The organism is Bremerella sp. P1, from assembly GCF_028748185.1.
GTDB lineage: Bacteria > Planctomycetota > Planctomycetia > Pirellulales > Pirellulaceae > Bremerella.
Genome location: NZ_CP118164.1, coordinates 749,730 through 807,400, shown reverse-complemented (window position 1 = coordinate 807,400; position 57,671 = coordinate 749,730). Strand labels below are relative to the sequence as shown.

49 protein-coding genes (1 of these 49 only partly in view) are annotated in these 57,671 nt (G+C 56.1%); 28 read left to right on the top strand and 21 right to left on the bottom strand.

Annotated elements, in window-relative coordinates; genetic code table 11:
* The 7 genes from PSR63_RS03340 to PSR63_RS03310 all read left to right on the top strand — a co-directional run.
* On the top strand, positions 1–439 hold the 3' portion of the coding sequence (locus tag PSR63_RS03340; RefSeq protein ID WP_274330736.1) for a VWA domain-containing protein. 1,271 nt of this gene lie to the left of the window's left edge; the window shows 439 of its 1,710 coding nt (coding positions 1,272–1,710); its start codon lies beyond the left edge, outside the window; the stop codon is at positions 437–439.
* A 280-nt stretch (positions 440–719) separates the two neighbouring features.
* Positions 720–920 carry a YjfB family protein gene (locus PSR63_RS03335; protein WP_158261252.1) on the top strand — a complete coding sequence of 67 codons (201 nt, stop codon included), beginning with the start codon at positions 720–722 and terminating at the stop codon, positions 918–920.
* Positions 921–1,292: 372 nt separating this feature from the next.
* Positions 1,293–1,886 (top strand): hypothetical protein, encoded by a 594-nt coding sequence (locus tag PSR63_RS03330; RefSeq protein ID WP_274330733.1) that lies wholly within the window; start codon positions 1,293–1,295, stop codon positions 1,884–1,886.
* A gap of 40 nt (positions 1,887–1,926) precedes the next feature.
* Entirely contained in the window at positions 1,927–2,562 is a 636-nt protein-coding gene (locus PSR63_RS03325; protein WP_274330731.1) for an HAD-IA family hydrolase, read from the top strand.
* A gap of 323 nt (positions 2,563–2,885) precedes the next feature.
* A complete protein-coding gene (locus PSR63_RS03320) occupies positions 2,886–3,335 on the top strand; it encodes a hypothetical protein (RefSeq protein ID WP_274330730.1) in 450 nt (149 codons plus the stop codon).
* A gap of 71 nt (positions 3,336–3,406) precedes the next feature.
* Positions 3,407–4,327 carry a DUF1559 domain-containing protein gene (locus PSR63_RS03315; protein ID WP_274330729.1) on the top strand — a complete coding sequence of 307 codons (921 nt, stop codon included), beginning with the start codon at positions 3,407–3,409 and terminating at the stop codon, positions 4,325–4,327.
* Positions 4,328–4,587: 260 nt separating this feature from the next.
* On the top strand, positions 4,588–6,942 hold the full coding sequence (locus PSR63_RS03310; RefSeq protein ID WP_274330728.1) for an alpha/beta hydrolase-fold protein: 2,355 nt from the start codon (positions 4,588–4,590) through the stop codon (positions 6,940–6,942).
* A gap of 136 nt (positions 6,943–7,078) precedes the next feature.
* On the opposite strand, the gene ilvD is transcribed toward PSR63_RS03310, so the two are convergent.
* Entirely contained in the window at positions 7,079–8,758 is a 1,680-nt protein-coding gene (gene ilvD / locus PSR63_RS03305) for a dihydroxy-acid dehydratase (protein WP_274330726.1), read from the bottom strand.
* Positions 8,759–8,993: 235 nt separating this feature from the next.
* Between ilvD and PSR63_RS03300 the strand changes: the two genes are divergently transcribed.
* The 4 genes from PSR63_RS03300 to PSR63_RS03285 all read left to right on the top strand — a co-directional run bounded on the left by PSR63_RS03300 (position 8,994) and on the right by PSR63_RS03285 (position 13,071).
* Positions 8,994–9,629, top strand: a complete 636-nt coding sequence (locus PSR63_RS03300; RefSeq protein ID WP_274330724.1) for a 3-keto-disaccharide hydrolase — start codon at positions 8,994–8,996, stop codon at positions 9,627–9,629.
* 12 nt (positions 9,630–9,641) lie between these two features.
* The gene (locus PSR63_RS03295; RefSeq protein WP_274330723.1) at positions 9,642–10,262 is read left to right on the top strand and encodes an HAD family hydrolase; all 621 of its coding nucleotides are present in this window, start codon (positions 9,642–9,644) and stop codon (positions 10,260–10,262) included.
* A gap of 113 nt (positions 10,263–10,375) precedes the next feature.
* Positions 10,376–10,840, top strand: a complete 465-nt coding sequence (locus PSR63_RS03290) for a response regulator (protein ID WP_274330721.1) — start codon at positions 10,376–10,378, stop codon at positions 10,838–10,840.
* A gap of 47 nt (positions 10,841–10,887) precedes the next feature.
* A complete protein-coding gene (locus tag PSR63_RS03285) occupies positions 10,888–13,071 on the top strand; it encodes a chemotaxis protein CheA (RefSeq protein WP_274330719.1) in 2,184 nt (727 codons plus the stop codon).
* Here the strand turns inward: PSR63_RS03285 and PSR63_RS03280 are convergent.
* The 5 genes from PSR63_RS03280 to PSR63_RS03260 form a co-directional block, all read right to left on the bottom strand.
* Positions 13,068–14,573, bottom strand: a complete 1,506-nt coding sequence (locus PSR63_RS03280; RefSeq protein WP_274330717.1) for a PAS domain-containing sensor histidine kinase — start codon at positions 14,571–14,573, stop codon at positions 13,068–13,070. The two genes, PSR63_RS03285 and PSR63_RS03280, sit on opposite strands and share 4 nt — an antisense overlap.
* A 126-nt stretch (positions 14,574–14,699) precedes the next feature.
* Positions 14,700–16,010, bottom strand: a complete 1,311-nt coding sequence (xylA, locus tag PSR63_RS03275; protein ID WP_274330715.1) for a xylose isomerase — start codon at positions 16,008–16,010, stop codon at positions 14,700–14,702.
* A gap of 38 nt (positions 16,011–16,048) precedes the next feature.
* Positions 16,049–17,428, bottom strand: a complete 1,380-nt coding sequence (locus PSR63_RS03270) for a sulfatase family protein (RefSeq protein ID WP_274330713.1) — start codon at positions 17,426–17,428, stop codon at positions 16,049–16,051.
* Between the two features lie 168 nt (positions 17,429–17,596).
* Positions 17,597–18,406: an SDR family NAD(P)-dependent oxidoreductase gene (locus PSR63_RS03265; RefSeq protein ID WP_274330711.1), complete on the bottom strand. Its 810-nt coding sequence runs from the start codon at positions 18,404–18,406 to the stop codon at positions 17,597–17,599.
* 118 nt (positions 18,407–18,524) lie between these two features.
* Positions 18,525–19,937, bottom strand: a complete 1,413-nt coding sequence (locus PSR63_RS03260; protein ID WP_274330710.1) for a Gfo/Idh/MocA family protein — start codon at positions 19,935–19,937, stop codon at positions 18,525–18,527.
* A 470-nt stretch (positions 19,938–20,407) separates the two neighbouring features.
* Between PSR63_RS03260 and pyk the strand changes: the two genes are divergently transcribed.
* Entirely contained in the window at positions 20,408–21,868 is a 1,461-nt protein-coding gene (gene pyk / locus PSR63_RS03255) for a pyruvate kinase (RefSeq protein WP_274330708.1), read from the top strand.
* Positions 21,869–21,882: 14 nt separating this feature from the next.
* On the opposite strand, the gene PSR63_RS03250 is transcribed toward pyk, so the two are convergent.
* Positions 21,883–22,422, bottom strand: a complete 540-nt coding sequence (locus PSR63_RS03250) for a hypothetical protein (RefSeq protein ID WP_274330706.1) — start codon at positions 22,420–22,422, stop codon at positions 21,883–21,885.
* A gap of 144 nt (positions 22,423–22,566) precedes the next feature.
* Positions 22,567–23,931, bottom strand: coding sequence for a sulfatase family protein (locus tag PSR63_RS03245; protein WP_274330704.1), 1,365 nt, complete (start codon positions 23,929–23,931; stop codon positions 22,567–22,569).
* Between the two features lie 163 nt (positions 23,932–24,094).
* Here PSR63_RS03245 and PSR63_RS03240 point away from each other — a divergent pair, with 163 nt between their 5' ends.
* From PSR63_RS03240 to PSR63_RS03165, 16 genes are all read left to right on the top strand, one after another.
* A complete protein-coding gene (locus PSR63_RS03240; RefSeq protein ID WP_274330702.1) occupies positions 24,095–26,605 on the top strand; it encodes a ComEC/Rec2 family competence protein in 2,511 nt (836 codons plus the stop codon).
* Positions 26,606–26,845: 240 nt separating this feature from the next.
* Positions 26,846–27,115, top strand: a complete 270-nt coding sequence (rpsO, locus tag PSR63_RS03235; RefSeq protein ID WP_274330700.1) for a 30S ribosomal protein S15 — start codon at positions 26,846–26,848, stop codon at positions 27,113–27,115.
* Between the two features lie 327 nt (positions 27,116–27,442).
* A complete protein-coding gene (locus tag PSR63_RS03230; protein ID WP_274330698.1) occupies positions 27,443–29,692 on the top strand; it encodes a polyribonucleotide nucleotidyltransferase in 2,250 nt (749 codons plus the stop codon).
* Between the two features lie 87 nt (positions 29,693–29,779).
* Positions 29,780–30,568 (top strand): two-component system sensor histidine kinase NtrB, encoded by a 789-nt coding sequence (locus PSR63_RS03225; RefSeq protein ID WP_274330696.1) that lies wholly within the window; start codon positions 29,780–29,782, stop codon positions 30,566–30,568.
* 423 nt (positions 30,569–30,991) lie between these two features.
* Entirely contained in the window at positions 30,992–32,440 is a 1,449-nt protein-coding gene (locus tag PSR63_RS03220; RefSeq protein ID WP_274330694.1) for a sigma-54-dependent transcriptional regulator, read from the top strand.
* A 35-nt stretch (positions 32,441–32,475) separates the two neighbouring features.
* Positions 32,476–34,395, top strand: a complete 1,920-nt coding sequence (gene mutL, locus PSR63_RS03215) for a DNA mismatch repair endonuclease MutL (protein ID WP_274330692.1) — start codon at positions 32,476–32,478, stop codon at positions 34,393–34,395.
* A 93-nt stretch (positions 34,396–34,488) separates the two neighbouring features.
* Positions 34,489–35,979 carry a shikimate dehydrogenase gene (aroE, locus tag PSR63_RS03210; protein ID WP_274330690.1) on the top strand — a complete coding sequence of 497 codons (1,491 nt, stop codon included), beginning with the start codon at positions 34,489–34,491 and terminating at the stop codon, positions 35,977–35,979.
* 14 nt (positions 35,980–35,993) lie between these two features.
* Complete coding sequence (locus PSR63_RS03205) at positions 35,994–36,530, top strand: shikimate kinase (RefSeq protein ID WP_274330688.1); 537 nt, start codon at positions 35,994–35,996, stop codon at positions 36,528–36,530.
* 1 nt (position 36,531) lies between these two features.
* Entirely contained in the window at positions 36,532–37,830 is a 1,299-nt protein-coding gene (locus PSR63_RS03200) for a prepilin peptidase (RefSeq protein ID WP_274330686.1), read from the top strand.
* 62 nt (positions 37,831–37,892) lie between these two features.
* Positions 37,893–38,486 (top strand): hypothetical protein, encoded by a 594-nt coding sequence (locus PSR63_RS03195; protein WP_274330684.1) that lies wholly within the window; start codon positions 37,893–37,895, stop codon positions 38,484–38,486.
* Positions 38,487–38,548: 62 nt separating this feature from the next.
* A complete protein-coding gene (locus PSR63_RS03190; RefSeq protein WP_274330682.1) occupies positions 38,549–39,349 on the top strand; it encodes an OmpA/MotB family protein in 801 nt (266 codons plus the stop codon).
* A 193-nt stretch (positions 39,350–39,542) separates the two neighbouring features.
* The gene (hisH, locus tag PSR63_RS03185; protein WP_274330681.1) at positions 39,543–40,151 is read left to right on the top strand and encodes an imidazole glycerol phosphate synthase subunit HisH; all 609 of its coding nucleotides are present in this window, start codon (positions 39,543–39,545) and stop codon (positions 40,149–40,151) included.
* A gap of 117 nt (positions 40,152–40,268) precedes the next feature.
* The gene (gene hisA, locus PSR63_RS03180) at positions 40,269–40,991 is read left to right on the top strand and encodes a 1-(5-phosphoribosyl)-5-[(5-phosphoribosylamino)methylideneamino]imidazole-4-carboxamide isomerase (RefSeq protein WP_274330680.1); all 723 of its coding nucleotides are present in this window, start codon (positions 40,269–40,271) and stop codon (positions 40,989–40,991) included.
* A 13-nt stretch (positions 40,992–41,004) separates the two neighbouring features.
* Positions 41,005–41,784 (top strand): hypothetical protein, encoded by a 780-nt coding sequence (locus PSR63_RS03175; RefSeq protein WP_274330679.1) that lies wholly within the window; start codon positions 41,005–41,007, stop codon positions 41,782–41,784.
* A gap of 114 nt (positions 41,785–41,898) precedes the next feature.
* Positions 41,899–43,992: an elongation factor G gene (locus PSR63_RS03170; RefSeq protein ID WP_274330677.1), complete on the top strand. Its 2,094-nt coding sequence runs from the start codon at positions 41,899–41,901 to the stop codon at positions 43,990–43,992.
* Between the two features lie 358 nt (positions 43,993–44,350).
* Positions 44,351–45,325: a serine O-acetyltransferase gene (locus PSR63_RS03165; RefSeq protein WP_274330675.1), complete on the top strand. Its 975-nt coding sequence runs from the start codon at positions 44,351–44,353 to the stop codon at positions 45,323–45,325.
* On the opposite strand, the gene PSR63_RS03160 is transcribed toward PSR63_RS03165, so the two are convergent.
* From PSR63_RS03160 to PSR63_RS03100, 13 genes are all read right to left on the bottom strand, one after another.
* A complete protein-coding gene (locus PSR63_RS03160) occupies positions 45,322–47,961 on the bottom strand; it encodes a hypothetical protein (protein ID WP_274330673.1) in 2,640 nt (879 codons plus the stop codon). The two genes, PSR63_RS03165 and PSR63_RS03160, sit on opposite strands and share 4 nt — an antisense overlap.
* A gap of 53 nt (positions 47,962–48,014) precedes the next feature.
* Positions 48,015–48,212 (bottom strand): hypothetical protein, encoded by a 198-nt coding sequence (locus PSR63_RS03155; protein WP_274330671.1) that lies wholly within the window; start codon positions 48,210–48,212, stop codon positions 48,015–48,017.
* Between the two features lie 36 nt (positions 48,213–48,248).
* The gene (locus tag PSR63_RS03150) at positions 48,249–48,779 is read right to left on the bottom strand and encodes an FHA domain-containing protein (protein ID WP_274330669.1); all 531 of its coding nucleotides are present in this window, start codon (positions 48,777–48,779) and stop codon (positions 48,249–48,251) included.
* Between the two features lie 260 nt (positions 48,780–49,039).
* Positions 49,040–49,441, bottom strand: coding sequence for an ATP synthase F1 subunit epsilon (gene atpC / locus PSR63_RS03145; protein WP_274330667.1), 402 nt, complete (start codon positions 49,439–49,441; stop codon positions 49,040–49,042).
* A gap of 3 nt (positions 49,442–49,444) precedes the next feature.
* Positions 49,445–50,896, bottom strand: a complete 1,452-nt coding sequence (atpD, locus tag PSR63_RS03140; protein ID WP_274330665.1) for a F0F1 ATP synthase subunit beta — start codon at positions 50,894–50,896, stop codon at positions 49,445–49,447.
* A gap of 67 nt (positions 50,897–50,963) precedes the next feature.
* Positions 50,964–51,854: an ATP synthase F1 subunit gamma gene (gene atpG, locus PSR63_RS03135; protein WP_274330663.1), complete on the bottom strand. Its 891-nt coding sequence runs from the start codon at positions 51,852–51,854 to the stop codon at positions 50,964–50,966.
* A 35-nt stretch (positions 51,855–51,889) separates the two neighbouring features.
* The gene (atpA, locus tag PSR63_RS03130) at positions 51,890–53,416 is read right to left on the bottom strand and encodes a F0F1 ATP synthase subunit alpha (RefSeq protein WP_274330661.1); all 1,527 of its coding nucleotides are present in this window, start codon (positions 53,414–53,416) and stop codon (positions 51,890–51,892) included.
* 20 nt (positions 53,417–53,436) lie between these two features.
* Complete coding sequence (atpH, locus tag PSR63_RS03125; RefSeq protein ID WP_274330659.1) at positions 53,437–54,069, bottom strand: ATP synthase F1 subunit delta; 633 nt, start codon at positions 54,067–54,069, stop codon at positions 53,437–53,439.
* A 62-nt stretch (positions 54,070–54,131) separates the two neighbouring features.
* The gene (gene atpF / locus PSR63_RS03120; RefSeq protein ID WP_274330657.1) at positions 54,132–54,959 is read right to left on the bottom strand and encodes a F0F1 ATP synthase subunit B; all 828 of its coding nucleotides are present in this window, start codon (positions 54,957–54,959) and stop codon (positions 54,132–54,134) included.
* 62 nt (positions 54,960–55,021) lie between these two features.
* A complete protein-coding gene (atpE, locus tag PSR63_RS03115) occupies positions 55,022–55,246 on the bottom strand; it encodes an ATP synthase F0 subunit C (protein WP_105355332.1) in 225 nt (74 codons plus the stop codon).
* 180 nt (positions 55,247–55,426) lie between these two features.
* Entirely contained in the window at positions 55,427–56,659 is a 1,233-nt protein-coding gene (atpB, locus tag PSR63_RS03110; RefSeq protein ID WP_274330655.1) for a F0F1 ATP synthase subunit A, read from the bottom strand.
* A 3-nt stretch (positions 56,660–56,662) separates the two neighbouring features.
* On the bottom strand, positions 56,663–57,109 hold the full coding sequence (locus tag PSR63_RS03105) for a hypothetical protein (RefSeq protein ID WP_274330653.1): 447 nt from the start codon (positions 57,107–57,109) through the stop codon (positions 56,663–56,665).
* Positions 57,110–57,145: 36 nt separating this feature from the next.
* Positions 57,146–57,400 (bottom strand): hypothetical protein, encoded by a 255-nt coding sequence (locus PSR63_RS03100; protein ID WP_274330651.1) that lies wholly within the window; start codon positions 57,398–57,400, stop codon positions 57,146–57,148.
* Between the last annotated feature and the right edge of the window lie 271 nt (positions 57,401–57,671).

The window sequence follows — 57,671 nt, the reverse complement described above, 5'->3', positions numbered from 1 at the left end:
GGTCGTTCGGCTGAGGGCCGATATGAGCAAGCCTGAGGTGAGCGAATATCGAATTCCACCTCACTTCACCAACATCCAGCATGCCCTGCAGCAGGCAAGACTTTTCCTCAGCAGCCAGGATACACCCAACCGGCAGATCATTTTGATAACAGACGGCCTGCCGACGGCTCACTTCGAAGGGCATGAGCTCTTTTTGCTCTATCCGCCGGACGAACGGACCGAAGCGGCCACGATGCGGGAAGGCAAGCTCTGTCAGCAGCAGGGCATCACGATCAACATGTTCCTGGTCCCCAGCTGGTCGCAGAGTGAAGAAGACATCCGCTTTGCCTACCGCCTGGCCGAATCGACCAAAGGCCGCGTCTTCTTCACCGCCGGCAACGATTTGGACCGGTACGTGGTGTGGGATTACATCCAACGCAAGCGAGAAGTCTTGGGGTAAGAGGGAAAACCGCAGAGTACGCGGATCGACGCTGATAACTAAGATCGCCAAAGGCGATCCTCTCCGCATCCGCGAATATCTGCGTAATCCGCGGTGGTTTTCTTTGCTCTTGGCTCTGCGGTTTTCCTCATCTAACCGGAAAAATAAGCACAACTTTCTTCTGGTCACGATTTGACCAAGTCTTTCGCCCCCTTTTGCCGATGAAAGAGACACGGTGTGGTCGTTTTCTTGAAGAAAAGTGGCCTGCCGCAGACTCAGAAACACCCCTTGGGAGCAGGAAATGGCAAGTGTCGATGGGATCGCAGCACAAGCGAGTGCGATTCAACAATCTCAGGTACAGAATCAGGTCGATATCGCCGTGGCGAAGAAGTCTTTGGATGCTCAAAAGCTGCAAGGCGATGCCGCCGTACAGCTGATTGAGTCCGCCGCACGAATTAGCAAGTCGCCAGGTACCGGTAACTTGATCAACACGACCGGCTAAGCTCTTTTCGACTAGCGAAACACATCACGCCGCAGCACTTCGTAGTGTTCGCGGCGTGTTTTGTTTCTTGTCGGCAACATGAAAGTTTGCTGTGCGCGTTTGCTTCGCGTGAACAAGTCAGTTGCCTTCGCGCTTTGAAGAGCTATGGTTCGAAATGCATACCGCGCGCGGTTGTTGTTTGATGAAACATGACAAACAGCATCACAAAATCATGCGACAAACAACGCGTAAGTTATTGCGTTTTTAAAACGTCGTCGTTAGTCTAAAGAAGAGTGACATGCTTGCATGTCATTCAAGTCGCTACGGCAAACCTTGCAAAACAAAAGTCACTTGCAAGTTTGCTTCCAAGCGAACCCGTTCTGAAGGCTTTGAATGATCGATTACTACCAGGCATTTCTCGAAGCACCTAGCCGAGAAGGTTTCCTGAAACTTCAAGAGGAAGTGAAAACGGAAACCGACTTTTGTTCGGCAGGAAGCTTCGTAAACCAACTGGCCGATTTGTGCCAGCGCGGCTGCTACGAACAAATGTTCGAGCAGACCGAAATGATGCCGTTTGCCTGGGTAGCATCTCCTTCGGCACATCTCTATGCATCGATTGCCGCCCAGCAGATGGGCTGCGATGACGATGCCGAACTCGAGCGTTTCGTCACCGAATCGATCCTGCAGGGTCTCTTGGAAACGGGGGACGGCTCGGCCGACGACCCGTACCGCATCACCTATCTGTCCGATCGCCAAGATCTGCTGGCTTATTTCAGCTTGAATGTTGAGAAGCAGCGACTGGTTCGGTCCCCTTCTGGCATGATGGATGTGGTAACGACCACCACCGGCGACGATCTTTGCTTCTTGTTAGGTGACTTGGAGACAGCTTCCCAGTTGGAAGACCGTCCGAATCTTCGCTTAACCGCCAGTCACCCGCGACTGGCCTCGAAACGTCTGGCCGCTTGCTCGCCCCGCCGCATCTGGTAACCCACGAGCGGTCATCTTTTGAGGGAATGTTCTTCCGGCCATGTCCGACCCGTGCGTGATATTTGATTTGGACGGCACGTTGGTCGACAGCGAGACCCTCGGCTCTCAGGCCTTATTGGATATGCTGCCGGAACTTGGCGAACCGTTGGCTGTCATTTCCGAGCGATACCGCGGGCAGCGAATGGCCAACATCATGGCCGACGTCGAAAAGCGGCTCGGCCGAACGCTGCCCGTTAACTTCGAGAACGATTACCGCGAATATGCCGCGTCGCGGATTGAAGCCGAACTGAAGCCCATGCCCGGTGTGTTGGCCATGCTTGAAAAGCTACACCTGGCGCGGTGCGTGGCTTCGAGCGCACCCAAGCCCAAGATCGAGCTCGCACTGAACGTCTGCGGACTGGCTCCGTTCTTTGGAAGCGACGTGTTTAGTTGCTACGAGATTGGTGCCTGGAAGCCTGATCCGGCCATCTTTCTGCATGCTGCCCAGGCAATGAAGGTGACGACCCAGCGATGTATCGTCGTCGAAGATAGTGATGTGGGCGTCTCGGCCGCGGTCACCGCCGGCATGCGCGTCTTGCGTTACGACCCGGCCGGCAGCTATACGTCGTCGGAAAGTGTACACTGCTTTGGGCACATGGACGAACTGTTGCCGCTAGTGATCGAATACTCCGGGTAGCGGCCACGATCAATCTTTGTTCATCGCCCCACCTTCTTAGCCGCACGCTCTTGGCAGCGGCAAATATGCACCAGCGGCGATGTGTCAGCACTAAGCTTAAGCTTCATGGGATGTTGCGCGCGGAATCCGCAAAGTCGTGCTCCCAGGGCAGGTGATCACTCTTTGGCCAATTACTATGAAATATTTTTTAGGACTTGATATTTCGTGACATCATTATAGCATAAAACCCATCGTTTTAGTGTGGTCAAACCGACCGCGACCAAAGCGTAAGGCGGCAAGTTAGTCTCGGTTTCTTTTCCTCTTCATTCAGATCGAGTTTCCGCATGCCTGTGTCGAAGGACTGGACCAAGCGAATTGATGCTGTAGGACTCATGCTGGTTGTGAGTGTGAGCACTTTGTTGTTAGCCGGCTGTGGGGGTACTGCCGATCCGCTGAATCGTCAGGCAGTCACTGGCGAAGTCACCTTGAGCAATCAGCCGCTGGATACCGGTTCGATCTCTTTCGACCCGCAAGATCGCACCACGGGTCGACCTGGCGGAGCCACGATCCTGGACGGAAAGTTTGCTTTAGATCGCCAGCGGGGATTACCGCCGGGAACGTATACCGTTCGCGTGAACAGTGCCGATGCCAACGAGATGGCGGCAGGCGAGCCTGGTGAGTCACGACGCGCCCTGCCGAAAGAACGCATTCCTTCCAAATGGAATAGCAAGAGCGAACAAACCATTACGGTCGTTGATGGAGAGGAGAATTCGTTTCAATTCGCCATCCCCTAAGCGGCGACAAACACCCACACCTCATCTGCTCCCAAGCTACTACATCTTTTTCCTTCTTTTGGAGCTTTAACGTGGTTCGTCGTATGCGCGCTTTGCGAGGATTTACCCTCGTCGAACTTCTTGTTGTGATTGCCATCATCGGTGTATTGATCGCCTTGCTTCTGCCTGCGGTGCAGCAGGCCCGAGAAGCTGCCCGCCGGATGCAGTGTTCGAATAACCTGAAGCAACTAGGCTTGGCGATCCACAACTATCACGACACGTACATTAACTTTCCTGGCGGTGCCTACGGTTGTTGTTGGGGAACCTGGCAGGTCTCGATCCTGCCGTTCATCGAACAGGACAATCTGTACAGCAACTACAACATTACCGACAAGTACTACGACGATACGGCTCGTTATAGCGGCAGTCAAAATACGGACGTCACCGTGGTCCGGCTGAGCGCGTTATCGTGTCCGAGTGACTCGCCGAACGAACCGTTCGGGACGATCACGTCGCATAACTATGGGGCGAACTTCGGAAACACGGGCTACGCACAAGGCACCGTCAATGGTGTCGAGTTCAAGGGAGCACCATTCAAGTACGTCTCAGACAATGTCGGCTCGGCAGGGTACTTTGGTTTCCGCGACATTACCGACGGCACCGCCAACACCGTATTGTTTGCCGAGAAACTCCAGGCCGAAGGACAAGACCTGCGATCCTATTCCTGGTGGGGCGATGGAAGCTCGGTTTCTGGCTACCTGATGCCAAACTCTTCGGAGCCGGATCGTATTTACAGCGCCAGCTACTGCAATAACTTGCCGCAGAAGAACCTTCCGTGCGATGTTGCCACGTCGAGTGCTCCTTCGATGTTCGCTGCCCGAAGTCGTCATCCCGGCGGCGTGCAGATCGTGCTTTGCGATGGCTCAAGCCGCTTTATTGCCGAAACGATCCAAGTCGATACTTGGCGAAACCTGATGGCATCTCGCGACGGCCAAGTGCTGGGCGAGTTCTAAATCCCCCCCCGAGGCTGCTCTTCTCGACTCTCTTCTAAATCGAGGCAAAGGGGGCACATCCGGTATCAACCGGGTGTTGCCCCCTGTTTTTTTGCCAATGGTGGGAAACGGTAGAACGATCTGTAACGATTTTATTGCCCCTCTGGCAGGTTCCTCGATAATGGTAGTGGGCAGTCGCTTGAGAACCATTGGATGGAGCGGCGTTTGACCTAATCTATAATTTGGAAACGATTTCGCGCCTTTCTCTCTTCCGTGTTTGTATGAAACGACGAACAAGTTCTCTCATCGCATTGGGTGTCATCTGGCTGTGCGTACCTCCGTCGGCCTGGGGCACGATCGTAGAACTCAAGAACGGGATGCGTTTGGAAGGTTCGGTCGGCAAGATCGCCAGCATGAGTGATGACCCACTCAAAACACCCACCGCCGGCGCGGTCGACAACCAGTTGATCGTTCTGGTCGATAACGATCTGAAGCGAACGTTTGTCTCGACTTACCAGGTTCAAGACGTCCAAGAGGCTGCCCCCACGCCGGTTGAGCGGATCAAGATCGATCAGCGGGTAGCCGTTTCCGGACGAAGCGTGCACGCCGTTGGCGAAGGCATTCGAGTGACTCCGTGGGACGAATTCGGTCGCCGAATCTATTCCATGCAAACGGCCCGCGGGCCAGTCGATGTCATCCAGGGCATCACCGAGATCACGCCGGAGTGGACGCGCGTCGAAGGTCTGATGGCCGATAGTCCCTATGTGTGGGACATGCGCATCCGCACCAGCAGCATTCCGCGCGACAAGCTGAGTGAGATTCTGATGCGGCGGATCGACGCCAAGGATGCCGCCCAGCGACTACAGATCGTGCGGCTCTACCTGCAGGCCGAACGCTACCGCGACGCCGCCGCCGAGTTGTCGGCCCTGATGAATGACTTCGAGGACTTGAAGAAGCAGTTCGGCAAGCAATACGAAGAACTCATTCAGCTGAGCGCCACGACCCTGATCGATGAGGTCGAGCTTCGCAAAGATACCGGGCAGCACAATCTGGCCTACGGCATGCTGAACAAGTTTCCCGGCGACAAGGTTGCCAGCTCGACGCTGTTGAAGGTGAAATCGATGCTCACCGAGTATCAGACGGCTTACGAACGCCGCGACAAGATGTTTGGCTTGCTGAAAGAGCACCTGGAAGCGTTTACCGATCCGACCCAGAAGCCGAACGTCGAAGCCGCAATTGCCGAGATGGAAGCCGAGTTGAACATCAACAACATGGATCGGCTGGGGCCTTACCTGCGATTGTCGGACGACCCGTCGTTGAAGCTTGACGAGAAGCTGGCGTTGGCCATCAGCGGTTGGATCCTGGGGCCAAACAGTTCGCAGGAAAACCTGGCTGTCTCGTTGAGCGTTTTTCAGGCCCGTGATCTTGTCAGTGAATACGTCAGCAACCGTAACGATGTCGATCGCCGCGCCATTCTGGAAAAGCTAAAGGGCATGGAAGGTGGTGCACCGGCGTATGTCGCCAAGATCTTGCAGTTCATGAAACCGCCGCTGGGCAATGCCGAGCCAGAGACCGCTTCCGAAATCCCAGGCTATTACCTGATGCGAGTCCCAGGCGTGCCTGGGCGATCCGATTTCTTTTATTACGTTCAGCTGCCGCAAGGATACGATCCCTACCGCAAGTATCCCACGATTGTGACCCTCCACGGAGCCGGTACTACCGCCGAACAGCAGGTCGACTGGTGGGCAGGCTCGCATAGCGAGAAGGCCAAGATCCGCACCGGTCAGGCTGCCCGCAATGGGTACATCGTCATCGCACCGATGTGGGCCGAAGAGCACCAGTTTGAATACAACTATTCCGCCTACGAACATGCGTCTGTCTTGTTCAGCTTGCGGCATGCTCTGCGACACTTCTCGATCGATACTGATCGAGTGTTCCTCAGCGGTCACTCGATGGGAGGAGACGCAGCCTGGGATATCGGCTTGGCCCATCCCGATCTGTGGGCCGGCGTGATTCCGATCGTTGCCAAGGCCGATAAGTACGTCGCACGCTACTGGGAGAATGCCCGGAACGTTTCGCTGTACTTCGTTTGCGGAGAGCTTGATGGGAATAAGCGTGAGGTCAATTCACGCGACTTTGACCGCTACCTGACGAAGACGAACTTCGACACGACCATCGTCGAATATCGCGGTCGAGGGCACGAACATTTTCAGGACGAGATCCAGGATCTTTTTCGCTGGATGGACCTGCACAAACGTGACTTCTTCCCCAAGGAATACGAGGTCGTTTCGATGCGGCCGTGGGACAACTTTTTCTTCTGGCTGGAAGTGAGCGACTTTCCTGAACGCAGCCTGGTGTTGCCGGCCAACTACCCAGAACCGAAGAAAGTTCCGGTGAAGATCGAAGCGAAGGTGCTGGCCACCAATGGTGTTCTGATCAAAAGTGGCACCGGCAAAGCCAACATTTATTTGACGCCGGACATCGTCAACTTCGACGAGCGGATGACCGTCACCTACGACGGACGCAATTACGGCAACAACGTAACGCCATCGACCGAAGTTATGCTGGAAGATGCCCGGACCCGGGCAGACCGCTTGCATCCATTTTGGGCGAAGGTCGATACGAACGATCGGTGACCGTGATGGCGACGGAGACGGTCGCGTAAAGTGAGTCGCAAAAGAAAGAGCTGTTCCGCAAACATCTTGCAGAACAGCTCTTCATGGTTCGCGAGTGCATCGTTCACGACAATGGATGCCGTTGACGAGATCTAGCTTACTCGTCGGTCACGCAACCTTCGGAAGCGCTCTTCACGTTCTTGATGTACTTGTACAGCGTACCTCGCTTCACCTTGTAAGGTGGAGCGGTCCAGGCCGCTTTGCGCTTGGCCAGTTCTTCTTCGGGAACTTCCAGATCGATCACACGTTTGTCGGCGTCGATCGTGATGATGTCGCCGTCCTGGGCCAGAGCGATCGGGCCGCCCACCTGGGCTTCGGGGGTAACGTGTCCGACGATGAAACCGTGCGAACCACCGGAGAAGCGTCCATCGGTCAGCAGGGCCACGTCGGCACCCAGACCGGCACCCATGATGGCCGAGGTGGGGGTCAGCATTTCTGGCATGCCAGGTCCACCCTTCGGGCCTTCGTAGCGAATCACAACCACGTCTCCCTTGACGATCTTCTTATCTTCCAAGGCGTGCAGCATGTCTTCTTCGGAATCGAACACCTTGGCCGGACCGCTGAACTGAAGACCTTCCTTACCGGTGATCTTGGCGACAGCACCTTCTGGAGCCAAACTGCCGAACAGCATCTGCAAGTGGCCGGTCTTCTTGATGGGGTTCGACAAGGTGTGTACGATGTCCTGGCCTTCGGTCAGGTCAGCCGTTTCGGCACAGTTCTCAGCAAGCGTCTTACCGGTGACGGTCAGGCAGTCGCCGTTGAGTAGGCCTTCCTTCAAGAGGTACTTCATCACGCCGGGCGTGCCGCCGATCTTGTGCAGGTCTTCTTGCACGTACTTTCCGCTTGGCTTGAAGTCGGCCAGCATCGGCACGCGATCGCTGACGGCCTGCCAGTCTTCCAAGCCCAGGTCGATATCGACACTGCGGGCCATGGCAATCAAGTGCAGCACGGCATTGGTCGAGCCACCCAGGGCCATGACAATGACCATGGCATTTTCAAAAGCTTCGCGCGTCATGATGTCGCGCGGCTTGATGTCTTTCTCCAGCAGGTTGCGAATGGCGGCACCGGCTCGGTGGCACTCGTCGATCTTGCCGGGGTCTTCGGCTGGGATACTGGCCGAGAAGGGGAGGGACATGCCCAATGCTTCAATGGCGGAAGCCATCGTGTTAGCCGTATACATCCCGCCGCAAGCACCGGCACCAGGACACGACTTGCGAACGATCTCCTTACGTTCGTCTTCGGAAATCGTACCGGCCAGGTATTGGCCGTAGCACTGGAACGCCGAGACGACGTCCAGCTTATCGCCATTGCGATGACCAGGCTTAATGGTCCCGCCGTAAACCATCAGGGATGGACGGTTGAGTCGCCCCATGGCGATCAAGCAGCCTGGCATGTTCTTGTCGCAGCCAGGGATGGCAACCAAGGCGTCGTACCATTGGCCACCCATGATCGTTTCGATCGAGTCGGCGATCAGGTCGCGGGACTGAAGCGAGAAGCTCATCCCTTCGGTACCCATCGAGATCCCATCGCTCACGCCGATGGTATTGAATCGCATGCCGACCAGGTCAGCAGCCACAACGCCTTTCTTGACCTCTTCGCCCAGCTTGTTGAGGTGCATGTTACAGGTATTGCCTTCGTACCAAACGCTGCAGATACCGACTTGAGCCTTTTGCATGTCCTCGTCAGTCATCCCTGTTCCATACAACATGGCCTGGGACGCACCTTGGCTTTTCGGTTGAGTGATACGCGAGCTGTACTTGTTCAGGGGCTGAGACACGCGAAGGTTCCTGCTTCATACTAGAGGGGCGAGAGTCATCAATAAGGAATCCGTTATTCTAGCCAGACAAGCGAAATGCCGCCAGGATCGTCAGGAATTGCGTAAAAACTGCCTTAACCATGCAAATACAGGCATTTCTGCTCTGACCTGAGGGGGGGCGTTGAGGTAAAATTGGCTGTTAGGCCACACCTTTCCAACTCATCCGTGCGACCCACCTCGGGAGCCCTCCGCGAGTATGAAGATCAATTTCCTGCTGCTTGTCTGCCTGCTGACGCTGGGTATGACTTCGATTGTCGTCGCCGAGACCGACGAAGATTTGCTATTCAATCAAGATTCGTTTGCCGGCTGGGAAGGTAATCTCGACTGGTTCCGCATCGAGAATGGGGCCGTGGTGGCTGGGCGTTTGGATCAAGATATCCCACGCAATGAGTTTCTTTGCACCGAACAAGAGTTCGCCGACTTCGAGTTGACCCTGGAAGCCAAGCTGGTAGGGGATGGCAAGAACGCTGGCGTCCAGTTCCGCAGCAAGCGAATTCCTGATCACCACGAAGTCATTGGCTATCAGTGCGACATCGGTTGGTCCGGCGATAAACCAATTTGGGGTGCTCTCTACGACGAGTCACGCCGCCGCAAGTTCCTGGTTGAAGGCGACGCGGAAAAGTTGAAGAAGACGCTTGCCGACAAGGAGTTTGTCCCGCTCAAGATTCGAGCCCAAGGCAAGCACATTCAGATCTGGGTCGGCGATGTCAAAACGGTCGACTATCATGAACCGGACGACAACATTCCCCAGTCAGGCATTATCGGTCTGCAGATTCATTCCGGACCGAAGTGCGAAGCCTGGTATCGCAACATTCGTTTGAAGAAGTTGTAAGCAGCGGCGGAAATGAGTTCCACCCTCGAGTTCTTTTACTTCGATCTGGGCAAGGTGCTGCTCGACTTCGATCACGAGATCGCTTGTCGACAATTGGCCGATGTTCTTGAAACGAGCGCCGAATCCATTCGCAGCGATGTCTTTCACTCGGGTCAGCAGTGGAAGTACGAGCGGGGCGAGATCACGACGCTGGATCTGCACCAGTGGCTGTGCGATCGGTACGATGTGGAGGCCAAGCTGGAAGATGTTTGCCATGCGGCCTCGCATATCTTCCACCCGATTCCCGGCACCATTGAAATTGCCGCAGCCTTGCATGCTGCCGGCAAGCGGATGGGAATCCTATCCAACACGTGCGACGCTCACTGGGAATATTGCCTGGGGAAGCCGTTTCCCTTTCTGGATGACTACTTCCCGATTCACGCGCTCAGCTTTCGGCTCGGGACGATGAAGCCTGATCCCGAGATTTACCTCAAAGCAGCCGCGTTATGTGATGTCTCTCCCGAAAAAATCTTCTTCGTGGACGATCGTGAGGAAAATGTCGCTGGTGCGGCTGATGCGGGTTATGACGCCGTATTGTTCACCAGTCCGGCCGACTTGCGTGAAGCATTGAACACTCGCGGCATTCCGTTCTAAGCGTTTGCCGATTAGATGCCGCGCTTCCTCTAGGTGTTGGCTTGCTGATCACAAATCACGTCCTACCCTTGCCAAGAATAGTTTTGCGCTTTGCAAGAGAAGTGGGGCAGGATATGACAACGATTTCATCCAGTAGCGATAAACAGGTGCTTCACGTCGACGACGATGATGTCTTCCTGAAGATTGCCAACCATCGCTTAACCAAGGAAGGTTACCAGGTCACGTCGCTGGTCAGGCCAGAACAGGCTCTGAAGCACTTGCTGAACTCCAACTGCCGGGTCTGCATCCTCGATATCGATATGCCCCGCGTGAACGGTTTGGATTTGCTGCAAGAGATCAAGGCCTACGACGGGGGTATTCAGGTCATCATGATGACCGGCCTGGTTTCGCAGATGACGGTCTTGGAATCGCTACGCGGCGGAGCGGAAGCATGCTTTTTCAAGCCAATGCCTGACTTTACTCCATTGATGGAAACCTTGGACGCCACGTTCGTCAAGGTCGAGCGTTGGTGGCGATGTCTGCATGAACTGAAGAATCGACGAGCAAGCGAATTGAATACTGCCGGATCTTCGCAGTAAGCCTGAATCCTGACGTATTCGCTTAGCCAGCAACCTTGAGACTCAACATGACCACGACCGTAGACTCAAACGACGAACTTCTTTTAGCGTTTATCGATGAATCGCTTCACTCGATTCATGGACTCGCTGATCAGATTACCGCGTACTTGCACAATCCGGGCAACTCGGATCCGATCAATGGCGTATTTCGAACGGTCCACTCCATCAAAGGAAACGCTGGTTTCTTTGGTTTGTCGGTCATCAAGAAGTTCGCCCATTCGGTCGAAAATACACTCGACGACATCCGCAACCAAAAGCTGGCGCTTACCGAAGATCTCAATCGTGCGCTGATCGATTCGTTCGATCGAATCAATGGGCTTTTGCAGGAAGTCGAGCAAAACGATATTCGTGATGAACTCTCGACCGAGGAAGTCTCGCTTCTGGAACGCATTGCCGAGTTGTCACTTGACTCGGAAGGTGGCTGCTCCAGCGAAGAGGCAATGCTCAAAGAGCTGCACTCACTCGCTCAAGAGATGAACGCCGCTGGCTTCCCCGAATCGCTGCGTTGGTCGGATAAACTGGCGCAGCTCATCGGTAGCTCGGATGAAGAAGCCGAGGCGGAAGAAGGTTCTGCCCTGGACCCCAAGGACGTGCTGGCCGGACGTTTTGAAGTCGGTGGGGAAGACATTTCGACCCTGGTTCAGAGCGTCGGCGAGGCGTTTGTATGGCCGGAAGATGGTGGCTGGAACGATGATCGTTCGGCCCTGGTTCTGGATCGCCTGGCAGACTTTGCGATGATTTGTCGTGCCAACGGAGACACGAGCGATCAGGAAAAGCTCGAAGCGGCCCTCAAGGATTTCAAAGTCATTTACCAAAGTCCGATCGGTGTCGACGAAGGACTTCTTTCGGTTGTTTGGGCAAACGTTGCCGCTGTCATCGAACGACTCAGCCCAGCAAAAGAGCCAGCCGAAGCGGCTCCGGCAGCGAAAGAGTCGACGCCCGAGGCTGCCGCGTCTGAATCCCCTGCAGCCCAACAAGCCAAACGGGCTCGCTCGATTCGCGTCAACGAAAATCACCTCGATCGCTTCCTGGATGACGTCTCCGCATTGTTCATTACCTGCGAACGATTGAAGGACGTGCAGTGCCGGATGGCCGTGTCGGAATCGATCGGCGAATTGGTTGAAGAACTGCGTCAAATCAACGTCACGTTCTCGACCCAAGCCAACGAACTGCAAAAGAGTGTCGTTTCGCTACGGAAAGTCCCGGTACGAGGCCTGCTATCGAAGTTTCCTCCGATGGCTCGCAAGTTGGCCGGCGACCTGGGTAAGAAGATCGATGTTCATATCGAAGGCGACGAAGTCGAAGTCGATAAGTCGTTGATCGAAGACCTCGACTCGCCGCTGACGCACATGATTCGCAACGTGGCCGACCATGCCATTGAAACGCCTCAACAGCGAGTGGAACGTGGTGTGGGCGAAACGGGTAACTTGTGGATCAAGGCCGAGACAACTCGTACTCATGTCGTGATCACCATTCGAGACGATGGGCGTGGTATCGATGCCAGCCGCATTCGTCAGAAGGCCATCGACAAACAGATCATGCCAGTCGAACAGCTTCAGGCAATGCCGGACGCTGAGGTCATCGACTTGGTTTTCCACCCAGGGTTTTCGACCGCCGAAAAGATTACCGACGTTTCCGGTCGTGGTGTGGGCATGGATGTGGTGCGAACCACGATTCGCGACCACGACGGCGAGGTACATGTCGAGTCGGCTGTAAACCAAGGCACTACGTTTACGATCGAAATTCCGATTCGTCAGGCCGTGCTGGTGATCGAAGGGTTGCTGGTCGGTGTCGATCAAGAACAGTTTGTGATCCCATTCGAAAACATCCGCGAAGTGATGGAAATCGATACTCGCGAGATTAAGACCTGCCACGGTCTGCCGATGGCGGTTGTTCGTGGGCAGACGGTCTCGGTCGTGTCGCTGGCCGACCAGATGGAACTCGGATCGGCCGAACGCTGGGAAGACAAGTCGAAGCACGCCGCGGTCTTGGTCGCCGGAAAGCAAGGGGCCGCATGCTTCCTGGTCGATCGCGTGATCGGCAAGCGGAAAGTGGTCGTCAACGATCTGCAGAACGTACTGGAAAACTGCAATCGGATCAGTGGTGTCGCCCAACTAGGTGGCGGACGGTTGTCCTTGGTGATCAGCGTTCCGGAAATCATCAAATCGATGGTGCCCAGCACGGTGGCCTAGTCGCTGTCAATAAAGTCACCCAGGGGAAGCGAGACGGTGATCGTTGTTCCCTTGCCTGGGAACGTATCGATCTGGGCCATGCCCCCCAGCAAACTGGCGCGTTCGTGGATCCCCGAGATACCGCAGCGTCTGGGATCGACTTTGTCGGGGGCGAAGCCACATCCTGCGTCGGATATCTCCAGCACAATCGTTTTGTTCTCTTGCTGGATGGAAACGCGGACTCCATTGGCACCGCTATGTTTGCGGGCATTGTTCACACCTTCTTGCACGGTGCGATAGATGGCCATTTCCAGTGATGGAGCAAGCCGGTCAAATTGAACGGAATGTTCAAAGTCGACCACGAAGCCTTCTTCCGTCATGCGCGTGACGATGTCGTCAAGCGCCGCAATGACTCCGCCTTGCTCCAGGCTCAGCGGTCTGAGGCCATTGAGCAGTCGACGAATCTCACCAATCGCGTCGGAGAGGAACTCCGTCCCGCGCATGAGTTCCTCTCGGCCATCCGCTTCCGCAGGAATGAAGCTGAGGCCTGTTTCCATAAACATCAACGCGCCCGTCATATCTTGGACCACGCCATCATGAATTTCGTAGGCGATCAGGCGCCGGTCTCGTTCATTGGTGTCGAGCAACCGTCGCAGGGCCCGACGGTCTCGCAAGATTTCTTCTTCCCGTTGCTTGCGAACACTAATGTCCAGGAAGCAGGCCAACAGGGCAGGGCGGCCAGCGAAGGTGATTCGATCGAGGTAGACGGCGGCCCACCAGATGTCGTCTTCCGCCGTTTTCAGTTTCATCGTCATGCCCCGGATCGGGATATTGTTGGCAACCTTTTCGATAAGGGCCTGACGCTGAGCAGGGTCGGCGTAGAAATCACCGGTGATCTGCTCCTGGAGTGTTTCGTAGGGAGTCTTGAATGTTTCGGCCAACGCGTGGTTACCTGATAAGACCCGGCCAGTCTCCATGTCAGAGATCACCACCGGTACAGGCGTCATCTCGACCATGGTGCGAAAACGCTCGTCGCTTTCGCCCAGTTCCGCTTCGATCTTCTCCTTGCTTTCCTGCAAGGCATCTACCACGTCTTGCTCGTCGGTGGCATCGAAGGTAACTCCCACAACCTTTTTCTTTCCATCAGGAGTTGTGAGAGGGGCATAGCGAACTTGTTGAACGGTATTTGAGGCTAAACTACGAACCCTCAGTTTCTGCGTCTTTCCTTCTCTCAGAACGCGTTCAATCGCCTCGCCCAGGGTTACGCCGTCTTCCTCAGAAACGAAGTCGCGGATATTGTGACCGACGATTCGATCGTAGTGCTCGGTCGGAAAGTAATTGACGTAGGTCAGTTCGCCATCCGGTTCAATGGCGACGATGTATACTGGTGCTGAGCAAATGAGATTCTCGAGTTCCGCGTTGCGCTTGCGTAGTTGCTTGTTCTCGAGCTCGATATCGGCAGCCTTCCAGGCCCGTGTTTCCGCTGTTTCCCCGCGGTAGCAGCTGTCTTTCTCTGGTTGCACGTCTGGGCCCTCCGCCGATAAGAATCGGGGCCACAAAAAAAAATGGATTGCCGCCCCGGTGGATGGCAATCCATTTTAGTGATTCAAGCGGCCACAAATAGGCCAGTATTCCACCGTTTGCGGTGATTACAGGTACATGTTGAAGATGTGTTCCAACAGTTCCTGGCGACCACTGGAGTTCGGACTGGCTTCGCCTTTTTCGAGCATGTAAGCTTCGAGCGTCTTGAAGTCGTGCTTGTCGGCTTCGATATCGGCACCGACGCCGCTGTCCCAGCTCGAGTAGCGATCTTTGACGAAATCGGCCAGCTTGCCATCGGCACGAATCGCCGCAGCGATCTTCAGACCCTTGGCAAATGCATCCATACCACCGATGTGAGCATAGAACAGGTCGATTGGCTCGAAGCTTTCGCGGCGAACCTTAGCGTCGAAGTTCACACCACCGCTGCCCAGACCGCCATACTTCAGAATCGAAAGCATGCACTCGGTCGTCAGGTAGTAGTTGGTGGGGAACTGGTCCGTATCCCAGCCCAACAGCAGGTCACCGGTGTTGGCATCGATCGAACCCAGAATATCGTTCATGCCGCAGTACTCCAGTTCGTGCTGCATGGTATGACCGGCCAGCGTAGCGTGGTTGGTCTCGAGATTCATCTTGAAGTGATCGTCCAGACCATACGACTTGAGAAACGCCAGGCAGTTGGCCGAATCGAAGTCGTACTGGTGCTTGGTCGGTTCTTTCGGCTTCGGTTCAATCATGAACTGACCGGTGAAGCCAATTTCCTTGGCGTAATCGACGGCCATGTGCAGGAACTTGCCGAGGTGATCGAGCTCACGCTTCATGTCGGTGTTGAGCAGGTTCTGGTAACCTTCGCGACCACCCCAGAACACGTAGCCCTCGCCACCGAGTCGCTTGGTGACTTCCATGGCTTTCTTCACGCTGCATGCCGAGTAAGCGAACACGTCGGCGTTGCAACTGGTCGCGGCACCATGCATGAAGCGAGGATTGCTGAACATGTTGGCCGTGCCCCACAGCAGCTTGATGCCGGTACGTTCTTGTTCGGCTTCCAGTGCGTCGACCACGGTGTCGAAGTTCTTGTAGGTTTCCTTCAGGTTGGCACCTTCGGGGGCAACGTCGCGATCGTGGAACGCATAGTAAGGCGCGCCCAGCTTTTCGATGAACTCGAAAGCCACCTTCACGCGATTGACGGCGTTCTCGACCGAGTCGGTGCCATCGTCCCAAGGACGAACCGCCGTGCCAGGACCGAAAGGATCGGCACCGGTTCCGCGGAACGTGTGCCAGTAGGTCACACTGAAGCGGAAGTGCTCCTTCATGGTCTTGCCTTCGACCACTTCATCCGGGTTGTACCAACGAAAAGCCAGCGGATTACGCGACTCGGGGCCTTCGTATTCGATCTTTCCAACTTCAGGAAAAGCAGTCATGGTTCTTTCCAAACAAAAAGGGGTGTGAAGTTTTACTCTTAAAGTTCGAGTTGGGAATCGGCGAACACCATTTCCTTCTGGTGCTGCTCGATCACTTTTTGAATCGACTCGATGACCTCAGGGTTCTCCTTGGCCAGGTTCCTCGATTCGCCGGGGTCTTCTTCCAGTTGGTAAAGCAGCGGTGGGTTATGAACTTCTGCTTTCGGTTGACCATATCCGGTTTGGGTCTTGAGATGCATCTTCCACGGGCCGACGCGAACCGCCATCAATTCGTAACCTCGATAATAGAATAGGGCCTCGCGGTTACTCTTGCCGGTTTGCTTGAGGACTGGAGTCAGGTCGTAGCTGTCGAGTTTGCGATCGGATGGTAGCGGCAGTCCGGCCAGCGACGTAAAGGTCGCCATCAGGTCCATCGTGCTGCCGACATCCGCGGTGACTTCGGCCGCGGGAATGGTTTTCGGCCACCAGAAAATGGTGGGTTCTCGCATGCCCCCGTCAAAGGTGCTGCCCTTGCCGTCACGTAGCGGACCAGCCGACCCGCCGTGATCATCGAAGATCAGCCAAGGGCCATTGTCACTGCAGAAGACGACCAGCGTGTTCTCGTCGAGGCCTGTGTCGCGTAGCTTCTGCAAGACCTGCCCGACGCTCCAGTCGATCTCTTCGATGACGTCGCCGTAGTATCCGCGACGGCTCACTCCTTCAAATTCCGGCGAGCGGAACAGAGGGATATGCGGCATCGAATGAGCCAGGTAGACGAAGAATGGTTTGTCCTGGTTCTGCTCGATGAATTTGATGGTTTCTTCGGTGTACCGCCGGGTAATCGTCGTCTGATCGGCGGGACGCTCGATGATCTCTTCGTTCCGCATCAAAGGAACGTTGAAGTATTCGCTCTTGGGCTCCCAGAACGACTTGCGACCCTTGGGGGCCGAACTGATCCGGTCCATGTCGTTCGAGTAAGGAATACCGAAGTAGTAATCGAACCCGTTATTGGTTGGCAGATATTGCTTGTGATGTCCCAGGTGCCACTTGCCAATGCAAGCGGTCGCGTAGCCACCATCATGCAGTGCTTCGGCGATCGTGACTTCTTCGGCCGGAAGTCCTCCCTTCGAGTTCGGGAACAACACGCGCCGCGTATTGCTGCACATGCCACTGCGGCATGGCAATCGGCCGGTCATCAACCCGGCACGGCTAGGAGTGCATACCGAAGCAGCGACGTAGAACTGGGTGAACTTCATCCCTTCGGTCGCCATCTGATCGAGATGCTTGGTGCGAATCGTGGGATTGCCAAAGCAACCTAAGTCACCGTAGCCCAGGTCGTCGCAGAAGATCACGACGAAGTTCGGCTTCTTGGGTTGGGAATCGTCTTGAGCGTTAACAAAATCAGCGCAGCACGTCGTGACGATTGCAAGCAGGAGCAAGCGCCAGCCCGAATGGGAGAAGTGATAAACCATGAGGCAACTCGGCAGATTAGTTGAATAGCGATTGAGGCAAGGTAGGTGATGTGCATCATACGCCCTTGCCGGGGGTGATTCAACCAATCGAACTCCCACGGATCTTAGAAATTTTCCAAAGGGTTTCGACGAGCGTCACGAGGACGTAAATCGTCGTAAAACCCAGTCCCCCCAGGCTCCAGATAGTTGAGCAATGGCAAATAGAAGTCGCGCCTTGCCTGGAACTACTATCTCGGTCTGACGTTTTTCACAGCCTTTGAGGACCCTTTCGGCAAGCGTTTGAGGATCGATCGTTTTGAGCTTCACGCCAGCCCCTGGCTTTGAAGCCGTATCAGGCAAGTCGGTTGTCTGCAGGGTATAGCGCGTTCCGGCGTCTTCGCGAGCAATGGGGCCAGGGCAAACGAGCATCACGTGGATGCCGGCATTGGCCATTTCAAGACGCAACTGATGATTGAGCCCTGCCAGAGCGAACTTGGAGGTGGCATAGGGACCCATGAACTTGGCAGCACTTTTTGAGGCCAACGAGCCCATGTTAACGATGTGTCCCTGAGAAGCTTCCAACAGCGGTTTGGCTGCTTGAATGCAGCGAACGGCCGACAGGACGTTCAAATCGTACGAGCAAAGAAACTCGTCAATCGAGGTATCGCAAACAAGTCCGCGCGAACTGACGCCGGCGATATTGAACAAGGCGTCGAGTTTGCCGTACTTCTGTTGGACTTCATCCAGAAGCTGTACCACGTCATCGTCGTTGGTTACGTCGGTCGGTACGCAGAACGTTTGCTTGCCGTCCGCATCGAGTTGGGTAGCCGCCGCGCTGAGCTTCTGCTGGTCCCGTGCCGCCAGCACGACGTGGCATCCCTGGTCGATGAGTTGCTGAGCAAGGACTTTTCCGAAACCTTGCGAGGCTCCGGTCACCACCGCGACTTTATCCTTCCAATATGTCACCGTTGTCGTTCTATGTCGTTATTAAGTTGCGTGATCTTCGGGTTGGCATGCCAAACAAAAGCCCCTGATCCGATCAAGACGAACCAGGGGCTAGGGGAGTGCATGATGGGAGTTGTGATTATACGGTCACTTCGTAACCTTGGCGAGCTTTCCTTGTTTGCATCGCGTTGGCTTGGTCATCACCCAGGATCTGCTCGCTCTTCGGATCCCACTTCAGCGACCGATTCAAGCGAATGGCGATGTTCGACAGGTGACACGTGGTCAAGGCTCGATGGTGGGTAAACACGTCGGAAATTGGCAGCTTCCGCGTCTTCACACACTCAAAGAAGTTGGCCATGTGAGCATTCCGGGCCGCAGGCATCTTGCCGCCGTAAATCTCGGCGATGGCATTTTCCGGCAGCGGGTTTTCTTTCAGTTCTTCGACCGGAGCACCCGCGATCTTGCCGCGGTTGACCAGGAATCGGCCCTTGGTTCCGGTAAACATGATCCCGTTGCCGAAGCCCAGCTCAGCCTGGTGCGAGTCCTTGATGTCCATCACCACGCCGTTGTCGAAGGTCGCTTTGACGTGGAAGTTGGTCGCACAGTTGTAGCGGTCATCTTGAACCGGCATACCGTCTTTGAAGTCGACCGGATGCTTGGCGTAAATCGGTTCAATCGAGGTTGGGCCCTGTCCGTCGCCACTCTGACCGATGCCCCATTGGGCAATGTCGACGTGGTGAGCACCCCAGTCGGTCAGCTTGCCGCCAGAGTATTCATACCACCAGCGGAATTCGTAGTGGCAGCGCGTCTTGGTCTGGTTGCCTTCTTTCGCCCAGCGATAGTCGACCAGCGGCGCCTGGCCCAGCCACTTTTCCCAGTTCAATCCATTGGGAACATCGACGACTGGAATCGAGTTGCTGGTCGGCGAGCCACCAATCGCGACGGCTACGTGCTGAACATCACCGATGCGGCCAGCCTGAATCAAAGCGATTGCCTGGAGGAACCGCAGGCCCATTTCACTTCGCTGCTGCGTACCAACCTGGAAAACGCGACCGGTTTCCTTGGCGACCTGACAGATCTTCTTACCTTCATCGATGGTCAGCGTCAGCGGCTTTTCGCAGTAAACGTCTTTGCCGGCCTTCATCGCTTCGATGGCAATCTTGGAATGCCAATGGTCGGTGGTCACGATGGTGACGATTTCGATATCGTTGCGCTCGAGAATCTTCTGGTAGTCCTCGTAGACATCGACGTCGCGCTGAACACCCTTTTTCGATTGGGTGTCCATGACTCTCTTCTTCGCACCATTGGCGTGGTTGGCGTCGACATCACACACGGCAACGACGTCACCCAGTTGCATCGCATTGGGGCCGACGGCGTTCCAGCGGCTACCGGTACCAATGCAGCCGACCAATGGTCGGTCGTTCGATTCACTCGACTTTTGCTCGTCAGCCAGGGCGCTTTGACTGGTGAAGATATAAGGAACGGAGACCGCAGCAGCCGTTGCAGCTGAAGTTTTCAGAAAGGATCGTCGATCGGAAGGGCGTGGACTCAAAGCGGAAGCTCCCAAGGTGAAAGGATGGAAAAGTAGACCGTGTAGACTGCGCGTAACCGCAGACATTCAAGTGGCGAATCCCCTTGCATGGGCACAAGGGGGTGAGGGCCTGACTTATGGTTCAGGTAATGGGGTTAGGGTTTTTATAATAGCCTCTTGCGCGTATGTGTACTACAAAAAGTCAAAAAATGGGCCGACTTCATCTTTCCCCGCAATCTTCTCGGGGTATTCAACAAGGAAAAACAGTTCCCGTAAGCGGCCCTCTAGGTGGAAACCGTGCCCCTTATGCGCAAAGGATATAAGTTTCTCAAATGAAATGAGCCTCAAAGTGAGAAAAATCCACGCTGTATGGGCATACGCAATGGTTAAGGATTCTCAAAACCCCATCGTCATCTGCTAAACGATGGGCTAGATTTATGCGTGTCGTTCTCTTTACTTCTTGCACTCACGATTTAACTGGCAACGAAGCTATGTCCGCTGCTCGAATCTTTCCGAACCGTGCTCGCACGAAAATCGTGGCCACTGTTGGTCCGGCTTGCCGTACCCCTGAGATGCTGGAAGAACTGATCCTCGCCGGCGTGGATGTGTTCCGTGTGAACCTTGCCCACGGCGACTTGAAGGATCACTCCGAAGTCGTACGTAACATCCGTGCGATCAGCGAAAAGGTCGGTCGCCCGATCGCCGCGCTGGCTGACCTTTCCGGTCCCAAGATTCGATTGGGCACCTTGCCTGAAGATATCGTGCATTGCCACGAAGACGAGATTTATACTTTCGTCCGAGGCGAAAATAGCTCCGAACCCAAAACCCTGACTTGCAACTACGAACCACTGATCGACGAGTTGGAAGTTGGTAACGACGTGATGCTCGCGGACGGTACGGTCATGATGAACGTGATCGAGAAGACTGCCGACACCGCGACCTGCAAAGTTGTTCAGGCTGGTCCGATCCGCAGCCGCCAGGGGATTAACCTTCCCGGCACCAAGCTCAGCGTTGAAGCGCTGACCCCTCAAGACATTGAACACGTGAAGTGGGCCGCCGAGAACGATCTCGACTACGTGAGCCTGAGCTTTGTTCGTTCAGCGGACGATCTGCGTCACCTGCGTGACCTGTTGATGCAGCACGAATCGCGTGCATTCATCATTGCCAAGATCGAAAAGCGTGAAGCACTCGACAACCTCGAAGAGATCGTTCGCGAGTCGAACGGCGTGATGGTTGCTCGTGGTGACTTGGGCGTCGAAATCGACGTCGCCGAAGTGGCTGCTTCGCAGAAGCTGATCGTTTCGACCTGCTCGCGAATCGGTCGCCCGGTGATCGTGGCGACGCAGATGCTCGACAGCATGACAACCTCTAACCGTCCGACCCGTGCCGAAGCGACTGACGTGGCAAACGCCATCTTGGATGGTGCTGATGCATGTATGCTTTCGGGCGAAACGGCCGTGGGTGTTCACCCCGTGGCCGTGGTGAAGATGATGAACCGCATCATGCTGGCCACCGAAAAGATGTGGATGGACGAACGCGGACCGGCTCGCAAGATCGACAATCGCGTTGCTCAGGTGCACCCCATCACTCAGGCCGTTGTTTCCGGTGCATCGATTACCGCCGAGCACCTGGATGCCAAGCTATTGGTCACTGCAACGCGAACTGGTGGTACGGCACTAACGAAGGCCAAGCTTCGCGACGCGATTCCTACGATCAGCGTGAGTGACTCCGACGCAGCACTTCGCCGCATGTGCTTGTACTGGGGTGTTACTCCGATTGCCAATGCACCCGTGCACAACGGCATTCAGCTGCGTCGCTTCATCGACCAGTGGGGACTTTCCAACGGCTACCTGGAAGAAGGTGACCGCGTGGTCTTCATCACCGGTGGCGGTATCATGCAGTCGGCCGAATACATCGTGGTGGTTCACCGCGTTGAAAAGCCGCAGGACTAGAATCGGGACGATTTCTAATCGATCGCTTGCGAGTACTCGCCTTGGCGGGCTGATACCAGCGACCGCCAGGCATTCTCGATCAAGTTGCTCAGCACAAAGCAGCCCATACCGGTCAGTGCTGCGCCGCTCACCAGGCAGACGCCCATCACGGCGTAGTTGAACTGCTGCGGCGGGACCCAGGTGCTGCTCACCGCTCCAATAATCGCCCCGGTCAACGTGGCTTGGCTCACTAGGCGGATCTGCCAGGGAGAAAGCCCGGTCCGCTCGGCCAGGTTAGGTGACTTCCATTTGCGGCTGCGTGCTGTTGGCGGGCTGGGTGGTGTCTCTTGCTGGTCGCGATGTCTCTTGCGTTGATGTCCCAGTCGATGGCTGAGATACGAAGCTCCCAGGTGCACCAGCACGACGATCAGAAACAAAACCGTCATATAAGCGGCAAAAGGACCGACCAGGCGAAGGATGGCGAACACCACGCCACACAACGCTAAAAGCCAAGCCATTGCCCAGAGAGAAAACCTGGGTGGCGACTGAAAAGCAAAGTCAGAATTACTAGCCATACGCAACAATCCCTTCTCAACGCAAAACGTTTGCGTCTGGTTTATCGTACCGAAGGTATCGCATCTGGCAAATTGAAAGCGAGAAGTTGGCCCATGACAGGGGGCTTCCTGCCACGAGAATGGGCAGGAAGCCAACAGGTGCCGCTATTGAAGCGAGGTTCGCATCTGATCGAGCTCAGCCTGCATGGCCTTCAGCTTGTCGGTATGCTTGGGGTCATCGGCCAGGTTGTTGACCTCGTGCGGGTCTTGCTGCAAGTCGAACAACTGTTCCAGTTTAGGCTCGCTCTTGGGGTAGAACACGTACTTCCAACGGTCTTCCCGTACTCCTTCACTTTGAGGAATGGTCGCGTGGGGGAAGAGGTGCTCGTAGAGGAACTCGGTCCGCCAGCCACTCGACTGGTTGCCCTCGACGAGACCCTTCATGCTTTGTCCTTGCATCACCGAAGATGGCTCGATGCCGGCCAGGTCTAGCAGGGTTGGAGCGACATCGATGTTCAGGACCATCTCTTCACGGCGTTGTCCCCGCTTGTTCTTGGGTAGACGCGGGTCAAAGACGATCATCGGGATACGAATCGATTCTTCATACATGAGCCACTTGCCGGACAGGCCGTGCTCGCCCAGGAAGAAACCATGGTCGGAAGTGAACAAGATGACCGTGTTGTCGGCCAGCTTCTTTTCCTGGAGCTTGGCAACCATCGCACCGACGAAGTCGTCGACGCCGGTCAGCAAGCGGTAGTAATCCTTGATGTTCTTCTGCACCATCTCGTCTCCATCGAAACGGCGGTGCCAGCGAACGCGTGATTCGCCTCCTTGCAGCTGCTTGGGAAGCTTCTGGTAGTGCTCGTCGTTAGCGGTTTCCGCTGGCACAATCGTGTCGTCTTCGTAGTACTCGGCGTACTTCGGGGCGTGCTGAAACTGCCAGCCTGGACCGTCCTGGCAGTGAGCGGCTTTGAAGCTCACTTGCAGGCAGAAGGGCTTTTCAGGCGAGCAAGTATCCAGGAACTCCAGTGTCTGGTCTTCCAGATGCTTGGTCATGTGTGGACGCCCGTCGACGAAGTACTTGCCTTGGCCGGAGAAGCCTTTCCAGTAGTCGTACTGATCAGCGGGAAGCTGGTTGCCGACGCCCCATTTGCCGATGAAAGCCGTTTGGTAACCATTGGCACGGAGCAGGGCAGGGAAGGTCTGAGAGAACGCTTCTGGGGTGAGCACGGCACGAAAATCAACGATGCCATGTCGACGAGCGTATTGCCCGGTGATGAACGAAGCACGACTGGTTGCGCAGATGGCAGTCGTCGCGAAGGCATTCTCAAAGACAACCCCTTCTTCCGCCAGGCGATCGATGTTGGGTGTCTTGATGACCGGGTTCCCCATGCAGCCGAGTGCGTCCCATCGCTGGTCGTCGGTAAGCAGGAAGATCAAGTTCGGTCGATCGGCAGCGGACGCATCTTGCCAGCAAGTCAGCAGGGAGAAAACGGCGACGAAAACGCCAAGCAGTAATTGTTTTAGCATGGTAGGAAGGCTCGGGGTGAGGAAGGGATGAGACGTGAGGTGAGTGCACTAAGTTAACAAACTTTGGGCCCCTCGGCACGAAAAAATTGAGTGCCGAGGCAACCAGTGCGATACTAACAGGCTTATTCCTTTCAGCATCGTTCCTTGGCTCAAGCGTTTCAAGTTGGCATCCTCGCAGACTTCTTCGGCACGGCGCGAGCGTACGATCTATCGTCCGCTGGTCCTGCTTGCGCCCGCCATCACGCTGGGGGTGATTGGGGATGCGTTCCTCCAGGTTTCGATGCCCCTCTGGCTGGTGCTCTTAGGCAGTTTGTTGGTGCTGTGGGGGCTGTTGTGGTCGCGGCGAAGTGAACGCTCGGCAAGTGTGACGCTGCTACTCGCTGTCGCGGCGTTTGGCGGGATGCTGCATCATGGCCACTGGAACCTCTATCGATCGACAGAGTTAAGCCGCGGTCTGTCGGCCGATAAGCAGCCGGTGGCCTTGCAGGGAACGGTCCTCGATTACCCCCGATTTTTGCCTGCCAAGTCGCCCGCTTCGGCGTTTGAGTTTGAATTGCCTAACCAGTGGAAGGTGCCCTTTCGCATTCGTCAGATTCGCAGTGGAGCCACCTGGGAGGTCGCTTCCGGCGATACCGAGATTTACGTCTCCGGAGATACACTCGACGTTCGCCCCGGTCAGTCGATTTTGGTGTTTGCCCAAGCAACGTGTTCGGAAGCCGCATTGAATCCAGGCGAGTTCGATTTTGCCGACTGGGCCCGAGCAAACCGTCGGCGGACGTTTCTGCGAAGTGGTTTTTCGCAGTGTCTGCAAGAGACCGGCGCTCCGACCAGGTGGTCGTTATGGGATCCGATTCGCGACGTCCGGCATTACGTCAGCGGTGAGTTAGCGGCGGCCATTCCACCGGGACTCGATGGCCTGGCCGAAACGATCTTCCTGGGACGTCGCGAACGTTTGGCCGATGCCACCGACGAGGCCTTTCGCCAAACAGGTACCGTTCACTTGTTGGCGTTGTCAGGCTTACACCTAGGCATCTTGGCGCTGGTTGCCTATTGGCTATTGCGATTCTTGCCAGGACCAGCCTGGTTACCGGCGGCTTGCTTGCTGCTGATGACGGTGGCTTACGTGATTCTCGTCGACGCCCGGCCACCAATCGTGCGGGCCTCGATTCTGGTTGGGGCGTTCTGTGTGGCGATGATTCTGTATCGTCGCCCCATGTTTTGGAACAGCTTGGCGGCGGCCTGGGTCTTGGTTCTCTGTTGGAATCCGACCGAAATCTTTCAAGCCGGAACGCAGCTTTCGTTTGTGGCGGTCGCGTCGCTGGCGTGGCTTGCCGGCTATCAAACGATGACGAAAGAGGCCGACCCGCTGCAAAATCTCATCGAGATCACGCGCCCTTGGCCGGTGAAGTGTTGGCGGCATGTGGTTCACTGGTTCGGCGGGATGTTCGTAGCGTCGCTGGTTGTGTGGCTAGTGACGTTGCCGTTGGTCCTGTTCCACTTTCATGCGGCTTCTCCGTGGACGATTATCCTTTCGCCTATCCTCATCCTTCCCATGGGGTGCGCACTCGCTGGGATGTTGTTGCTTCTAGCAGTGTCGATGGCGGTACCGGTGGCGACGCCATGGATGGCATGGCTTGTATCGTGCCCTCTGTGGGCGATGCAGGAAACGGTCACCTTTACTCAGCAGCACGCTGGTTTCATGCTTTGGTCTGCCGGGCCTCCGGCGTGGTGGGTCATTGGGTTCTATGGAGTAGCGGGAATCGTCGGCTGTCTGATGATTACCTGTCGTTTTCCCATGCGTTGGAGCGTCGCTGTGGTGGCGCTTTGGCTGACGGTTGGGTTTGTTTGGGGGACGGTCCAGGCAATTGAATCCAGCACCCGGGACGATCTGGTGTGCACGTTCGTCAGCGTGGGGCATGGCACCTGCGTGTTGGTGGAACTGCCTGAGGGACGTAACCTGCTTTATGACTGCGGGCGTCTCGGTTCGCCGAAGCGGGCCTGCCAGTCTCTTTCGGCCGTGCTATGGAGCAAAGGAATCCAGCACCTCGATGCGGTCATCATTTCTCACGACGACGCCGATCACTACAACGGCTTGCCGGAAATCCTCGAGCGATTCTCGGTCGGGGCCATCTACTGTTCGGACTTGATGGAGAAGATCCCCAGCAACTTGGTCTCGGTGCTGTTGGACGACATCCGCCAGCGCGGCATTCCCCTGCGCACCTTAACGGCAGGCAGAAGCTTGCAGGCACATCCCGATGTCGATCTGACAATTCTCCATCCGACTCGCAAGGGAGTGCTGGGACGCGACAACGCCAACAGTATCGTTCTGTTGATCGAATACCAAGGACGCCGCATTCTTCTACCTGGCGACTTGGAATCGCCGGGGACCGAAGCGGTGATTGTCGAGCGGCCGATCGACTGCGATGTGGTCATGGCCCCGCATCACGGCAGCCAGCACAGCCATGCCGAGTCGTTTTACCGTTGGTGTCAGCCGGAGTGGATCGTGGTCAGCAGCGGCTCCCGGGATATTCTTGGGCCTAAAGAAGCTGAGCCAGGCGAGTCGGTTTGGCTTAATACGGCCGCTAGTGGAATGATCGAAATCCGGCTTTCAGCCGATGGCCGGCCTGCGGAGGTGACATCCTGGCAAGATGGACCGCTAATGGTGGTAGAGTAGGCAGCGTGGGCGGTTTTACGGAAAACCTCGGCAGCATTCTGGGCTCGTAGGGGCTATTAGGCGTTGCAAAATCAGCTTGCACTGCTAAATTAACGGTCTTATCAAGAGATTGAGGATGAGTTTGATGCGCTGGTGTCCGCGGTTTTGGAAGTCGCGGGCGGCCTTGTGGTTTCACAAGTCCTTGTTGTTATTGTAGTTAAGAAGAAGTCACCCTACTTGCGGACGTAAGTAAAGTCGCCCATGTCGATTACCAAAGAAAAGAAGAACGATGCCATCCAGGATTTCCAACGTGGTGGCGAGGACACGGGTTCCCCGGAAGTTCAGATTGCGATTTTGACCAGTCGCATCAACAGCCTGACGGAGCACATGAAGAAGCACCACAAGGACTACGCGACGCGTCGCGGGTTGCTTGCCATGGTGAGTCGTCGTCGTCGCCTGCTCGATTATCTGAAGCGGCACGACCCCCAGAAGTATCTGGATATGCTGGCACGGCTTGGTATTCGTAAGTAGCGTATTGCTGCTTCGGTCTGGTCGAAGGAGGCTCGTACCTAGAAGGACGAGCCTCTCATGTTACTGGCAATGGAATTAGCCTGAAGACGCGCGCCCCAGGGGCTTTCGCGCGTCTTTACCACGCCCCGGCCGGTGGTGGAAAAAAATTGGCTGGCGGGGCAACCTTACGAGGTTCCGCTCTATTGAAGATTGTGCGGTGGGCCTCAACTTATATTGAACCAAGCACTGGATGTTCCAAATGGCCGGGCCCCTCTCTCCTCCAGGCCCATACCTTCTTGGCGCAAGCCCTCTCGGAAGTTCTCTGGTGCGCTGTGTAGGACGGAAAAAGTGGAAGAAATTCGTGTAGAGAAGCAGATCGGCAATGAAACCTTATCCCTTACAACTGGCTTTCTAGCCAAGCAAGCCCACGGGGCAGTGCTCGTACAATACGGCGAGACGGTTGTTTTTGTCGCCACCGTCACCGGCCCATCTCGGCCTGGGACTGACTTCTTTCCCCTGACCTGTGATTACCGCGAGCGAACCGCTGCTGCTGGTAAGTTCCCTGGTGGTTTCATCAAGCGAGAAGGTCGCCCTACCACCAAAGAAATTCTCTCGTCGCGCCTGATGGATCGTCCGATCCGCCCGATGTTCCCCAAGGGTTACCACGACGAAGTTCAGATTCAAGCCAGCGTGGTTGCCAGCGATCGAATGCACGACGGTGACGTGCTTGCCATGAATGGTGCCTCGGCCGCGCTTTGCATCTCGCACATGCCGTTCCAAGGTCCTTTGGCTGCCGTTCGCTTGGGCCGTGTCGATGGCGAACTGGTTGTGTTCCCCTCGTTCGAGCAACTGGAACAAAGCGATCTCGATCTGATCATCTCGGGTAGCAAGGATTCGGTCTTGATGATCGAAGGTTTCTCGCGAGAAATCCCCGAAGACGAGATGGCCGACGCGATCATGAAGGCCCACGAAGTGGTCAAGGAAATCTGCGACCTGCAGATCGAGCTGACCGAAAAGGCCGGCAAAGAAAAGATGGAGTACGCCGAGCCAGACGATGGTGGTCTCTATCAGAAGCTGATGGATTCGTACTATGCGGACCTGAAATCGGCCAAGCAAACCACCGGCAAGCAAGATCGTGCCGACAAGGTTCGCGAACTGAAGACCAAGGTCAAGGAAGAACTGATTCCAGATCCAGCCGCCGAAGGTGCGATCGACGAAGGTGCGTTCGGTACTGCCTGGCATGACCTGGAAGAACGCGTTGTGCGTGATCTGATCCTCAGTGGTACCCGTACCGATGGTCGTGACGCGAAGAGCTTGCGTGGCATCGAATGCAAGGTCGACGTTCTGCCACGCGTTCACGGTTCCGCCGTCTTCCAACGTGGTGAAACCCAATCGCTGATCACCGTTACCCTGGGTACCCCACGTGACGAACAGCGTGTCGACGGTTTGATCGACGAGTACTCGAAGAAGTTCATGCTCGACTATAACTTCCCTAGCTTCTCGGTGGGTGAATGTCGTCCGATTCGTGGCCCAGGCCGTCGTGAAATTGGTCACGGTGCTTTGGCTGAACGTAGCGTGAACCCGGTTCTGCCGCCTGCCGAAGACTTCCCCTACACGGTACGTGTGATCTCCGACATTCTCGAATCCAACGGCTCCAGCTCGATGGCTTCGGTCTGTGGTGCGACCCTCGGTCTGATGGCCGCTGGCGTGCCGATCACCAACCCGGTTGCCGGTATCTCGATCGGCCTGGTGAAGGAAGGGGACGACTTCGTCCTGCTGACCGACATCCTGGGCGAAGAAGATCACCATGGCGACATGGACTTCAAGGTCGCTGGTACCCAGAACGGTATCACCGGCATCCAGTTGGACCTCAAGATCAAGGGGATCAACGAGGAAATCATCCGCAAGACGCTGGTTCAGGCTCGCGAAGCCCGAATCGAGATCCTTCGCAAGATGCTGACCACCATCAGCCAGCCGAAGGACGAGCCATCGAAGTGGGCTCCGCGCATGATGCGAACCAAGATCAACCCAGAAAAGATCGGCTTGCTGATCGGTCCTGGCGGCAAGACGATTCGTGCCATTCAGGAAGAAACCGGCGCGACGCTCGACGTCGAAGACGACGGTACCGTGATTGTTGCCAGTGGCAACTTGGAATGGGCTGAAGCCGCCATGGCTCGCGTTCAGGCCATCACCGGTGAAGTCGAAGTCGGCAAGATCTACGAAGGCCGCGTCACGAGCGTGAAGGACTTCGGTGCATTCGTCGAAATCCTCCCAGGCCGCGACGGCTTGTGCCACATCAGCGAACTGTCGACCGAATACGTTTCGGACGTCAACAGCGTGGTCAAGGTCGGTGACATGCTGGCCGTGAAGGTCCTGCTGGTCGACGAGCACGACCGCGTTAAGCTGAGCCACAAGGCTACCTTGCCAGGCGGCGATGCCCCAGCCGGCGAAGGTGACGAAGAACTCGAAACCGCTGGCTCGCGTGGCGGTGACCGAGGCGGACGTGGCGGTGAACGCCGTGACCGTGGCGACCGTGGTGGTGATCGCGGAGGCCGAGGCGGTGACCGCGGACGCCGACGTCCTCGTCGTGAAGACTAAGAGCTTCGAGCGATAGTTCTGAGTTCAACCGATAACATCGATCGCCCGGAGTACGTAAGTGCTCCGGGCGTTTTCGTGAGAACAACCATGGATCATTCTTCCTCCCATGACTCGATCGAGCCGTCTCGCGAAAAGTCGCGTGATCAGTACCTGGTTGATCAGTACAACGAGATCGCCCGCCTGGCAGGCTCGCTGGCGCACGAGATCAAGACGCCGTTGTCGGTCATTCGGATGAATATGGAACTGCTGGCCGAAGATCTGGACGACCCGCAGACGCCTCAGCAGCGACGGGCTAAACAGAAGATCGAGACGGTGCAGGAGCAGTGCGAGCGCCTGCAGGGGCTTTTGAATGACTTTCTGCGGTTTGCCCGGATCCGCGATCTCAATCTCTTGCCGGGCAGTTTGAACGAGCAGATCGAGCGCGTACTCAACTTCGTCGAGCCTCAGGCCGATCGCCAAGGGGTCGAGATTATTCGTTATCTTGACTCGGAACTGCCCAGCATCGATCTGGATGCCGAGCTGCTTTATTCGGCCCTGTTAAACCTGGTGGTCAATGCGATTCAGGCGATGCCGGACGGGGGCTCACTGATGGTGCAAACCCGCGAGTTTCGCAGTGGCGTGCTGTTGCGGCTGGTCGATACCGGCTGCGGCATGAGCGATACAACAGCCCTGCGGATGTTCGATCCGTTCTATTCGACCAAGGAGGGGGGCTCGGGGCTCGGATTGCCGCTGGCTAAGAAGATTATCGAAGCCCACCACGCGACCATCGACGTGCAAAGCGAACTGGGGCGTGGGACGCAATTTACGCTGGAATTCCCTCTGCCCAAGCGAATCGGAAGCAAGAAGGCGCCGGAGTCGATGGAATCAGATGGGTAGCGTTTGTATCGCTCACGTGGAAGAGGGAATAGCCACAGAGGTCACAGAGAGCACTGAGATGAAGAATTATTGACCACGGATGGTCACGGATAAGATATGGGGAGATGGAACATATCGAGCTATTCGGGTGGCCCAGAGAGATTTCTCTCTGGGTGGCCTCAGGCCACGAGAGGCTCATGCATCGAGCATGAACAAGAGAGAAAGTTTCTACCTCCTTCAAGCCTTATGCATTAGCCGCTTGTCGGCAATGCCGACCCAGAGAGGGATCTCTCTGGGCCACCCGCTCTGCGAGTACCGAGCCTGTGATTTGAAAAATTCTTCGCTCGATGACCTCTGTGTGCTCTGTGGCTAATCCTTTCTTCCTAGAACCTCAACAAGAGAACGGTTCTAGAGGAATTGGCACTTCTTCGGTACGATGGTGGCATGACGCAAGACGCCCAAACCCAGCCACAATCCGATACGCTCGACGTTCAGCCGGACCAGTTCCGCGTGCTGGTCGTCGACAACGACAAGGCCCACGCCATGACCATGGCTGAGAGCCTGGAACGGATCGGTTTTGTCTGCACCGTGGCTACCAGCGGGCCGGAAGGGGCCGAGAAGATCCTGGCCGAACCGTTCGAGATTGTCGTGACCGACCTGGTCATGAACGACATCGACGGCATGGGCATCTTGCAACTCACCAAAGAGAACCGACCCAACTGCGAAGTGATCGTCGTCACGGGGCATGCGACTGTCTCGACTGCCGTTGAGGCGATGCAGAACGAAGCGCTCAATTTCCTGGAAAAGCCCCTCACCCCAGATAAGCTTCGCGCGGCGGCGCTCAAAGCGGCTCAGACGATTCAGCTCAAACGGCAGAACTCGGAATTGATGCGGCGGCTGGACGAGAAGTTCGGCTTCGAAGGGCTCATCTATTCGAGCAACAAGATGCGGCAGGTCGTGCAGCGATTGCAGCGTATCGCCCCGACCGATGCCAGCGTGCTGATCCTGGGCGAGACCGGTACCGGGAAGGAAGTCGTCGCTCAGGCCATTCACCAGAACAGCCCTCGCAAGAAGAAGCCGTTCGTTCCCCTGAACTGTGCCGAGCTGAGCGAACACCTGCTGGAAAGCGAACTGTTCGGTCACGCCAAAGGGGCCTACACCGACGCCGCCAGCGAACGGATCGGTCGACTAGAATATGCCAACGGCGGGACGTTGTTCCTGGATGAAATCGGCGACATGCCGATGGCCACCCAGGTCAAGCTGTTACGGGTGCTGGAGTCAGGCGAGATTACTCGCGTCGGTGAGAATAAGCCGATCCGTATCAACGTGCGGCTCCTTTCGGCGACCAATGCCGATCTGGAAAACGCCATTGCAGCAGGCACGTTCCGCTCTGACCTTTACCACCGCCTGCGGATCGTGACGGTACAGTTGCCGCCGCTGCGGGAACGCCCCGATGATATCCTGCCGTTGTTCGATCACTTCCTGAAGGTCTTTTCCAAAAAGCACGACAAGAAGGTGCGGGGAATCGATCGAACGGTTTTTCAGCGCTGTTTGGACTACGACTGGCCAGGCAACGTTCGGCAACTGCGGAACTTTGCCGAGAGCATGGTCGTACTCGATTTGGATGGTACGATCGGGCTCGACGACCTTCCGCCCGAGTTGATTCAGGAAGGGGACGACCTAGTCCCACCGATCGACCCCAAGCCGGCTGTTTCCGCCAACGGCGAAATGCCCAATATGGTAGGTCAGCCGATCAGCGAAGTTGAAAAGTGGTTGATTGGCGAAACGCTCAAAGCGACCAGCGGCAATCGTGAAGAAGCGGCCAAGCTGCTGGGGATTGGTGAGAGAACCCTCTATCGCAAAATCAAAGAATACGGATTACGCGGCGACTGATCTCGTCTGGCCGAATCGAAGGGAGTTGGCAGCGGATGCCGAAGATTCAACAACTTTCTGCAAGTGTCGTCAACAAGATCGCGGCAGGCGAAGTGATCGAGCGCCCGGCAAGCGCCGTCAAAGAGCTGATGGAAAACTCGCTCGACGCCGGCGCCACGCGAATTGACGTCACCATCGAGCACGGTGGGGCCGAACTCATTCGCATCGCCGACGACGGCTGCGGCATCGCGCCGGAAGACATGCCGCTGACGATCGCTTCGCACGCGACCAGCAAGATCGGTAACGCCGACGATCTGTTCCATGTCCGCACCCTCGGCTTTCGCGGGGAAGCCCTCGCATCGATCTCGGAGGTGAGTCACTTCCTGCTTCGCAGCCGCACCCACGATGCCGACTGCGGCAACGAGATGCTCGTGCATGGGGGCAACGTGCAGGAAGCCCAGCCATGTGGCTGCCCGCCGGGGACGATCATCGAGATCCGCAACCTGTTTTACAATACGCCGGTTCGAAAGAAGTTCCTGAAGACAACCCAGACCGAATTTGGCCACATCAGCGAAGCGTTCACTCGGATGGCGTTGGCTTATCCGCACGTTCACTTCACGCTTAAACATGGTTCGCGTCAGGTTCATGACCTGCCGCCCTGCCAGGACCTTCGCGAACGGATTCGTATTTTCTTTGGCGAGGAAATCGCCGACCAACTGATTGAGGTCGAAAGCGAAAACGATCAGGTCACGCTGTGCGGTTTCGTCGGGAACCCACGTTTCAGTCGCAGTAACAACCGGATGCAGTATCTGTTTTTGAACGGACGATTCATCAAGGATCGCGCGCTGCAGCATGCCCTCGGGGAAGCGTACCGCGGGCTGCTGCTGCATGGTCGCTATCCGATTTCCTTTTTGCAAATGTCGATGCCGCCTGAGATGGTCGACGTGAACGTCCACCCGACCAAGCTGGAAGTTCGCTTTCAGGACAGCGGTCGAATCTATAGCCAGCTGTTGGGCACGCTGCGGACGAAGTTTCTTAGCTCGAACCTGGATGCGACCTATCGCCCCGCAGACGATCAGGTTCGTTCGGCACACGGCGATACCCCGTCGACCGAAGCCCTGCGCGAAGAACTGGTCGCTTGGGCGAAGGGCGCTGTTGATACGGACGCAACTTCCAGTGGTTCGGCTGAGCGTCGCCAGGCCGACTTCGACCTCGACTTCCGTTCGCCGAGCCATACTCCGCTTCAGCTCAATCCGATCGATCGGTCGGCCGTCGGGGCAGGCAGCTTACCATTGCCGCCGATTCCCAGTGGGGTCACCCCAGCGCATGTGCGGAATCAGGAAGCCGCCGAAGAGGAATCAACTGAGCCGACTCCCATGCCAACTCAAGGAGGCGGCGTCGGTTCGCAGCAGCGAGCCATTCAATTGCATAACCGGTATCTGATTGCCGAGACGGACGAAGGGATGGCCGTCATTGATCAGCATGCGCTGCACGAAAGGATCCTTTACGAAGAGCTGCGCGAAAAGGCCCTGGCTCGTCGGCTTGAGGTGCAGCGATTGTTGGTTCCCGAGACGTTGAATCTATCCGCCCAAGAGTTCGCTGCGGTCGACGGAGCTACTGAAACGTTGCAGCAAGTCGGCATCGAAGTCGAAGCATTCGGCGGCGATACGATCCTCATTCGCAGCTATCCGGCGATTCTTGGACGTCGCAAACCGGCGGAAATCGTGCGAGAAGTGGTCGATCAACTGCTGACCGAGGGGAAGAATCTCGAAAAAAGAGATCTTTTGGACGAACTGCTGCACATGATGTCGTGCAAGGCCGCCATCAAGGCCGGAGATCGTCTCTCCAGCGAAGAAATCGACGCTTTGCTTGAATTGCGGCATCTTTGCCAGGACGCCCATCATTGCCCCCACGGCCGTCCCACGGCGTTGGTCTTTACCAAAGAGGAACTCGACCGGAGATTCCAACGCACGTAAAATAGTCAGTTTACCCTGGCTAGGGCATTGTGCCCCCCGTCATGCCTAACCCCGTCGTACCCCATCGAGGTCTGACGACTTCGAGATGAATTCATGATCTGCGTTAGTATCGGCCGCGGCCGACATAAACATATCGTTGCCGAGCACAAGCACCTGGTCGAACAGGGGGCTCAGTTGTGCGAGTTGCGTCTCGACTACATCAACGGGACGATCAAACTCAAACGCCTGCTCGACAATCGCCCCAGTCCGGTGGTGATCACCTACCGCCGTGAACGTGATGGCGGCCGCTATGCCGGTGACGAGCAAGAACGGCAAATGGTTTTGCGAACGGCCATTGCTGAAGGCGTCGACTACATCGACATTGAAGAAGATATCGCGGCATCGATTCCGCGCTATGGCAAAACGAAGCGGATCATCAGCTACCACAACTTCCGCGAGACGCCTGCTGACCTGGATGGTCTGCACAAGCGGATGCAGCGACTTGATCCCGATATCATCAAGATCGCCACCATGGCGAACTCGCCGCAAGACAACGTCCGCATCCTGGAACTGGCTCGCCGCAGCGAGATCCCCACGATCGGTCTCTGCATGGGCGACATGGGGATGCCTTCACGGATTTTGGGGGGACGTTTCGGTTGTCCATTCACCTTCGCGACCAGTTCCAACGAACGTACGCTGGCTCCGGGGCAAATCGGTTTTCGACAGATGGTCGATCTCTACCGGTACGAAGAGATTACCGACGAAACTGAACTGTATGGTGTGGTAGCCGACCCAATCGGACATAGCTTGAGCCCTCACTTGCACAACGCGGCGTTCAGCGAACAGGGCATGAACCGTCGCTATCTTCCCTTCCGTGTGCCGCGAGAACACCTGGGTGTATTCTTCAACGAGGTCTGTCCTCAACTGGGCGTGAAGGGTTTGAGCATCACGATTCCTCACAAGGAAGCCGCGGTCAACTTTGTCAAAAAACCTGATGAAGCGGTCAAAGGGGTCGGCGCGACCAATACGATCATCTTCGATGAAGGGGGACCTTCAGGCTACAACACCGATTGCGACTCGGCGATGGAAAGCCTTGATACGATGCTTCCGCCAGAGCAACAAGGCGGATCGCTGGAAGGGCTCAAAGTGCTGATGCTGGGCAGTGGCGGCGTTTCGCGTGGGCTTGTCTGGTCTTTGATTCAGCGAAAAGCCACTGTGACGATTTCCAGCCGTACACTGGAGAACGCCGAGGAACTGGCTGAGCACTTCAAGTGTCGGCATATTCACTGGGAAGATCGAGGATCGGTTCAGCCCGATATCTTGATCAATGGGACACCCGTCGGCATGCATCCCAACGTCAACGAATCACCGTTTGAGAAGCGTTGGATCAAACACAACATGATCGTCTTCGACACGGTCTACAATCCGGAACAAACGTTGCTGGTGAAGGAAGCCAGGGCAGTGGGGGCACGCGTGGTGACCGGCGTCGAAATGTTCGTCCGCCAGGCTGCCTTGCAGTTTAAGCACTTTACCGGCGTCGAGACTTCCCGTGAACTGATGCGTAGCACACTCAAGCGACTGACCGGTGCGGTCCGAACAGGTTAAGCGATCGTACGGACATGAATCTGGCACTCATCGGATATCGCGGAACCGGCAAATCGCACGTCGCCAGGCTGCTCGCTGGGCAGCTGAAGTGGCCGCTGGTCGATGCCGATATCTACGTGGAGAAGCAAGCCGGTAAATCGATCGCCGAGATCTTTGCTGACGCAGGCGAAGCTGGCTTTCGCGATCTTGAGACGAAAACACTGATCGAACTGGCGCAGCGGTCTGATCATATCCTGTCCTTGGGTGGCGGAGTGATTCTGCGGGAAGAGAACCGCAAACAGATCGCCGATCATTGCTTTACGGTTTGGCTGACGGCTTCGCCGGAGGAGATCGCCAAGCGGCTAACAGGCGATGCATCGACTCAGGCTCGTCGGCCCAGTTTGACCGGCAAATCGATTCTGGATGAGATCGAAGAAGTTCTGACCGAGCGTACTCCGCTTTACGAGCAGTGTGCCGACCTGACGATCGATACGTTAGGTAAGTCACCCCAACAGGTGACGCAAACGATCTTGGACCAACTCCCGTCGTCCTTAGTGAAGAAAGAACAGTAACGTGGCTTGGTGGGAGAATGTCGTCGCGCTATGGATTGGACTTCCGCTGAATGTGCGACTGATTGGTCTTTTCGTTTTCGGTGCGATCGTGGCCGGGCAACTCAACCGAGCCATCTATCGCTGGACGTGGGTGCCCAAGAATTACGATCCCTGGAGCAAGCCACATCCTGACGTCCCACCGCGCAGCTTGTTGGATAAAGTACCGGTCTTCGGCTGGCTCGGCCTTGCCCGTGAAAGCAAGGTGCATGGAACCGGTCACTGGGTGCAGCCGCTGTTGATTGAACTGGGCTGCGGGTTCTTCTTTGCCTGGTATTACCACTGGGTGATCTCAGGAGAACTGGTTCCCATCACGGTCAACGTTCCGCTCAGCCAGGCGGCGTTGCATTCGATCTACTTGCAGCACATCGTGTTGATCTCGTTTATGGTGATTGCCACGTTTATCGACTTCGATTCACGCACGATCCCTGACTACGTCACGGTGCCCGGCTTTCTGGTGGCACTCGTCTTCTGTTGGTTGCTTCCCTTCGTGGGACTGCCGATCCCGGAAGGGCGGCCTTTCTTCGGGTTGTCACAGCCGGGAAGCCAGATGGAAGCGATCCCGCTGCATGCGGCTGCACTGAGTGACTGGCCTGCGGCTTGGAATGGAAGCTCGGCCTTGGTGGTTGGTCTCATATTGGCGGTTAGTTGGTGGTTCGCCCTTTGCCCGAAGCTGATCTGGACTAAAGGAGGGATGACGAAACTCTTCCGTTACCTGGTAGCCAGCTTCGTACGTTACTCGCTGAACTGGTTCTACCTGAGCATGCTGGCCCTTTTGCTTGCGTTCGTCTCGGCCGCATGGATGTGGGGTGGCGAGGCTGTCTGGCAATCGGTGTTCTCGGCACTGCTGGGAATGGCCTTTGCCGGCTTGTTGATCTGGATGGTCCGTTTCTTTGCCAGCTTGGCGATGGGGCAGGAAGCGATGGGTTTTGGTGATGTGACGCTCATGTGCATGATTGGGGCCTACATCGGCTGGCAGCCGGTGATGGTGATCTTCTTCCTCGCGCCGTTCATTGCGTGCTTGTTTGCCATCGTGAACTATCTGCTTACCGGAGATGCCTACCTGGCGTACGGTCCTTACCTGTGTATCGGAACGCTGATCGCGATGATCTTCTGGGGAGGATTATGGCAGCAGTATGGCCCGCTCTTGGGCCTGGGACCCTGGCTGCCGGCACTGTTCCTGGCTCTGCCGTTGGTGCTGGGGGGCATGCTGATGGCGTGGGTCTGGATCAAGTTCACGTTCATCTATCCGGACGAAGCGTAACCGCACAATCGCTACAAACGGCCTCTAAACGGTGAGCTATCCTTGCTTCGAGGACCTCACCCATGTTCTGGATCGAAACCACCAACAACTTGAACAGCGCCACTGATCTTGTGCGCCGCCGACGCTATGGCGTTATCCAAGTGGAATCAGGCACATTCCACTCGCTGACGCTACGTCCGTGGCCGAAGCTGATTTCCCGGCTGGAGATCGAAACGCTCGGTCGTTGGAAGCATCGCCGGGGTGGGGATCACGTTCGGTTGTATTACAACTTCCCGATCAGTTCGCCCGGCTTTCTGACCTTGGCCTACGTCGAATCGACCCGGCAGACGACCTGGAAGACCCTTCGCCGCAGCCTGGAAGTTCTGGACTGGGTAGCCGAAGTCCGCCGGGCCAATGCCAGCGTCTGCGAGCTTTCCAACGAGAAGATCAGCTCGCGGCTGATGCAGCGTCTGGGGTGGGAGACCCACTGCGAGCACCTTTCGGGTCGGCACTTCATCAAACGCTTCTATGGCGAGTATCCGCGGCACGGGTGGCTGCCGGTTCCAGCCGAGCCACTGGGAAACTTCCGCCGCGAGATCCCATCTCTTGATCTGGCCGCGACTTTCGAGGACGCCGGGCACGAAATCGATCTTGTCGATGATAGGGTGGGTTGTTAATATCCGCCGCAATTCCTGATTTTGCCTCAAGTTTCCCCGGCCCTTAGCCGACACGGCCTGCCATGTTTCGTTTGTGCTGTTTCACCTTGGTCTCGCTAGCACTTGCTGGCTTGGGCTGCAATCAAAATGCAGCCTGGCGGCAACAGCAAGTCCTTGCGCAGCAGCAAACTCAGGCCCAGATCGCTGAATTTGAACGCCGTGCTTCTGGCTTGGATGCCTCGAACCAGGATCTCCACTCGCAGCTGGCTCAGTCCCAACAGCAGCAGAAGATCTTGCAGGATGAGCTCTCGCTCGTTCGTCGCCAACTGAACGACACGACTAGCCAACTGGCACAGTCGCAGGAACTGGCCAAAGAACAGCAGCAAAAAGTTCAGACCATGATGGCTTCGACCCAGTACCGCGGTGGTGCGGTGATTCGGCCGAACAACAGTCTGACCTCGGAACTCAACAAGATTCAAATCCCCGGCGTCACTGCCCGGCAGGATGGCGATGTACTCCGTATCGAGATCCCGGCCGACGCGTTGTTCCAGACCGGAACCAACTCGTTGATTCCCAACTCGGACAACATCCTCTCGCAACTGACCAGTACCCTGCAAAGGGACTTCCCTCAGAACAAGATTGGCATCGAAGGGCACACCGACAATCAGCCGGCGATGCCCCCTTACACGTCCAACCATCAACTGTCGGCCAGCATGGCCCAAACCGTCTTCGACCAGCTGACCTCACGCTACCGCATGGATCCCTCGCGACTGGTCGTCGTAGGACACGGATCGAACCATCCGGTCGTTTCCAACGCCACTCCGGTCGGTCAGCAGAAGAATCGACGCGTCGACCTGGTGATCTATCCCCAGTCCGACAATTAGAACACATGCATCTGAGACGCACTCCAGGTTTCCCCCAGGGAACCTTTTCTACCGCCTAACCAGTCAGGCCAAAACGAACTACAATAGGGCCCTTGGGCGAACTTTTGTCCATGGGTTGTGTCTGCCGTGGGGATGCTTCTTCCCGCTGCGTTTCTGTCGTTGATTTGCCTCGAATAGTGAACTTGCTCGCCTGATGATCACGATCGTCGACTACCAGATGGGTAACCTGCGGAGTGTCCAAAAAGCCTTTGAAAAGACGGGGCACGCCGCGCATATCACCAGCGACCCAAAAGAGATAGCCGCGGCAACCAAGCTTGTTCTGCCTGGCGTGGGAGCATGCGGAGACGCGGTCGATGAGATCCGTCGCCGAGACCTTGAAGGCCCGATCCGCGATCAGATTGAAGCCGGGACCCCGTTTCTTGGGATTTGTCTGGGCCTGCAGATGCTGTTCGACGTCAGCTACGAAGGGGGCGAACACGAAGGCCTGGGGATTCTGCCTGGCAAGGTCGTGAAGTTTGAACTGCCCCATGGCTTTAAAGTCCCCCATATGGGTTGGAATCAGGCTCACTTCGTGCACCGACCGCCCATTTTTGAAGGGATCGACGAGGGGACGAATTTCTACTTCGTTCACTCTTACTATGTCGTTCCAGAAAGCGACGATGTGGTCGCGATTACGGCCGATTATGGCAGCCCTTTTTGCGCTGCCGTCTGGAAAGACAACCTCTACGCTACCCAATTCCACCCCGAAAAAAGCCAACAGGCTGGGCTGACGGTGCTTCACAACTTTGCCCAGTTGGCGTAGATATCCCCCGCATTAACTTGATCTAGTGGCAAGAATTTTCTTGCTGATTGTTACCTCTTGTGAGATATTGCCAGGACGCCGAAGGGTTCGGCCGTTCGGCGGAGAAAGGGACCCACGATGCAAATTTGGCCGGCCATTGATCTTCTCGGTGGCAAATGCGTGCGACTCCAACAAGGAGACTACAACCGCGAAACGGTCTACGGGGATGACCCGGCTGAAATGGCGAAACGATGGGTCGATGAAGGAGCCGATTGTCTCCATCTGGTCGACTTGGATGGGGCCAAGGACGGAAGTCTGAAAAACCGCGACGCGATCTCTGCGATCGTTGCCGCTGTCGACATTCCCTGTGAAGTCGGTGGCGGGATTCGCGATGAGAAGACCATTGACGAACTTCTCGATCTCGGACTGGCCCGCTTGGTGATCGGCACCAAGGCCCTGCGTGAGCCCGATTGGTTTGCCGCCATGTGCGAGAAATTCCCGGAAAAGCTCGTTGTCGGAATCGATGCCAAAGAAGGCATGGTCGCCACCGATGGCTGGCTGGAGGTGAGCACCACCTCGGCGATCGACTTGGCCAAAACGTTCGAACATCTGCCCATGGCGGCCATTATCTACACCGACATCGCTACCGACGGCATGCTGGCCGGTCCGAATGTCGAAGCCATGCAGGCCATGAAAGAAGCCGTTAAAGTGCCAGTCGTTGCGTCTGGCGGTGTCACCTCGGTCGAGGACGTGAAGAACCTGACCGCCGCCGGACTGGACGGTGCGATCGTGGGACGTTCCTTATACGAAGGCCGATTAACCGTACGTCAGGCGGTCGAAGCCGCTGGCGGTGTGAGGTAACCAATTAAGTTCTATGCCCGAGCGTGATCTGACTTCTGAATCGGTCGTCCCAAGCTCGGGCAAAACTTGGGGACTACGCTTTAGCCTGGGCGCGATGATGGTGATCGTCGCCCTGTTTGCCGGCGTGTTTGGTTACCTTTCTTACTTCCGACCGGCCAAGTGCCTAGTGAGCTACCAGGTCGTCACGCTACCAGCCCAGGAAGTCGATCGCCTGGGGCTTGAATTCCATGTGATCGACGACTCGTCCTACCGCTGGGCACTCGACCCGAAGGATGAGATTGCTGAGCTCATCCGGCGGCAGAGCCGGACCGAGAAACCACTCTACGAAAAGCAGATGACGGTTGCCTCTTGGCCTCGTCAGGCAGATACCTATACCTACATTCGTCCTGCCGTGATCAGTGCTTCCACCAGCCCTCACCCCGAATTCAAGAGCGGTGAGTTTGCTGGTTTCTGGGGCGTACGAAAAGTTGGCGGACAGTTGATGTTTCGGGTCGAAGCCCACACGGCAAATCGTCAACCACGTATAATGACGGTAGACGATCAACGCCTTGGGCGTTTCGACGAGGTGGCCGGGGCTCTTGCTTACGAAGGAGAGTTTCCGACCTCGAAGTTAGTCTTCGCTGCACCTATGGGGGATCAACATGTTCACCTCATCGTCGTCGAAGCAAAAGAAGCAAACGCATCCGACCCGGCCGTTTATCGACCTGGGACAACCAGTTCATCCGAACAACAACCTGAGTTATCAACCAAGCCACAAGATCCACAACCTGAAGCGGTACACAACGACGAATAGCCCATAAATAGCCATAGACAAATCACCCCACGGAGAAGAGGTTCCCCGTGGTACTCCCCACGTGGGAAAGCCCTTTTCTCGTGTCTATTCCCAAAGCACGAAAGGAGTTTAGTTATGGCAACTTGTGCAACAGAGACCGTCCGCGATATTGTCTTATGCGGTCATGGTTCGACTGGGAAGACGAGCCTGATCGACCGCCTACTTGAGATAACGCACGCGGTGGACGGAACGCACAGTGTGGACGACGGAACGAGTGTCTGCGATTTCGAGCCGGAGGAAAAGGCTCACCATCTTTCCATTGAGGCGACTCTCGCCCACTTTCAACATCAGGGACTTCGCTTCAACGTAATCGATGCTCCCGGCTACCCTGACTTCATTGGCCATACCATCTCGGCCATGCGCGGAGCCGACACGGCCATGATCGTCATCGACGCGCACGCAGGTATCGCCGTCAATACGCGGCGTGTTTTTCAAGAAGCCGAAAAGGCCGGCATTGGCCGGATGATTGTTGTCAACAAGATCGATACCGAGCACCTCGACTTCGCGTCCTTGATGCAATCGATCCGCGAGACGTTCGGCCAGGCCTGCGTTCCGATCAGCTTTCCTCGACTAGAGAACGGCGCCATCGTTGGTGTCGTCGATATTCTCGATGAGAAGGCCGACACGTCCAACGCCCCCATCGATCCAGCCATTTATAAAGAGTCGCTCGTAGAAGCGGCTATCGAGGCGGACGAAGAATGGATGGAACGCTACTTCGAAGGCGAAGTGCCCACTAACGAAGATTTGAAGGCCCTCATCCCCAAAGCGGTCGCCAACGGAACGCTGATTCCGATCGTCTGCTGCAGCATCAAGAAGGCCGTTGGTATTTCCGAACTGCTCGACGCGATGGCACTCTGTTCGTTGCCTCCGTCGATGGTCCATCGCAAAGCCAAGAATGGGGATGGTTCCGAGATCGAACTTTCCGGTGACCCGGACGGTCCGCTCGCGGCCCAGGTATTCCAGACTCGGATCGATCCATTCGTCCAGAAGCTAAGCTACATCCGCGTTTACAACGGAACGCTTCGTAAAGATATGACCCTGCCTGGCAGCAATGGCCGTAAGGGGCTACGGATTGGGCAACTGTTGGACGTACAGGCCAACCATCTGGAACCAATCGATGAAGCGGGCCCCGGCGATATTGTGGCCGTAGCCAAGATGGAGCAACTGCATACCGGTACCAACGAAGGGGAGTTGGAACTTCCCAACATTGACTTCCCCCAGCCGATGGTCGGCGTGGCGATTCGTCCGAAGAGTCGTAACGACGAAGCCAAGCTGAGTGTGGCCCTGCATAAGCTCTTAGAAGAAGATCCAACGATCCGCATCGAGCATGATGAGGAAACGCACGAGCTGGTACTGCGTGGCATGAGCGAACTTCACTTGTCACTGATTCAAGAGAAGCTGGCTCGCCGCGATCATCTCGAAATTGAAACGTACGAACCGCGGGTACCGTTCCGGGAATCGATTACCTTCCCGGCGCATGGTTCCTACCGCCACAAGAAGCAGTCCGGCGGTCGCGGGCAGTTCGGCGAGGTGCACATTCGTATCCAGCCGCTACCGCAAGGGACCGAAATCTCGGAGTTCGCTACGAAGGACAACTTCCCCAGTATGAAGCATGTCCATTACTTCGAGGCGATGAACTTCCTGTGGATCGATTCGATCGTGGGAGCCTCGATTCCTGGCAACTTCATGCCGGCAGTCGAAAAGGGGCTGCTCGATCGTGTCCACAAAGGCGTGCTGGCAGGCTATCCGCTGCAAGACCTTTGCGTCGAAGTCCACTATGGAAAGCATCACCCAGTCGATAGCTCGGAAACCGCGTTCCGGATTGCCGCCTCGGCAGCCCTGCGCGAAGTTTGCAAGCAGGCCGGACCACAGATGCTGGAACCGATGGTCGATATGCATGTCACCGTTCCGATCGACTGTGTCGGCGACGTGTACAGCGACATGGCGACGCGGCGAGGTCAGATCTCGGGAACCCAGGATGCCGGAGCGAACATGCAAACGGTGGTCTGTGTCGTCCCCTTGGCCGAGACTTCGTCGTACGCTCGAGCCCTTTCCAGTCTGACGGGAGGGCAGGGGAGTTACAGCATGAGCTTCTCGCACTATGCTCCGTTGCCTGCCCATCTGCAGGATAGGCATCGTCAGCATATCGAAGAAGACGACGAGAGCTGATCCACGATTTCGCCGTGGATCTCCATCCGTGTGCTTGCCCTCGCTTTCAACTTTGCGAAAATACGAAAGCGAGGGCATTTTTATTGGTTGTTCCCATAAGGGTCAATTTAACTGCCCATCACGTCGAAAACATTGGTGACCAAACTATCAGGCCGGGCATCCAAACCCTGATAACCCTGTGGAAAAGTCCATGCAACCGGCAAACTTGAACCGAACCATGCATCTGCTGGCAACCTGTTACTGTCGAACCTGCCTCTGTTGTTGCTAACCCCAACGCATGCTGGCACTTGCTGCCACGACAGACCTGTTCCACCAGTAACTACTCTCTCCCTCGGTTCAAAATAGAAGGATAATCGCCATGGCATCCGATGCACGTCTGAAAGAAGATCTTCCCACGCTGACCGATCGCATCGTCAGTACGTACCAGCAGATTGGCAAAATCAACCATCTCGGTCACTGCCCGCTGCCTAACTACGACGTCGTGATCGAGATCATCGAAGACGTCAAAGAGATACTCTACCCCGGCTACCAGCGCCGCGAGGGTCTGCACATGGGGAATATCACTTACCATGTGGGCGACCTGATCGATGGCTTGCACGATAAGCTGACCAATCAAATTGCTCGGGCTTTGCGGCACGACGAACGCGTCAACGGCAAGCCGGATACCTGCAATCCGCTTGAAGAGACCGACTACGAAGCCAAAGGCCAGGCAATGGCCATTGAGTTCTTAAATCGTATTCCCGACCTGCGTGACATCCTGGCCACCGATGTACAAGCGGCCTACGATGGCGACCCGGCCTGCACCAACCTGGACGAAGTGATCTTCTGCTACCCAGGTCTGGAAGCGATCACCGTTTATCGTGTGGCCAACTCGCTGTACAAGCTGGGCGTGCCGTTCATTCCGCGTATGATGACCGAGTGGGCTCACAAGCAGACCGGTATCGATATTCACCCCGGCGCGACGATCGGAAGTTTCTTCTTCATCGATCACGGCACCGGCGTGGTGATTGGCCAGACCTGCGAGATCGGCAAGCATGTTAAGCTGTACCAAGGTGTGACGCTGGGTGCTTTGTCGTTCGATACCGACAACGAAGGCAACATCGTCCGTGGCATGAAACGTCACCCGACGATTGAAGATCACGTGGTGATCTATGCCAACGCGACCGTGCTGGGTGGACGTACCGTGGTAGGAAACCACAGCGTGGTAGGCTCCAGCGTGTGGCTCACCCGAAGTGTCGATCCCAACACAACGGTCCTTTTGGAAAAGCCTCGGCTGCGACTACGATCCGAAGCGGTCGAAGATTTGCAACCGGAACTCAATTTCCAAATCTAACGCCGTTTGAGAATGGCCAAGCAAGCCTTGGTCAGTAACAAGACCAGCAAGGCTAGGCAACTGAGGCCAGACACCACCGCTCCTATCACAAACGATCGGGGCCAATAGGTGAGCGTAACCGTGGTGTCGCCGGCAGAGACAGGAACGGCCATCAGGATACGGTTCGCACGAAAGATCGGTATGCCGGTGCGCTCAAAGCCTTGGGCATCGGTGATGGTACACTGCCAGCCGGGGTCGAAGTATTCTCGGAAAATGACCCAGCCAGGTTGGCTGCCATTCAAATGTAGGGTCATCTGGCCAGCGCTTGTGCGGTCGAGCTTGGTGACTACGCTGGCCGTTGGAGGTGCCGCCGGCTGCTTGAGTTGGTCTTGGGGAGAGGCTTCGAGGACGACCGGAAAATGAATGGTCGAATCCCATTTATAGGTGAATGGCAATCGCTTCCAATTGGTAATCTTCAGGTTCCGCAGTTGGTCATCGTTTTCTAGTGCCTCGAGAAGATCCCTGGTCTTTGAGAAGTCTTCTTTGGGTGGCAACGAATCGATCGGCGAAGTCCAGTCGATATCGGCTTGCCAGAATGCTTCCGGCCACGGTCCATTCGTGGCGATCCACTGGATGCCGTGCATATCCCAACTGAAGTTCATCAGCTTTCGATCCGACCGGGCCAGCGTCCAGATCGTTTCATAATCGCGGGGTGTGATGCTTACCACCGAAGGTGCAGAGCGAACGGTATCGATAAGTTGAAAACGTGGAAATCTGTTTTGGCGATCAATCTTGAGTCCGGCGATCATGCGATCGTCCGAGCCCGTCTCGGCAAACTCAGGCGGGTAGCTGTTTTCTGTGCGATCGAAGAAGTTGATGGGGTGAAAGTTCCTCGCTTCCAGCGGCTGGGACGTCAGATCGAAACCGCTTTGATTCCATAAATCCTGCGACGCTGTCGGAGCGACCCACGCGTTGCCGATCGCCAGTTCCAAGGTTGCCACGCTCAATACGAGCATGAGTGCCAATCGACGTGGCAAGAAACGCACGCCAGCGATACCCACAGCCAGGGCCAAACCTGCCGAGATCAGTCCAACTGCCATCTGGGAGATACCGGCCGCTGAGTCGAGCGGGCCGTATAGCGTATCGTTCGGTATGCTGGGAATCATCGACGAAAGCCAAGCGGCACTCGCCAGAACAATACCGCCGGCCAAAAGAAGTACCGATGCGACGATGACCGTCGATCGAAGTCCTCGCTTCGTGATACGAAGTTGATCGAGCCCTCGCCCCGCCAGCAGCGGCAAGGCAAACGCCAGGAAGATCCACCACTTCGCTGGATACCGAAACTGGGCATACTTGGGGACGACCATATTCAGCAGCCAATACAGGCCGCCAAACGGTGATCCGATCGACAGGTTCTCACCTTCCCAGCCCAAGCTGTAACCGATTTCAAGGATCAGCCAACCCAAGCCGTACCAACCGAGACTAGCGATCAGGCCAAACAGTGCAATGGCGACCAACCAGCGATCGACGCGCCGCGACGGACGGTTCCAAATCGCGTAGCCGGCGAGAAACATGGCCAGTGTGCCCATGAACAGCGAGGCATACCAGATTCGTCCTTCCGCAGGGATTGCACGTACCCAACGTTCATTCTTCGGATACATCCTACCGCTGAAATTAGCGACCAACATATTGGGCCAGTTCCACGGTCCGATGCTGAAATCGTAGCTGTGCCGCGCATGCGTATTCGGCGTCGGGTTGCCCAGCAGAGCATTCCAGCGGTCTTTCTCTCCGGCTCCTACGCCTCGGGCAAGCTCGTAGACGCTGCGAGGCTGATCGGTCGTCGCTCGTAAACTTCGCGACGCCCACTCGCTGGTCGGTAGAATCTGAATGGCCGACAAGCCCGCGGCCAATAAGGCCGAAGCGACCAGTGCCCCGATACGAAACGCGCGCCACTGGATCCACTGTCTCCAACTGGCGAGTCGACGCCAGGGGAGGACAAATAAGACGGCCGCCATGGCCAGCATCATCATCGTATGGAAGGCCAGTTGGGGATCGCCTCCCAAGATCATCATGGTGAGTGCCAGGGCCAAACCAATGCCTGGGAGCAGGGAAGGGCGGCGGGCCAGCATCCAGCCGGTTGCCAAGGCAAAGGGAAGCCAACTTGCGCCGACTAGAAAGATAATGTTCGCGTGATACGAAAGAACGGGGCCGCCAAACGCGTAGGTGATCGCTGCAAGGACGGCTGCCCAGTTCGAGCATCCCCACATGCGTGCGGCCCAGACCATGCCACCGTAGGCCAGGGCAAAGTGCATCGCCACGTACATGCGCATGCCAAAGTTGAAGCCCAGCGGCGTCAAAAGGACCAGCTTGCCGGGATAAAACACACTGGGCGTCGCGTCGGCCGCCAGCGGCATCCCAAGGCCATCGAAGGGAGACCAAAGGGGAACTTCGCCTGCTTTCCACTGCCGCGTTACTTCGTGAAACAGAGGGTAATAGAAGTGTGCAGCATCGCGAAAGAGGAACTGCTCTTGATAGGCGAAAGCTTTGCCGAAGAAGAAGCTCGCCAGAAAAAGAAAGGGCAGCCAAATGCCCACGTAGGTTCGCAAGCGATGCAGCGAATCGGGGCGGACCTGGGATGATGCGGAGTTCTCGTTCACGACTCCGATGCTAATAGGCCTGCTTCGCGTTGGCAACTTGTTCTGAGAAGAACTCAGCTGGTCGCCAGCAAACGCTCGTATAGGTCTTGAAGTTCATCGTTCAAGAGGTCGCAACGTGCCGAGATGATCACCGTCGGATCGTCGCTCGTGGCAATCGCCGTTCGACTTTGGCGCAGCGACTCGAGCACGTCGTCCTCGTATGGCATGAGCGATATTGGCTCATTTCCTAAGATAGGAGCAATCGGTTGCATCAAACCTACTCTTCCGATTCACGGGGTTATGCCGAGTCAGGCGGACCGGCGAAGTGCTTCAGTGAATGATCCGCCGTTGATTCGCGTCCGAATATCGCGAAGCAAACAGTGGACAGTGTCGATGCCGTCCCGGGCCTGGCCGTCGGTCGCAACCCAGGGCATGTCAACGATTGGTGTTTGTGATTGGGGCAACTCTGACGATTGAACCGAAGAGTTGACCGATTTTTGAAAGTGGAACTCGTAAGGGCCGCAGCGAATGCGATCCCCATTTTGCAGCTGCGTCGCGACGATATCCTCGCCATTAACCGTTAGGATGGGCTCGGCCGTCAGGCAGCGGAGTCGGTATCCGTCGTGTGTACGGAGAATGTAGGCGTAAAGTTCAGGAAATTGCTCGTCGCCCAGGATCAAGTCGCAGTCGGCGGCAGATCCCAGGGTAAACACGGGGACTTCGATTTCACGCTCGCGCTGATTGACCAGGCCGCGGGAAATCCGCAGCGAGGCAGCTGACCGGCGGCCTTCGCCGGACAGATGGGCTTCCGATTTTCCAAGCTGTGAATCTGGACGCATTCTGACTCTACCTTCACCCTCGATGCATTCACGTAGCGGCATTGCCGGTACTTCTTTGAAATGATCGACCAGAAAGGGAATCGTTGTCGCACGGAATCTTCTGTAAGAAGATGCCTTTTCCCGCGCAGATTACCAGCGGTGGCGTTTCGGTAAGATAGACAATCTGGCAGCGCATTGGATTGCGGCCAAATCGCAGAATTTCCGATAGCATCAAGAACGTTGATGGATGCTATCAGAAGAAGATCGTGAGCGACGCCGAACTAGTTGGCGGATCGCTTGGCGGCTCGGATCTGGTTGCGAGCCTGCTCGAGGTTTCGCGTCTTGATTGCCGCGAGTTCGTCGGTCGGAGCAACAGCCTTGGATGCTTCCTCAAGCTGCTTTTCCGCCTGATCGACGTCGATTTCGCTGGACGGAATCGCCTTGCCGGTCAGGATATTAACCACGTTGTCGGCGATCTGGACGAAGCCACCGTCGACGTACAGACGCTTGGTCTCGCCGGCGGAAACGATTCGCATTTCGCCGTAGCCGAGACGACCGATGACGGGGGCATGGTTTTCACCAATCCCCATTTCGCCGTCTGCCAGTGGCAGGGCGATGAAGTCAGCTGTCGTTTCGAGTGCGGTCTTTTCTGGCGTGACCACGACGCATTGGATGGAAGGCACTGATTAACCCTTCTCTTTGGCCATCTTCTTGGCTTGTTCTTCCGCCTGCTCGATGGCACCGACGTACATGAACGCCGATTCGGGCAGGTGGTCCCACTTACCGTCGCAGATTTCTTCAAAGCTGCGGATGGTGTCTTCCAGCGGCGTGATTTCACCCGGCTTACCGGTGAAGACTTCCGCCACGAGGAACGGTTGCGACAGGAAGCGTTCGATACGACGAGCACGGTGGACGATGATTTTGTCCGTTTCGGCAAGTTCGTCGATACCGAGAATCGCGATGATGTCTTGCAGTTCGCGGTAACGCTGTAGCGTGGTTTGCACGCGGCGGGCAATCGCGTAGTGGCGTTCGCCGACGTACTGCGGATCGAGAATACGGCTGGACGATGCCAGCGGATCGACCGCCGGGTAAATACCCTTTTCCGAAATCGAACGTTCCAGGTAGATAAACGCGTCCAACTGACCAAACGCCGTCGCCGGGGCAGGGTCGGTCGGGTCGTCCGCCGGAACGTAAACGGCTTGCACCGAGGTAATAGCACCCTTCTTGGTCGAAGCGATACGTTCCTGCAAGGCACCCATTTCGGTTGCCAGCGTTGGCTGGTAACCCACGGCCGATGGCATACGACCCAAGAGGGCGGACACCTCGGAACCCGCTTGCGAGAAGCGGAAAATGTTGTCGATGAAGAGCAGGGTGTCGGTACCGGTCGAATCGCGGAAGTATTCGGCCATGGTCAGGGCCGATAGAGCCACGCGAAGACGGGCACCTGGCGGCTCGTTCATCTGACCGAACACCATGCACGTTTGTTCGATAACGGAACGACCGGTGTCACCGATCTTGGTTTCCTGCATTTCCAACCAAAGGTCGGTACCTTCACGGGTTCGTTCACCCACGCCGGCAAACACCGAATAACCGCCGTGCGACGAAGCGATACGAGCGATCAATTCGGTGAGAATAACGGTCTTACCCAAACCAGCACCACCGAAAAGACCTGCCTTACCACCACGAACAAACGGGGTGAGCAGGTCGATCACCTTAATACCGGTCTCGAACACTTCGGTGCTCGTCGACAGTTCGTCGACCGCTGGGGCCTGACGGTGAATCGGCATGTAGTCATCGGCTTCAACAGGACCACGACCATCGATTGGGTCGCCGGTCACGTTGAACACGCGGCTGAGGGTTGCCTTACCAACGGGAACCGAAATCGGCTTGCCTTGATCGACGCAGTCCAAACCGCGGATCAAACCGTCGGTGCTACCCAGGGCAACGCAGCGAACGCGGTTACCGCCCAAGTGCTGCTGGACTTCCCCGGTCAGGTTGATGCTGACGCCTTTGTAGTCGCCGGATACCTTAACGGCATTGTAGATCGGCGGAAGGTTGCCTTCACCAAACTCGGCATCGAAGGTCGAACCGATGACCTGGGTGATCTTTCCGATTTTCTGGTCGGTAGCAGTCGCCATATTTCTTTTCTCGGTGGAAATTCAGACCAATAGGTTTTGTGGGAATCGGGGCTACGCACAAAGCTCGTTAGGAACTGGCCAGAGCTTCGACGCCGCCGATGATTTCCATAATTTCGTTAGTAATTCGGCTCTGTCGTGCACGATTGAATTCGCGAGACAGGTACTTAATCAGGTCGTTCGCGTTCTCGGTTGCTGCCTTCATCGCAATCATACGAGCAATCTGCTCGCAGACGGCCGCGTCCAGAAAACACTTGAACAACTTCACTTTGAAGCTGGTCGGCACGACTTCTTCCAGGATACTTTCCGCGGAAGGAATGAACTCGTAGTTGGAACCCTTTGCCGCGTTAGCGTCACCTTCCGAGACGCCTTCGAGGGCACCCAGCGGAAGCAGCGTTTCCAGGGTTGGCTCTTGGCGAGCACTGGAAACAAACTTCATGTATGCGACGTCCAGACGATCGATTTCGTGGGCCTGGAAACCATCCAGAAGATCCACGGCAATCGGCTCGACCTCTTCGTACTTCGGCTTATCTTCGAAGTGAAGATAACTCTGTTCGGGCGTCATTTTCCGTTGAATACGGAAGATCGCGATCCCCTTCTTACCGGAGATTCGCAATTCGACTTCATCGTATTCTGCCTGCAGCTCCTTCAAGCGAGGGAACGCAGCACGACAAATGTTTCCGTTGTAACCACCGCACAGACCGCGATTGGAAGTCAGCACGAGCAGGACGGCCTTCTTCTTCGAATCCCGCTTTTCCAGCAAGGGATGCTCGAACTGCAGATCAGCCGCGGTCAAGTCTTTGACTAACTGCGTGATTCGCTGCGTGAACGCCGTCGCGGCGGATGCTCGATCCATGGCTTGCTTGAAGCGAGCCGTGGCAATGAGCTCCATCGTTCGCGTAATCTTCTTGATATTGCGAACCGACTTGCGGCGTTTGTCGAGGGTTCTTGGATTGGCCATTGCTTCTAGTAACTATAAGGATCGCGGCGGGGCGATTAAACTTCGGCAGTTTCCGACGGGACGAAGGTCTTCTGGAATTCGGCGATTGCCGTTTCCATCAGATCGCGAACTTCGTCGGTCAGGTCCTTGGTTTCTTCCAGCTTCTCGATGATTTGCGGGTACTTGGCCTTCGCAAAATCGAGGTATTCGGTTTCCCATCGCAGCACGTCGACCACGGGCACTTCGTCCAAGTGACCACGGGTACCTGCGTAGATGCTGAGAATCTGATCGAACACGACCATCGGCTTGTACTGGCCCTGCTTCAGCAGTTCGACCATGCGGTAACCGCGATCGAGACGGCGCTGAGTGGCTTCGTCGAGTTCCGTACCCAACTGGGCGAACGCTTCCAATTCGCGGAAGGAAGCCAAGTCGAGACGCAGACCACCGGCGACCTTCTTCATCGCCTTAATCTGGGCGTTACCACCCACGCGAGAAACGGAAATACCGACGTTCATGGCCGGGCGAATACCAGCGAAGAACAAGTCAGGCTGCAAGTAAATCTGACCATCGGTAATCGAAATCACGTTGGTCGGAATGTAGGCGGAAACTTCGCCTTCGAGTGTTTCAATGATTGGCAGCGAGGTGAGCGAACCAGCACCCAGCTCATCGCTCAGCTTAGACGAACGTTCCAAGAGGCGGCTGTGGCAGTAGAACACGTCACCCGGGTAAGCTTCACGACCTGGCGGACGTCGCATCAGTAGCGACAGTTCGCGGTAGGCGGCAGCTTGCTTCGACAAGTCGTCGTAGACGATCAAAGCAGCTTGCTTGTTGAACATGAAGTACTCGGCCATGGCCGTACCAGCGTATGGTGCCACGTACTGCAGCGGGGCAGGGGCACTGGCACCAGCAACGATGACCGTGGTGTAGTCCATCGCACCGTTGCGGCGAAGCACTTCGACCACACCGGCAACCGACGAGTCCTTCTGACCCACGGCGACGTAGAAGCACTTCACGCCGGTGTTCTTTTGGTTGAGGATGGCATCGATCGCGATAGCGGTCTTGCCTGTCTTACGGTCACCAATGATCAGCTGACGCTGACCACGACCAACCGGGGTCATGGCGTCGACGGCCTTGATACCGGTCTGCATTGGTTCGTGAACCGGCTGACGTTCCGATACGCCAGGAGCCAGGAATTCAACCGGACGAGTTTCGCCGGATTGAATCGGGCCCATTCCGTCCAGTGGGTTGCCCAGCGGGTCGACCACGCGGCCGAGCACGGCATCACCAACAGGAACGGAAAGCAGCGTGCCGAGGGCTTTGACTTCGTCACCTTCCTTAATGGTGAGGTAGTCACCCAGAATGATCACACCGACGCTGTTTTCTTCGAGATTGAAGGCCAGGCCGATTGTGCCATTGGGGAACTCGACCATTTCACCGGCCATGATGCCGGAAAGGCCATAGACCCGAGCGATACCGTCACCCACTTCCAGGACACGTCCAACTTCTCGCACGTCAACTTGCGTGTCGAACTGTTGGATCTCCTGCTTGATGACAGAAGCGATTTCGTCCGCGTTGAATTTCATGGAACTTACCGTCTACTGCTTTAACTCTGCGTTGAATTGGTGAATCGCTCGAGCGACGCCTTCGCCTGCTGAGCCGTGGTTTCGAGGGCCTTTTGCCGAAGTTGCTTCAGGCGGTTGGCGACGCTGCCATCAAAGACCGTGTCCCCAACATGCAGGACCAGTCCACCGATGACACTCGGATCGACTTCTGACTTGAGAACGACTTCCCGGCCCAGTTTGGCTTTCAAGCTGGCCGTCAGGCTGTCCGACATTTCCTGGGGAAGTTCGGTAGCCGTAGTTGCGGTGACTTCCACCAGGCCGAGACGCTCGTTGTTGAGCTTCACGGCGGCGGCGTAGATCTCCCGCAGGCAGTCTTGGCGTTCGTGCTGGGTGACCACCTTCAGGAAGGTCAGCAAGACGGGGTTCATCTTGCCACCAAAGGCTTTGTCCAGCACGGCGATCCGCTGATCTTCCGAAAGAATACTGCCCGAGATTGCATGACGCAGATCATCGCGTTGATCGATCACGTCGAGAATCAGTGAGCCGAATTCGTCCAGGACGACGTCGGTCTGGCCAGCGTCATCGGCGGCCCCGAGCAACGCCTTGGCGTAAACCGAGCCAATGCGTTGCCGGCTGAGATCGAACGTCTGTTTGTCGGAAGATGTTCCAGCCATGGTGCTGAAGGATATCCTGACGGAGGTGAAGTCGTTACTTGGGTTCGATAACGCGAGGCTGCTTAGTTGTTGCTAGGCAGCTTGGAAATCGAATCCTGAATCAAATTAGCGTGGTCTTCGGGGGTCAGTTCCTTGCGGGTGATTTGTCCCGCCAGGTCGACTGCCATGTTGACCGAAGCTTGAGCTAGTTCGTTGATCGCGGCACCCTTGGCGGCATCGATTTCGCGGATCGCACGATCACGCTCAGCCGAAGCCGACTGCTGGGCAGCTTCCACGATCTGCTTGGCTTTATCGTCAGCCGTTTTGATCGCTTCGTCCCGCATCTGCTTGATTTCCTGTTGGGCTTCGGAAAGCTGACGGGTGTACTCGGCCAACTTGGCGTTGGCTTGCTCGTACATTTCTTCCGCCTTCTTCATTTTGCCTTCCATCGAGTTCTCACGGGCTTTGAGGCCGTTGAGAATCGGTGCCCAGGCAAACTTGCCCAACACAACCACCAGCAGAATGAACACAATCAACGTGAACAGCGCCAGATCGAGACTTGGCTCGTGTGGTGCTGAAAGCATTTCGCTGCCGTCGTTGTGCGACAGGTCATGAGGGTTGTGGCCGTGATCTCCATCGGCATGTTCCTCGTCATGACCGGGCTCGCCTTCGACGTGCTCACCGTCTTTGTGTTCGCCCTCGGCATGCTCGCCATCGGCGTGCTTTGCCTCGTCGGCATGTTCGGCTTCCTTGGCCGGCGCTTCTTCCTCAGCAGCGGCCATGGGCGCAGGATCTGACTCCGCAGGCTTGGGTTCGTCATCCTGGGACCAGGCCGGAGCCAGGAAGATGCCCAATAGCAGGAGGACCGTGAGACCACTCCAGTGCGTGCGTTTCAAATAGTTGCTGCGCATATCAAATCAATTCCGGAAATGCTGGGGGAACGAAAACAAACGGCGTCGGCGACGCAAATGAGTTACGGGCCGAACCAGCAAATAACCAGCGCGAAGAAGGTAAAACCTTCAATAAGAGCGGCGGCAATAATCATGGCCGTCTGGATGTTACCGGAAACTTCCGGTTGACGTGCCATGCTTTCCAGAGCACTGGCAGCCAGCTTGCCGATACCGTAACCGGCACCGATAACCACCAAGCCGATACCGATGTAGTTCAGTTTCAGGTCACCCACGTTGCTTTGGGCCATGGCGGGAGCGGTAAGTGCGAGCAAAGCAAAAACACTCACGATGCTCAATTTGACAAAGTTGATCACGGAACAGGTCTCCTCAACCGTAACAAAAGGCGTTTACGCGTATCTCAGTGAAACAAAAACATTCAAAACGGAAGCGATGCGGGCATTGGCTGTATGAGCCAATTTCTCGTCAACTTAGTGACTGTGAGTCTCTGAGTTGATGAACAATGCCGTGAGCAACGCGAAGACGTATGCTTGCAGGAATGCCACGAACAATTCGAGACAACTCAAGAGCACACTGCCAACCAAAATCACAAGGACAACCGGCCAGGCGACTGCACTGGGCACGCCAACCGCTGTCTGAATTTGTACTGCCAATCCCATGATGGCTAAAAGCACCACGTGCCCCGCTACCATGTTCGCTAAAAGACGAATGCCAAGCACCGCGTGTTTGATCAACAAGCCTAAGATTTCGATTACGAACATCATCGGTTTGATGATAATGGCGATGACCGTCGGAAGTTCCATGCCAGGAACCAGGTTCAACCAAACCCCAACCGCCCCGAATTCTTGCGCTCCGGCGCCCATGCCTATAAAGAGCACCGCTAAGGCAAGCGTGACGGTGACGCTAATGGAACCGGTGGGGGAACCCATCCAGGGAATCAAACCAAACAGGTTGCAACCCAGGATGAAGAAGAACAGGGTCCACAAGATCGGAACGAACTTGTCGGCACCGTGGTGAATATTTGCTTTGGCGACATCTTTACGCAGGAACGTGATGAAGACGTCGATCAAATTCCAGAACCAACCCTTGGGCAGTTGTCCCTGGGAAACTCGCTTGGCGTAAGCAATGAAGACAACCGAGATGATCACGGCCACGAAAAATTCGATGACCATGAACTTCGAGATCGCAAAGCCAGCTTCCTTTTGATAAAGGTTGCGAAGCTCACCACCAAACGGCTGCGGGATCAAGATCTTGCCGCTCAACGCGTGGTTGTAGCCGTCGACCTTGGATGGTGCCCAACTAACATGCTCGTGATCCGCGGGCAATTGCTTGTATTCGGCAACGGTGTAGTCGTTTACCACTTCCAGGCCATCAATGGCCCAGACCAGAGTGTCTCCACCAGCGGCATTCTCGGCAACCTTTTCGGTCAGAAAACGCTTGATGGGTTTGCCGTGGTTGCCTGGCTCATGTTGCCAATGTTCGTAGTCGTGAAGGAAGTCCTCTTCACTCGGGAGGCCTTCGGCTTCATCTTCCGCCAGGCGCTGATAGACCTCGTGGGCTTGCCACGTTTGAAAGCCTGGATCGAGCTTGACCCAGACATCAGGAAAGTCGGAATGTGACTCATGATCGTGCTTCCACAACCACTTCGGAACCTCGAAGTAGTAACTGTCTTTGATGTGGAGCAGGATCTCGTCAGCGGCCATTGGTTAGACGGCTTTCTTAATAGTGGATGTCTGCGATACGAGTTGGACAGCCAATATGGTTTCGACCACGAGGGTCAAAAGGTAATAGACCAATATCATGCCAAACAATCCGGCCTCAGCAAGCGGGCCACCCGCCTTGTGCATCAACATTCCAAAAACTAGTGGAATTCCTGCTCGGAAAAACATTCCCAGCAGCACGGATTGGACACGGAGTTCGGTGTTTTTCAGGAAAATAGCGGAGAGGATCGCGGCTTCCATCGCAAACAGTACCACCGATGCAGCAGTGATCGCGGCAAAGACGCCGTGAAGCTCGAAGCGAGTATAGCCATAGGCCGCAAAGAATGGGAATACTCCGAGCACTCCTAGCAGCATCCACAGGCATGGCAGAAAGTCTCGCCATACCAGTTGGGCATTTTGCTTTTCAGAAGTGTTGGCTTGGGGGGTATTCATCACTTCGTCTTGCGGGGCATTCAGGTCTGCGGAGGTTTACTGCGGATCGTCTTGATCCACTTCACCGGAGGCGCCCTCCGCACGTCCGCTTTTCTGTTCCGTTGTGGCCATCAGCACCAAGTGCGTCATGCCAAACACGAGCCCGACGAAAAATCCGATCAGAGCAAAAATGGAAAACTGGAAGCCCAGGGACTGGTCGAGCCAATAACCCAATAGACCTGGCAAAAGCATCTCGCCGCAGATTGAAAAAATCCGTCCTACCCACAGATAGGCTCTCGCAATCGGAGACATGTCCGGTTGGAGGGGAGGTGCCAAGGCGTTTGCCTTTGCTAAAGGGGACTTCCGGCTCGCTTTCCTATATGCTCGTCGGAGCTTGCCATGAACTCATGGCGGTCAATCTATTTCATCCCATGGGCAGGGTCAATCAGGTGAAACCGCCGCAGCGAGGGAATTCGTGGAATTTTTCACAAAGTCCATCCCAGGCATTTCAGAATGACCGACAAGGCAATTCCTGTGAGGGCAGTCCATATACCTCCACAGGGCTGGATGGCTCGATTGCCGG

What these genes read in the sequence shown, in the direction of transcription:
- PSR63_RS03165 (WP_274330675.1), top strand. Translation starts at nt 44,351, where the DNA reads ATGGCATCCGATGCACGTCTGAAAGAAGATCTTCCCACGCTGACCGAT.
- PSR63_RS03155 (WP_274330671.1), bottom strand. Translation starts at nt 48,212, where the DNA reads ATGCAACCGATTGCTCCTATCTTAGGAAATGAGCCAATATCGCTCATG.
- PSR63_RS03335 (WP_158261252.1), top strand. Translation starts at nt 720, where the DNA reads ATGGCAAGTGTCGATGGGATCGCAGCACAAGCGAGTGCGATTCAACAA.
- PSR63_RS03285 (WP_274330719.1), top strand. Translation starts at nt 10,888, where the DNA reads ATGACCACGACCGTAGACTCAAACGACGAACTTCTTTTAGCGTTTATC.
- rpsO (WP_274330700.1), top strand. Translation starts at nt 26,846, where the DNA reads ATGTCGATTACCAAAGAAAAGAAGAACGATGCCATCCAGGATTTCCAA.
- atpH (WP_274330659.1), bottom strand. Translation starts at nt 54,069, where the DNA reads ATGGCTGGAACATCTTCCGACAAACAGACGTTCGATCTCAGCCGGCAA.
- PSR63_RS03290 (WP_274330721.1), top strand. Translation starts at nt 10,376, where the DNA reads ATGACAACGATTTCATCCAGTAGCGATAAACAGGTGCTTCACGTCGAC.
- hisA (WP_274330680.1), top strand. Translation starts at nt 40,269, where the DNA reads ATGCAAATTTGGCCGGCCATTGATCTTCTCGGTGGCAAATGCGTGCGA.
- PSR63_RS03300 (WP_274330724.1), top strand. Translation starts at nt 8,994, where the DNA reads ATGAAGATCAATTTCCTGCTGCTTGTCTGCCTGCTGACGCTGGGTATG.
- aroE (WP_274330690.1), top strand. Translation starts at nt 34,489, where the DNA reads ATGATCTGCGTTAGTATCGGCCGCGGCCGACATAAACATATCGTTGCC.
- PSR63_RS03330 (WP_274330733.1), top strand. Translation starts at nt 1,293, where the DNA reads ATGATCGATTACTACCAGGCATTTCTCGAAGCACCTAGCCGAGAAGGT.
- PSR63_RS03170 (WP_274330677.1), top strand. Translation starts at nt 41,899, where the DNA reads ATGGCAACTTGTGCAACAGAGACCGTCCGCGATATTGTCTTATGCGGT.
- atpB (WP_274330655.1), bottom strand. Translation starts at nt 56,659, where the DNA reads ATGGCCGCTGACGAGATCCTGCTCCACATCAAAGACAGTTACTACTTC.
- atpE (WP_105355332.1), bottom strand. Translation starts at nt 55,246, where the DNA reads ATGGCCCAAAGCAACGTGGGTGACCTGAAACTGAACTACATCGGTATC.
- PSR63_RS03320 (WP_274330730.1), top strand. Translation starts at nt 2,886, where the DNA reads ATGCCTGTGTCGAAGGACTGGACCAAGCGAATTGATGCTGTAGGACTC.
- PSR63_RS03175 (WP_274330679.1), top strand. Translation starts at nt 41,005, where the DNA reads ATGCCCGAGCGTGATCTGACTTCTGAATCGGTCGTCCCAAGCTCGGGC.
- PSR63_RS03310 (WP_274330728.1), top strand. Translation starts at nt 4,588, where the DNA reads ATGAAACGACGAACAAGTTCTCTCATCGCATTGGGTGTCATCTGGCTG.
- PSR63_RS03250 (WP_274330706.1), bottom strand. Translation starts at nt 22,422, where the DNA reads ATGGCTAGTAATTCTGACTTTGCTTTTCAGTCGCCACCCAGGTTTTCT.
- atpD (WP_274330665.1), bottom strand. Translation starts at nt 50,896, where the DNA reads ATGGCGACTGCTACCGACCAGAAAATCGGAAAGATCACCCAGGTCATC.
- PSR63_RS03150 (WP_274330669.1), bottom strand. Translation starts at nt 48,779, where the DNA reads ATGCGTCCAGATTCACAGCTTGGAAAATCGGAAGCCCATCTGTCCGGC.
- PSR63_RS03195 (WP_274330684.1), top strand. Translation starts at nt 37,893, where the DNA reads ATGTTCTGGATCGAAACCACCAACAACTTGAACAGCGCCACTGATCTT.
- PSR63_RS03205 (WP_274330688.1), top strand. Translation starts at nt 35,994, where the DNA reads ATGAATCTGGCACTCATCGGATATCGCGGAACCGGCAAATCGCACGTC.
- PSR63_RS03100 (WP_274330651.1), bottom strand. Translation starts at nt 57,400, where the DNA reads ATGTCTCCGATTGCGAGAGCCTATCTGTGGGTAGGACGGATTTTTTCA.
- mutL (WP_274330692.1), top strand. Translation starts at nt 32,476, where the DNA reads ATGCCGAAGATTCAACAACTTTCTGCAAGTGTCGTCAACAAGATCGCG.
- PSR63_RS03190 (WP_274330682.1), top strand. Translation starts at nt 38,549, where the DNA reads ATGTTTCGTTTGTGCTGTTTCACCTTGGTCTCGCTAGCACTTGCTGGC.
- atpF (WP_274330657.1), bottom strand. Translation starts at nt 54,959, where the DNA reads ATGCGCAGCAACTATTTGAAACGCACGCACTGGAGTGGTCTCACGGTC.
- pyk (WP_274330708.1), top strand. Translation starts at nt 20,408, where the DNA reads ATGTCCGCTGCTCGAATCTTTCCGAACCGTGCTCGCACGAAAATCGTG.
- xylA (WP_274330715.1), bottom strand. Translation starts at nt 16,010, where the DNA reads ATGACTGCTTTTCCTGAAGTTGGAAAGATCGAATACGAAGGCCCCGAG.
- PSR63_RS03105 (WP_274330653.1), bottom strand. Translation starts at nt 57,109, where the DNA reads ATGAATACCCCCCAAGCCAACACTTCTGAAAAGCAAAATGCCCAACTG.
- atpA (WP_274330661.1), bottom strand. Translation starts at nt 53,416, where the DNA reads ATGAAATTCAACGCGGACGAAATCGCTTCTGTCATCAAGCAGGAGATC.
- PSR63_RS03295 (WP_274330723.1), top strand. Translation starts at nt 9,642, where the DNA reads ATGAGTTCCACCCTCGAGTTCTTTTACTTCGATCTGGGCAAGGTGCTG.
- PSR63_RS03245 (WP_274330704.1), bottom strand. Translation starts at nt 23,931, where the DNA reads ATGCTAAAACAATTACTGCTTGGCGTTTTCGTCGCCGTTTTCTCCCTG.
- PSR63_RS03220 (WP_274330694.1), top strand. Translation starts at nt 30,992, where the DNA reads ATGACGCAAGACGCCCAAACCCAGCCACAATCCGATACGCTCGACGTT.
- hisH (WP_274330681.1), top strand. Translation starts at nt 39,543, where the DNA reads ATGATCACGATCGTCGACTACCAGATGGGTAACCTGCGGAGTGTCCAA.
- PSR63_RS03325 (WP_274330731.1), top strand. Translation starts at nt 1,927, where the DNA reads ATGTCCGACCCGTGCGTGATATTTGATTTGGACGGCACGTTGGTCGAC.
- atpG (WP_274330663.1), bottom strand. Translation starts at nt 51,854, where the DNA reads ATGGCCAATCCAAGAACCCTCGACAAACGCCGCAAGTCGGTTCGCAAT.
- PSR63_RS03225 (WP_274330696.1), top strand. Translation starts at nt 29,780, where the DNA reads ATGGATCATTCTTCCTCCCATGACTCGATCGAGCCGTCTCGCGAAAAG.